This window comes from Methylobacterium radiodurans (genome assembly GCF_003173735.1).
GTDB lineage: Bacteria > Pseudomonadota > Alphaproteobacteria > Rhizobiales > Beijerinckiaceae > Methylobacterium > Methylobacterium radiodurans.
Genome location: NZ_CP029551.1, coordinates 3,523,016 through 3,579,255, shown reverse-complemented (window position 1 = coordinate 3,579,255; position 56,240 = coordinate 3,523,016). Strand labels below are relative to the sequence as shown.

The following is a 56,240-nucleotide window of genomic DNA, read 5'->3' as shown; positions in this document are numbered from 1 at the left end:
CGTGCTGGTGGTCGTCAAGCTGGGCTGGGCGCAGCGCCCGGCGCACGCGACCTGGCTGCAGGTCTACGGGGTGGCGCTGCTGTGCGGTGTCGGGTTCACCATGAGCCTCTTCATCGGCCTGCTCGCCTTCGCCGACAGCCCCGATCTGGAAGCGGAGACCAAGATCGGTGTGCTGGCCGGCTCGCTGCTCTGCATGGCGGCCGGGGCCCTGGTTCTGAGGCTCGCGCCGCGCGCGGATGCGCGCCTCTGAGCCGTCGGGCCGTGCAACCCGAAGAGGTGCTTTTCCCGCCTGCGCCGAACGCGTCGAGTTCGGGCTCTATGGTTTGCCGCCCGATCAGCCTTTGATGGGGGCCTTGGGGCACACGCGCTCGACCGCCTCCGCACTGTCCTGCGGGCGCGTGTTGAAGGCGATGGCGGTTGACGGCGCAGCCTCTCGGGCGGCGTTGAGGACGGCCTCGAAGACTGCCAAGTGGCGCGCCCAGGAGCGGATGCCCGCGCCGATCACGAGGCAGTCGTACGCGGCGGCGGCGAGCTTTTCCCTCACGGCCGGGCCGGCTTGATCGTCGGGCCGGATGAGGCAGGACTCGGCCGTCCAGCCGCGGTCGCGCATGCTCTCCAAGGCCACCCGGATCCCATGATGGATCTTCTCGGCGTCGAGTCCGGGCGGGAGCGCCGGGTCCGAAAAGTCGACAACCTCCGGCTCGTAGCCCACCAGCAGAACCCGCATCGGACGACCTCTCACTCGGATGGAGGGTGACAAATCGGGCGGGTCGCACAAGCCTCAGGGGCTCCAGCCACAGCCAGAAATACCCGAAACGTGTTTTGGGTCAAAAGTGGATCTATCAGGTCTTCGCGCCGGCAAAACGCCTGTAAGGCTTTGGTTTTGCTGGCGCGCCGGCCGGAACAAAAGCGCGAACACCTATGTCGTTGAAATTCTGCTATAAATATGGACCAGTGTGCAATCCCTGCTTGTCGTTCTTCTCGGCCGCTTAGCTTCCTTTCGTGGCTTCTCCGAAGCGGACGCTGCAGCCGCCCAGCTTGTAGGTCTCCGTTGCGCCACCTGCGGACCTTCGCGCGAGCGGGAACAAAGGTCCGCATCCTGTCGGCAAGCGGTCCCTCCTGCTGCAGTGGGATCGACTTGCCTGATCCTCAGGCCGCGCGCACCGTCGCGAGGAAGCGGCCGACCTCGGCGCTGAGCTGCTCCGACTGCCGCGACAGCGCACCGGCCGCGCCGAGCACTTGGCTCGCGGCAGCGCCCGTCTCCTCGACGGCGTGCGCCACACCGGCGATGTTGCTCGTCACCTCCCCGGTGCCGGTCGCCGCCTGCGCGACGTTGCGCACGATCTCCTGGGTCGCCGCGCCCTGCTCCTCCACCGCCGCGGCGATCGAGTTCGCGACACCGGCGATCTCGCGGATCCGCGCGGAGATGCCGCCGATCGCCTGCACGGCCCGCGCGGTCGAGCCCTGGATCTGTCCGATCTGCCGCCCGATCTCCTCGGTCGCCCTGCCGGTCTGGCTGGCCAACTCCTTCACCTCGCTGGCCACCACGGCGAAGCCGCGCCCGGCCTCGCCGGCGCGCGCCGCCTCGATCGTGGCGTTGAGCGCCAGCAGGTTCGTCTGGCTGGCAATCTGCGCGATGAGGGTCACGACGTCGCCGATGCGCGCGGTCGCGCCGCTGAGTTCCTGCACCAGGGCGGCCGATTGATCGGCCTCCGAGACGGCGACCCGCGCGAGGCTGGCCGAGCCGTCGACCTGACGGCTGATCTCCTGCACCGAGGCGCCGAGTTCCTCGGCGGCTGCGGCCACCGTGTTGACGTTGCTGGCCGCCTCCTCGGCGGCCGCCGCAACGGTGGTGGACTGCGAGGCGGTCTGGGCAGCGGTCGCGGTCATCTGCTGCGCCGTGGCCTGCAGCTCGGTGGCCGAGGACGACACCATGCCGACGATGCCGCCCACGGCTTGCTCGAGCCGGCCGGCCATGTCGCGCAAGGTGGCTCTGCGCTGCTCCTCCGCGGAGGCGCGGGCGAGCGCCGACTCCGCCTCCAGGGCTCTCATGCGGATCAGATCGTCCTTGAAGACCTGCACGGCCTTGGCCATCTCGCCGATCTCGTCGCGGCGCTGGGCACCGGCGACGTCCACGGCGAGGTCACCACCGGCCAAGCTGCCCATCACACGGGTCATCTCCGTGATCGGCCGCGTCACCCGCCACCGCACGACGACGAGTCCGACCAGGGCCAGGACGAGAGCGACGGCGAGCAGGCCGACCTCGCCGATCAGCGTGCTCAGGGCAGCCTCGTTGCGCGCCTGCGCGTGCTCCCGGGCCATCCGCATCGCGGCGTTCGAGATGGCCGTCAGCGCGTCGAGCCCGGCATTGCCGAGGCGGTCGAGCTCGTCGTTGGGCACGCTCGGCGGGCGCTTGGCGGCCGCATCCTCGTAGGCGGCCTTGCGGACACGCTCGTAGCTTCCGAAACTGACGTCCTTGGCGGTGCCGGCCAGGGCCACCAGCTCCGCCGGGGCGCCGGGCCGCGCGAGAAGCTCGTCGAGCACGGATCTGTTCACGAGCGCCCGGCCGCGCAGATCGGCCATCCTGCGGTCGAGCTCAGGCGTGAGTTCGCCCCGGCTGCGCGCCTCGGCCAGAAGGGTGCGCTCCAATCCGAGGCCGTCGCGTGCGAGCCACGCGGCCTGCTTGATGGCCATCAGCTCCGCCGTGGTGGTGTCGGCCATGCGGATCGCCTCGCCGAGGGCGACCGACATCTTCTCCAGCCTGTCGATGACCTCGGTGGCAGCCGTGGCGTACTGGCCGCTCAGGCCCGTCCGCCGCTGGTCGAGCGGGACCTTCAGAGCCGCGTCGGCCTCCTTCTGAAGCGCGGCGAAGCGTTCGGCGCTCCCGGGCAGGCCTGAGGCGATCTCGGCGCGGCCGCTCGTACAATCGACCGTCCGGCAGAGTGCGATGACCCGCGCGGTGGCGGGATCGGCCTTCGCGCGCGCCGCGACCAGCATGCCCTGGAAGGCTTCGGAGGCAGGGGGGCTCGCTTCCAAAGCGACGCGCGTCGGCCCGCGCTGGGTGCGCGTGTTCTGAAGGGCCACGAAGACCTCGTACCCGGCCTCCGCAACCTGCGTGACGCGCGCGCTCTCACGAAGCTTCCGCACCTCGCCGTGGATCGGCGCACCGACGGCGACCACGACAAGGGCGGTCATGGACCCGAAGAGGATCTGCAGGGTCGTGCCGATCTTCGGCGAGAAGCGCGCCAGGGTCATCATGTGTCTCGCTGCAAGGCCCGATACCCAGTCACCGCGGCCGACTGCAACCTGCGCGAGAATATTGAACTAGTGCTTACGGATTGGTGATTTCTGCGCCTGCCGGTACCGACAGGCTCTGATCCACCGTCCGACCTGCGGCCGTCGTGACGTGATCCCAAAGCGCAGATCGCGCCGGAACCCCGCAGGCTGGCGTCGGGTTTGGCGGCCATGCCCCAGCGAAAGATGCTTGCCCGTGAGCCCGACCCGTTGGACCAGTGCCGTCGTGTCAACAATCAGAACATTCTGCGCGCGGCTTCACCTTTGTTGCGGCACCTCACTTTCGGTCGCCCTATACCCTCAGCGATGGAGCTTGGAGTGCCATCGTCGCATTGCCGTTTCGTCCGGAGGATGATCGAGATCCTCGCCACGGATCTCGAGGATTTGCACCTCCGACCGGACGAGGCGCGGTTCAAGGCACTCCTGGATCTTGAGGTCCAGGCCCGAACCCATGGCGCTTGCGATGCGACCCTGCGGGTGATCAGCCAAGTGCGCGTGATGGCAGGAGCCTATGTGACGCGAATGGCGGAGCTTCTCGATCAAGGTTGCAGACCGGGTGCGCCAGGCACTACCGCAGGCAGGGACATCGGTCACACCCTCTGATTGGCTGGTTATGGTCCGCAGTCTCCTCAACACGTCGATAGCCGTGGGTGTGCTGGCTCTGCCGCTCCCAGCGCTGAGCCAGGGCGCAGGTGGGTCAATGCCGGGCAGTGGGAGCGGGGGTGGGGCGGCGCAGATTGGTGGCAGTTCGTCGCCTACAGGCAGCAGCGGGAGCGGTGGATCGACTGGGCTTGGCGGCCCCAGCGCTGCAGGCTCGGGCGTCAACGGCGGCTCTCCCCCGAGCGGCTCTGCTGGCGCCCAGGAAGCCGGTACCGGAGCAGGCCACCGGCCGCCGGGCGGTCAAACCCGCGGCGGTACGGCTACCGGCACCGGTGCAGGAGCCCAGGACATGAGCGTCGGCACGCGCCAGCCGAGCATCGACCAGCCTCCGAACCGCGGCCCCACCAGCAGCGGCCCTGCAAGCTCCTCGTTCGGGGTGGCTCGCTGATGCGGGCAGTCCCGACAACCACGAGAGATCACCGACCGGAGGCCACTCGCGCCAGTCTCGCTCCAGGTCGCCGTCGCCGCCTCGCATCCAGCCAACCTGTGAGGCGTGACCTTCAAGCGAGCCAAGCGTCAGATTTTGGGCTGCCCGGATCGAGGTCCATAAGTCTTGGTCCGCGGCGAACGTTCACAACTGGCAGCTCAGCGGTGCAGAGGAGCGTCATGCTCGGATGCGCGTCTCCCAGCCTGAACGGTCCTCCGCGCGCACCGGCTCAGATGTCTTCTTGGGGTCAGACGGCGGTTCGAGCCGGCGCAGCTCATCGTCAGCCTCGGACAGAAGTCGACTGCGCCGGAGCTGTGATGAGACGGGCGCCACGTCGGTAGGTCAGGTAGCGCCAGAGCCATTGCAGGGTGACGCGGGAACGCTGGGCGAAGTCCACGAGCAGCACGACGTGCACCGCAGCCCAGAGCAGCCAGGCGACAAATCCCTTGAGACGCCGGCCGCGGCCGAAATCGAAGATCGCTGCGTGGCGGCCGACGATGGCGGCATTGCCCCGGTTGCGGAAGACGAAAGGCGGCAGCACCGTCCCGCTGGTCAGGTTCTCGCGGAGCGCGCGGCCGAGATGCGTGCCCTGTTGCTGGGCAACCTGTGCCAGACCCGGGAGAGGCTGGCCCGACGCGTCCCGGCACAGCGCCGTATCGCCCAGAGCGTAGACATCGGGAACGCCGGCGACCGAGAGGTCTGCGGCGACTGGGATCCGGCCGCTGCGGTCCGTCGAGATCCCGAGCCAGGAGGCGGCGGGTGAGGCACGCACGCCCGCACCCCAGATCACCGTTGCAGCCTGGACGAGGCGTCCGCCCATCGTTACGCCGCGGCCGTCGATGGCCTCCACGGGAACGCCGGTCGTGACCGTCACCCCCAGGCGTTCGAGAGAGCGTTGCGCGTAGGAGGCGAGCGCCTCGGGAAAGGCGGTGAGCAGGCGCGGGCCCGCCTCCACCAGGATCACCCGCGCCGCGGCCGGGTCGATCCGGCGGAAATCGCGCGCCAGGGCGTGGCGCGCCAGCTCGGCGATCGACCCCGCCATCTCCACTCCGGTCGGCCCACCGCCCACCACGACGATGGTCATCTGACGCCTCCGCTCGGCCGCATCCTGCGTCCACTCGGCTCGTTCGAAGGCCTCGAGCACACGCGTCCGGATCGCCCGGGCCTCCTCGATGCTCTTCAGCGCGGGCGCGTGGGGCGCCCAGTCGTCGTGACCGAAATAGCTGCTGGTCGAGCCAGTGGCGATGATGAGGCGGTCGTAGGCGATGGCATCACCCTCCGCCAAGTGGACGCGCTTGGCCCCGATATCGACCCCAGTCACCCGGCCCATGACCACCCGGATGTTCGGATAGGGCGCCAGGATGTGGCGGATGGGCTCGGCAATGTCGGCCGGCGAGAGCGCGGCGGTCGCCACTTGGTAGAGCAGCGGCACGAAGAGATGGTAGTTGTTGCTGTCGATTATGGTGACCTGCACCGACGATCCAGCCAGCGCTTTGGCGGCGGCGAGTCCGCCGAACCCGGCTCCAACGATCACGACATGCGGCTCGGTGGCCAGGTGCTGCTCAGACATGTCGCGGGAACCTCCGCTCCTATGCGATGTATCCCGGTGGACGGAGGCGAAAAGCCCGTGTCGGTCGTTCCGGGTCCGGCGCCTCGCCCGGACTGACGAGGTGAGCGCCCGGATGCCGACTGTGTTCCTCGATTGCGACGGCGTGCTCGCCGATTTCGACGGTGGTGCCGCGCGCGTTCTAGGCGTGCCGCCGAGGGAGTTCGAGCGTCGCTACGGCCCAGGACGTTTCTGGGGACGTCTCGCCGAGGCACCCGACTTCTTCGGCACACTCGATCTCCTACCGGATGCTCTCGAACTCTACGGCGCGGTGCGCCACCTCGACCCGGTGATTCTCACCGGGCTGCCGCGAGGCGACTGGGCCGAGCCGCAGAAGCGCCGCTGGGCGGCGCGGCATTTCCCAGATACCGAGGTGATCACGACCAGCGCGGCGCTGAAGCGCGAGCATTGCCACCCGGGCGATGCCCTGGTGGATGATCGCGAGAAGTACCGGCACCTGTGGGAGGGGGCCGGCGGTGTGTTCATCCATCACAGGAGCGCGCGGGCCTCGGTCCGACAGTTGCGCGAGCGCGGCTTCCTGTGACGCTCACAGAAGGCGCGGCGCGAGAGCGTATCCGCCAAAGGTCATCAGTAGATCAGGCGATCGCGCGCCGCCTGCCAAGAAATACATTAATAATTACCTTGTCCGAGTGAGCGCTTTCAACATTCTCTTGTCACTTTGTCGCAGCCATATCCCCCCTTACGGCCGGACCTGGGACCTTGTTTGATCTGCGCGCCGCCGCTCGCGCTCAGGCCGCATCCATCACGCCGGCATCGGACAATCCCTCCGCCTGCAGGCGCCACATCTCCTCGAAGAGGCCGTTCGCTTCGCGCAATTGCCGGATCGTGCCGTCCTCCACGATGCGGCCGCCTTCGACGACCAGAATCCGGTCGAAGGTGGTGAGCGTCGAGAGGCGGTGTGCCACGGCGATGACCGTGCGATCCCGCATGATACGGACGAGTGCTGCCTGGATCGCCATCTCGGTCTCGGTGTCGAGGGCAGACGTCGCCTCGTCGAGAAGTAGGATGGGCGCTCGCTTCAGGATCGCGCGGGCGATGCCGATGCGCTGGCGCTGCCCGCCCGAGAGCCGCGCGCCGCGCTCGCCGACGATTGTGTCGTAACCGTTGGCCAAGCCGCGTACGAAACCGTCGCAAGCGGCCGCACGTGCCGCCGCCATCACGGCCGCGTCGTCGGCCTCGGGTCTGGCAAAGCGGATGTTGTCGCTCACCGAGCGGTGCAGGAGGCCGATCTCCTGCGGCACCACCGCCAGCGCTTCGCGCAGCGAGTCCTGCCGCACGGCGGCGATCGGCTGGCCGTCGATACGGATCTCGCCCGCATCGACGTCGTAGAGCCGCTGGATCAGGTGAACGAGCGTCGACTTGCCAGCCCCCGACGGGCCGACGATCCCGACCTTCTGGCCGGCCGAGATGGTGAGCGTCACGTTGGAGAGCACCGGCGGGCCCGAACCGTAGGCGAAGGAGACGCCCTCCAACTCGACCTCGCCGCGGCGGGCGATCAGTGGGGGGGCGCAGGCCGCATCCCGCACGGTGCAGGGCTTGGCGATCACCGAGAGCGTCTCCTCGATGAAGCCGAAATGCTGCGCGACATCGACGAGCGAGAGCGCCATGTCCTTCGAGGAATGCAGGATCCGCAGCGTGAGGCTCGCCACCAGGACGACGCTGCCCGCGCTCGCCGCGCCGCGGCTCCAGAGCTGCAGCGTCCAGGTGAGAATGCCGGCGGCGAGGACCCAGAGCGCGGCGTCGTGAATGAGGCGCGCCTTCTCGAGATAGAGCCAGCTGCGCCGCTGCGCCGCCGCCTCCCGGCGGAAGCCCGCCCCGAGGCGCTCGCGCTCGCGCACCCGGGCCGAGAACGCCTTCACGGTCCACATATGGGCGATGGTATCGACCAGATCGCCAGCGATGGCCGCGGCCTCGCCCGAATAGGCCCGGTGGATCGGGCGCCCGCGCGCGCCGAACCAGATCAGGCCCGCCGTCACCACGACGATCATCGCGAGGAGCGCCAGGGTGAGGACGCCGTCGAGGCTCGCGAAGATGAGCACCGCGCCGGCCACGTCCACAACGGGCGGGATGATGCGCCAGACGACGGTGTTGATGAGCGCCCCGAAATTCCCCGCGGTGGCGGTGATGCGCTGGCCGAGCGAGCCGGCGAGGTTCTCCGCGAAGTAGCGCATCGACTGGCCGCTCAGGTGGTCGAAGAGCTCGTTGCGCAGGTCCACGCCGACGCCGACCGTCGTGCGGCAGGCGAGCCACCCGGTCAGGCGCGCGAGCGCGGCCTCGATCGCAATGAGGACGAGGAACAGGGCGAGCGCCCACAGGACCGCCTCGCCGAGCGCACGCGGACCCGCCAGGGCATCGACCAAGAGCTTCAACCCGTATTGCTGGCCGATCCCGCAGCCGGCGGAGGCGACGACGAGGCAGAACAGGACGGCGAAATGCCCGCGCCACGCCCGCATGTGGTGCAGGATGAAGCGGCCCCCGTCGCGCAGATGCGCGGGGCCCGAGCCGGCCTCCGGTCCGACTGTCTCGAATCCCGCGCCTCCGAACTCTTGCGTCATGCGCGCTCTCCCCATCCTGCCGCCTCGAAGCGGACCTGCTGCTCGCGCAACTCGGCCGCGAGCGGTCCGTCGATTGCCCGGACCCCGGCCGCGTCGGGTGCGGAGAAGAGGCCGACGGCGCAGGGCCGCTCGTTCTCCCAGCCCGGATAGTCCTGGATTGGGTAGAGGCAGATCCCGAGGACCGGCACACCCGCCGCCTGCGCGGCCCGCACCTCGCCGCAGACGTAATGGAGCCAAGCGGCCTTCGCGGTACCCTCGGCCCCGGTCTCGGAGACAAGGAGCGGCCGGCCGTAGCGCGCGTAGGCCTCGGCCAGCATCTGGCGGAACGGCCGGTAGGCGTGGTGCCCGAGCGGGATCGTGCCGCCGCCATGGACCCACTGGTTGTCCGGGTAGAAGTTCAGGCCGACGAGATCGAGCGCGGCGGCCGCCCCGCCGAGCTCCGGCGCGAGGCGTCCCGCCACCATGTCGAGGGCCTCGTACTGCACCGCCCGGTAGGCGGCGGCCGCCTCCCGGCTCTCCGGGTCAGGACCGCCGACGACGTGGATCGCCGGCTCCGCGAGGAGGAAGCGCGCGGCCGACTCCACCGCGCGCACGGCCCGCGTCGCGGCGAGGGCGGCGCGCACGAGTTGGCGTTTGAGCGCGGGCCCGGCACCCGTCGCCAACGGCCCGATCCGCCCGACCTCGCCGCCGGCCCAGGCCCAGTAGGAGATCTCGTTGACGGTGCACAGGAAGGGCGGCGCGCCTGAGACCTGCCGGATGCACCGCGCGGCCTCCGCCGCGAAGGCCGCGAAGCGCTCGATGAAGCCGTCCGACCAGATATCGAGATCGTCCGGCCAGCCGTAATGGCAGAGGTCCCAGATCACCTGCAGGCCGGTCTCGCGCTGGGCCTCCAGCATCGGCAGCGCGCTCGACCAGTCGTAGCGGCCCGGCGCGGTCTCGATGCGGTGCCAGCGCAGGCCGTCGCGCGCCGCCAGCATGCCGTGCTCGGTGAGGGCCCGGTAATCGGCGAGGGCGTGCCGGTCGTGGCCCGTCGCCGCCACGAGGTCGAGGCGTCTTCCGTCGGCGCGCCGGTGCGTGGAGCACTCGAAGCCGCCGAGGAACAGGCTGCGGAACGGGGAGCCTGGCGGGCGCACGGGCGCGCTCATTCCGCCGCGCAGCGTCCGGGACCGGGGCGCAGCAGCGCCTCGGCGCAGCGGGCGACCGCGCTGTCGAGGGCGGGCATCAGGCTGCCGCGGACGCTCGCGAGCACGAAGATCCGTCCCGACCCGGCCGGCTCGGGCGCCGGCTGCGGCAGGCCCGCGGCCCGCGCGAGGCGGTGCGCGAGGCCGGCCCAGGTCGTCGCGCCCGCATGGGCGAGGTGCCAGATGCCGCTCTCCCCATCGATCAGGAGGTCGAGAGCGGCGTGGACGAGGTCCGGTAGGTAGGCGGGCGAGACGAGGTCGGCCTCGGTGCTGCGCCAGGCCCGGCGGTCCGGTCGGTCTGGGAGGAGCCGGAGCGCGGCCTCGCCGCTGAGCCCAAAGACCGGGCCGGTGCGCACCACGAGGGCGCCCGGATGCGCGGCGCGGATCTGGGCCTCCCGCTCTGCAGCGCTGTGCCCGTAGGGACCGCATGGCTGCACGGGGTCGTCCTCCGTGAGGGGTCGCCCCGCCTGCCCTTCGAAGACTAGGGCGGAGGAGACGGTGAGGAAACGCAGGTCCGCCCGCGCCGCGATCCCCGCCCGAAGCGCGCCCGTGCGGATCCCGGCCCGAAAGCTGCCGCCGGGGTAGCGCAGGACCATCTCCTCCAGCGGGAGCGGCGTCGGGTCGATTAGGGCCCACAGCCCGGGGCGGGCGAGCGCCTCGGGCAGCGCCGCCTCGTCGAGGATGACGGGCCGCAGGCCCCGCGCCGCACAGATCCGCGCGATGGCCTCGGCATAGCCCGCGCCGTCCTGCAGCACAGCGACGCCGGGCGCTCCAGCCGTCTCGCCCGTCCCCCGCTCCGACGCGTAGAAGCGGCACTCCCGGCGCCACCAGCCCGGCGCCGCGAGTACCGGGTGCCTGAACCCGCCCGTTGCTGCGAGTTCCCGGGTCGCCTGGCCCAAGGCGGTCAGCCGTGGTTGCGGCGCACGGATGTCGAAGGCGCCCGGCTCGTAATGGCCGGCCCGCGCCACGAGCAGCGTGTTCCAATCGACCGCCCCGAAGAGCGACCAGACGGTGACGGCCTCGACCGGCACCTGCTCCCGGCGCAGATCCACCGCGGCCTGCCAGACCTCCGAAAGCCAGCGGAGCTGGTCGTCCCGGCTGCAGCCGTGATGGACCTCGGTGACGGCAAGCGCCTGTCCGTAGCGCGCCCAGACCTCGTCGAGGCGCGCCTTCGGCCCGGTTCTATCCGCGAGGTGGCGCAGCCGCACCGCCTCGGCGTCGGCGTAGCGGCGGCGCCCATTCCCGCCGCGCAGATGACGCGGATAGGCGCGAGTCCGCTCGTCGAGGTAGCGCTCGCTGGTGAGATAGTGGTTCACACCAATCAGCGCCGGCCGCGCCTCGCCGGTCAGGAAGGCTTCCAGCTCTGCCCGGGGCAGGCCGAGCGCCAGAAAGCGCTCGAACCAGGGATGGGTAGGGTCCAGCCGGCCGCAGAGCAGGTCGAGGCTGAGCCAGCGCCGTTCGTTCTCGTAGGCCGCCTGCTCCGCAAGCGCGGGAGTGCTGAAGGTCCGCCCGACATCCTCTGTCTGGATCAAATGCGCGCCCGGGGTGACCGCCCGGATGGCGCGCAGCGCCAGCAAGGTGGCGCGGCACTGGTTGAACATCATCCGCAGGAACTCCGCCTCCGAGCGTCGGTGCGGGTACCAATGGCCGTAGAGGCCGGCGAAGCGGGCCGTGGTCAGGGGCTCGTTGACCGGGGTGAAGCGCTCGATCCACGGGTAGCGGGCCGCCACGCGGCCGGCGTACTGGGCGAGCAACGCCGGAAAATTCGGATCGGCGAGGCTTGTGTAGCGCGGTCCGCTGCCGTGGTGAACGAGACCCGCGATCACGTCGATCCCGAGCGCGCGCAGGCGCGCCAGCCGCGCGTCGTGCCAGGACCAGTCGCAGGTCTCCGGATCGTCGGGCGCGACGCTCTCCCAGAGGATCGGGTAGCGCAGCGTGCGGATGCCGAGCGCGGCGATCGCGTCGAGATCCTCCGGGCGGTCGCGATGGCCCGTCTCGGCGACCTGATCCCGATAGGCGTTCCGGATGCGGACGACGCTGCACTCCACGCCCCCCCAAACCTCCAGCATCGCGTCGCCTCTCGCACGGGACCCCGGCCGTACGGTTCGGGAAGAGACGACGGCGTCCGAAAGTTTCCACACTGAGGCAGAGATTGTAAATATATCAAAAGTTAAATGAGATTTGCGCGGCAGATGGCTCATTTTCATGCGAATTAAAACAACATAGGTTGTAAATTAATTTGAAATACGCCCGAACTTCCGGAGAACAAATAGCCTGGAACGGGAATTGAAGCATTGATGGCGGTGTGACAGCAGGGGTGAGGGTGTGAACGGAATGCATGCGTCCGGGAGCAGCGCTCCCGCAGCGAAACTCGGCGAGCATCCGGTCCAGACCTCCACCATCCCCGATCCCGGCGATCTGCGCAGGCCCATGCTGGTGTGCTTCTCGCACCTGCGCTGGGGCTTCGTCTGGCAACGCCCGCAGCACCTGCTCGGCCGGGCGGCGCGGGACTTCGACGTGATCTTCGTCGAGGAGCCGGTCTTCGAGGACGGCGAGCCCGGCCGACTGCGGGTCGAGACGGTCGCCCCCGGCGTCACCGTGGCGGTACCGGTCCTGGCGCCGGCCGACGCCTACCGGGCCGACCGCGTCCAGGCTGCGCTGATCCGGGAGCACCTGCGCGACCCACCGCCCGGCCCGCGGGTGGTCTGGTACTACACGCCCGCTGCTCTCAGCATCTCGGCGGACCTGCCGCGGGACCTCACGATCTTCGACAACATGGACGAGCTCTCGGCGTTTCAGGGCGCCTCGCCGGAGCTGATCGCCCAGGAGGCGGATCTCCTCGAACAGGCCGACCTCGTCTTCACCGGCGGCCGCAGCCTCTACGAGGCCAAGCGCGGCCGGCACGGCGACCTTCACTGCTTTCCCTCCTCGGTCGATGCGGCGCATTTCGGGAGCGCTCGGGTGGCCGGCGCACCCGACCCCGAGGACCAAGCCGCGATCCCGCACCCGCGCCTCGGCTTCTTCGGGGTAATCGACGAGCGCTTCGACCGTGAACTTCTGGCCGCGCTCGCCGCGCAGCGGCCGGACTGGCGCTTCGTGATGATCGGCCCGGTCGTGAAGATCGACCCCGCGAGCCTGCCGCGGGCCCCGAACATCCACTGGCTCGGCCCGAAATCCTACGCCGCGCTGCCGGATTACCTGCGCCACTGGGATCTCGGTCTGATGCCGTTCGCGCTGAACGAGGCGACCCGCTTCATCAGCCCGACCAAGACGCCCGAATTCCTGGCAGCCGGCCTGCCGGTCGTCTCGACGCCGATCACCGACGTGGTGCGCGATTACGGCGAGGTCGGCCTCGTCGCGGTGGCCGACACGCCGAACGGGATCGTCCTCCGGGCCGAGGCCCTGCTGGCCGGGCCGCGGGCGGCGTGGCTCGGGCGGGTCGACGCGTGCCTGGCCGACCGATCCTGGGACCGGACATGGTCGGAGATGCTGGCCCTGATCCGCGACCGGCTGCGCCGCCGCGCGCGCCAAGACCTCTACCGCCTGCCGCAGAGCGCATCCCCGGTCTGACGCCCCGAACTGGAGCACGCCCCATGTACGATTGGCTCATCGTCGGCGCGGGCTTCGCCGGCAGCGTCCTGGCGGAACGGCTGGCGCGCGAGCGCGGCGAGCGCGTGCTGATCATCGACCGGCGCAACCACATCGGCGGCAACGCCTACGATCGTCTGGACGAGGCGGGTCTGCTGATCCACCAGTACGGGCCGCACATCTTCCACACCAACGCAGAGGCGATTGTCTCCTACCTGTCGCGCTTCACCGCGTGGCGCCCCTACGAGCACCGGGTGCTGGCGATGGTGGACGGCCAGGCCGTGCCCATCCCGATTAACCTCGACACGATCAACCGCCTCTACGGCCTCGCCCTCGGCCCGGACGAGCTCGCCGCGTGGTTCGCCGCGCGCGCCGAGACGGTGCCGGAGATCCGGACCTCGGAGGACGTAGTGGTCGCGACCGTCGGTCGCGAACTCTACGAGAAGTTCTTCCGCGGCTACACACGCAAGCAGTGGGGCGTCGATCCATCCGAGCTCGACCGGCAGGTCACGGCCCGGGTGCCCACCCGGACCAACCGCGACGACCGCTACTTCACCGACACGTTCCAGTCGATGCCGGCCGAGGGCTACACGCGGATGTTCGAGCGGATGCTGGCCCATCCCAACATCCACGTGATGACGAACGCCGATTTCAGCGATGTGCGCGACGTCATCCCGCACCGGCGGCTGATCTATACAGGGCCGATCGACGCCTTCTTCGATTACCGCTACGGGCGGCTGCCCTATCGCAGCCTGCGCTTCGTCCACACCACGCGGGACGTCGCACAGCACCAGCCGGTGGCAGTGGTGAACTATCCACAGACCGAGGCCTACACGCGCATCACAGAGTACAAACACCTCACGGGGCAAGAGCACCCGAAGACGTCGCTCACCTTCGAGTATCCGAGCGCTGAGGGCGATCCCTACTACCCGATCCCGCGGCCCGAGAACCAGGCCTTGTTCAAGCGCTACGAGGCCCTGGCGCAGGCCGAGCGGAACGTCTGGTTCGTCGGGCGGCTGGCGACCTACCGCTACTACAACATGGACCAGATCGTCGGACAGGCGCTCGCCACCTTCCGGCGCATCGACGCGGCGCTCGAACGCCCCGCCGCCGGGACGCGGCGGCCGGCGTCACCGCTCTACGAGGCTGCGCCCTCGGCCGGCTGACGGAGCGTGCCGGCGCCGGTGGCGAAATGCTCCGGCGTGAAGTGCCCGCAGCGCAGGGCCTCCTCGACCTCCTCCAGGCTGCGCCCCTTCAGCTCGGGCAGGAACTGCCAGACGAACAGGAAGGCGAGCGCGTTCAGGCCCGCATAGACCCACATCGCGCCGCCCGCGCCCAGATGGTGGATCAGCGAGAGCGCCGTGCCGGTGAGCAGGAGGTTCGCGCCCCAGACCGTGCCGGCCTGGGCGCTCGTGCCAGCCGCGCGCACCGAGAGCGGGTAGACCTCCGAGCCCGTCAGCCAGCCGATCACCTGTAGGCCGCCGGCCTGGAACATCATGAACAGGAACAGGCAGGCGATCACGTAGGGCGCGTCCTCCGGCCCGGTCCGGCCCAGCGCGAAGAGCGCGCCGAGGACGGCGAGGGAGAGCGCCGCGCCCGGCAGCGTCAGCAGCGACAGGCGGCGCCGGCCGACCCGATCGACGATGGCAAGGCCGAGCGCCGTCATGGCGAGGTAGATCGCCGCGATCCCCACATTGGTCAGCAGCGCGCCGTCCTCGCTGAAGCCGACCCCCTTCAGCAGTGTCGGCGCGTAGTAGATCATCATCTCGATGCCCACGAGCTGGGTGAAGGCCGCGGTGCCGCAGCCCGCGACCAGGGCGGGCCGCACCCAGGCCCGGGTCAGGCCGCGCCAGCCGCCGGCCTGCCGGGCGGCCCGGCCCTGCCGGATCGTCTCCGCCACCTCCGCGAGTTCGCCATCGAGGTCGGCTCCCTCGGGCCGGACCCGGGCTAGCGCCCGCCGCGCCTCTGCCCGCCGGTCCTGCGACACGAGCCAGCGTGGGCTCTCCGGCAGGGTGAACATGGCGGCAAACAGGACGAGAGCCGGCACCGCTCCCGCGGCGATCATCGTGCGCCAGGAAAGCACGTCCTGCAGCCCGTAGCCCACGAGGCTCGCGCTCAGGATACCGAGGCCGATCGCGACGCTGAAGGCCACGACGAGACGTCCCCGCCGCGCGGCGGGGGCGAGCTCCGCCACGTAGGCGGGGATCGACTGGGACGAGGCCCCGACCGCGATGCCGAGCACCACGCGGGCGAGGGCGAGCGTCGTCGGGTCGGGCGCGAGGCTCGCGGCGGTCGCGCCGAGCGTGAAGATCGCGGCGATCGCCATGATGGTCCGCCGCCGCCCGAACCGGTCGGAGACCGCGCCGGTCCCGAGCCCGCCCAGCACCGCTCCGAACAGGATCGCGGCCGCCACGACCTCCTGCATCGCGTGCGAGAGCGCGAACTCGGCGCTGATCGAGAGCAGCGCGCCCGCGATGATGCCGGTGTCGTAGCCGTAGAGGAACCCGCCGATCGCCGCCGTGGAGGCCACAAGCCTCATGAACGGGTTCATGCCCGGCGGCGCAGCCCGGGCCGGGGTGTCCGTCCTCACCGCTCGCGCGGTCCTGCCCTCATGCATCTGCACCCGCCTTTCCGCCGCCCTCGCCGCGCCGTACCCTGCCCCCGATTGTCCCTAATCGCGCCATCGCTTCAGCCGAGGAGATCCGCGTCCCCAACCCCGCCGATGAGACATCCGTCGATGTTCCCCCTCGAAGCCGCCCCGGCCTTCGTGCGCGCCGCCGCGGCCCATCTCGACCTGTTCGGCCTCCTCGGCCTGTGTTTCGGATTCGCCGCCGGGCTGATGCCGCAGCGGCGGCTGATCCTGCTCTGCTCGGCGGGCTGCGGGCTCTGCTTCAGCGCGCATTTCCTGCGCCTCGGCTCCCCCACCGGCACCGCGATGAACCTGATCGCCGTGGCCCAGTGCCTGCTCGCCGCCCGCTTCGTCACGGCCCTCGGACGCCCGGCCTGGCTCGACGCGGCCTTCGCCGCCTTCTTCCTGCTCGCCGCCGGCCTGACGCTCGCCACCTGGAATGGGCTGCCCTCGGTCTTCGCGGGCGCCGCCACCCTCGTGGCGACGGCCGCGCGCCTCCAGGCCTCGCCGCAGGTCATGCGGCTCCTGCTGATCGGCGCGGCGCTCGGCTGGGCCGTCCACAACCTCCTGGTGGGCTCCGTCTACGGCCTGACCTGCGATTGCCTCGGCCTCCTCGGTCTGACGGCGTCCCTACTGCGTGAGCGGGCGGCCGAGCGCTTTCCCGCCTCGACACTCGGTCCCGTTCCGTCCCACTGATCCTGAGCCGCCAGCATCAGGCCGCCAGCGGCTCGGCGAAGGCCGCGGGCAGGAGCCGCTCCAGCGCGGCCATCTCGTTGAAGACCTCTTCTGCGCCCGCCGCCCGCAGGCGCGCCTCCAGATCGGGCGGGCAGTGGGACCCGCCGGTGAAGCCGAAGGTACGCATTGCCGCGGCGCGGGCCGCGGTCACGCCCGGCACGCTGTCCTCGACGACGACGCAATCTTGCACGGCGCTGCGCATCCAGCCGGCCGCATACACGAAGACGTCCGGCGCCGGCTTGCCGCGCGCGACCGCGGAGGCGCTGACGACGTTTGCGCCGAAATGCCCGAGGAGCCCGGTGGTCTCAAGCCCCTGCCGCAGCTTGCCGGGCGCGCTGCTCGAGGCGACGCAGACCGGCGCGCGTAGGCGCCGCAGGACCGCGTCCACGCCCGGAACCGCCCGCAGCTCGGTGGCGTAGGCGGCGGCGGTGCGCTCGCGGGTCCGGGCCAGGAAGGCTTCCGGCATGGGTGTGCCGTGCTCCCCCTCCAGATCGGCCAGCATCGCGCCCTCCGGACGCCCCGCGAAGCGCCGGATCACCTCCGCCACGGAGATCGGGAAGCCCAACGCCGTCAGTTCCTCGGCTACGAGGCGGCAGACGAGGATCTCGCTGTCGATCAGCACGCCGTCGCAGTCGAAGATCAGAGTCGGGGTTTGCAAGCGGTCTGTTCCTTCTTGAGGGAGCGGCTTGGCGCGGCCGCTCACTGGGCGCGGGCGTCGATGAAGGTGCCGGACTGGACGAGGTGCAGCAGGCTCAGCAGGCTGCGGCTCGCCGCCGGGGGCAGCACGCCCTTCTCGGCCTCGTAGGCGGCGAGCGGCCCGTTGATGCGGTCCGCGAAGCGGCTGCTGAAGGCCTCGATCGGGCCCGGATCGCCGGCCGGCGGCGCCTGGAAGCGGGCCAGGATGCGGGTGATCGGGTCCTCGGTCGCGAAGAAGCGCTGGAGGATGGCGGTCGCCGCGCCCACTAGATACGCATCGACATCGACGTCGCGCACGAAGGCCGCGTAGGCGGGATCGCGCCGCAGCAGAAGCGCGACGCCCTCGCGCATCTCGTCCATCACAGCGATGGCGTGGCGGCGCTCCCCGGGCGAGGCCGCCATGAAAGCGTTGAGTTTCATCGCGTGGTCGCCGCCGCTGGCCTGGAAGGCCCGCAGGGCGATCAGCCAGTGCGTGCCGTTGAGCAGCCATCCCTTGATCTGCTTCTCGACGTCGAGATGGCGCCCGAAGTCGATTCCACTGCCGGCACAGAGGTCGCGCAGGATCTCCGTATCGGGCCCGAGCGCCAGCTTCAGGGAGGCGTAGGGCTCCGTGCGCACACGGACGGTCGGGTGCGCTCCCGACGCATCCTCCTCCAGATCGACGCACATCCGGTCGACGAGTGCGGCGACCGGCGTCACTTGGCGGCGCAGGACGGCCGCGCCGGCCGGGGTGAGCCCGTCGGCCGGGCGGAGTTCAGCCAGTACCTCCTGGGCCGAGACGGTGTTCTCGCAGGCGACCAGGAAGATCGGGCCGATCGGCTCGCCGGCTTCGCGCAGACGGGCCAGCGTGCACAGCGCCTCGATCACCGGGCCGTAATTCTCGCGCTTCAGCACGGAGGCCGTGACGACGACGCCCCGGTGCTGTGCCGCCGAGGCGCCGGCGATCTGCCGCGTCAACCGCCCAAGCCCCTTATCGGCGTAGGTGTGGAAGCCCGCGTAGCGGACGCGCTGCGTCGGCGCCTCGGCACCGTCCAGGATGCGCAGGTGGTAGGTCCGCTCGGGGTTGTCCCGCAGCAACGCGTTGCGCCGCTCTGCGCCGAGTGCCGTGTTGCCCGTCGCGTTCGCGCCGGAGACGGCGCGGTTCAGGATGACGCTCTCGGTCGTGGGCGACTGGAACGCAGGTACGACCAGGCCCAGGCCGAGGCGGCCCGCGCCGAAATGAATGTGCAGCATTGTTGTTAATCCTCGACCGGACGAGTCCCCGTTGCGAAAGGCCGGCCCCAACGTCGCGAGCCCGGCCTTAGGGACGTCAGGACGCCTTGCGCAGTAGAGCCGCCCCTCGGTGGCCGAGGCCGTTCGCCTCCGCGATGCGTCGGGTGGCGGGAATATTGCGCCAGATCACGTTCAGAAGCGTTTCGGTCGAGATTTGAGTGTCGGATTTGTGTTTTGTAGGCGCCATTGTGAGTTACACTACCTTGATTGGATACAAGGCCAACCGTTCGCCAGGGCGAGGGATCCGGTTCGATACCGCACCAAGCCGGTGCTCGACCGGATGGCGAGAGCACGAGACCGGCTCGGTTCGGCTCTTACACTTATGCGAATGAGACGGAGGGGCTGTCCTTTGTAGGACGGGTGAGGGCCCTTCAGAACCGCGCCGGTCCAGCGCGCCCACCACGAAGGTGCGATGACCCAACCGTTCCGGAACTGTCTGCTCCGCGCGCTGCCGCCGGCCGATCTCGCGCTGCTCGCGCCCCATCTCGTGCCGGTGCCGCTGGCCAAGGGCGATGTGGTCGTGCGCTCCGACGAGCCCTTCACGCACGCCTGGTTCCCGGAAAGCGGGCTCGCCTCGATCATTTCGAACACGAGCGAGCCCCGGCGCCTCGAGGTCGGCCTGTTCGGATGGGAGGGCATGGTGAGCACGGCCCTGGTCCTCGGCGCCGACCGCACGCCGCACGAGACCACGGTCCAGATCGAGGGGACGTGGCTGCGGATCGAGGCCGACCGGCTGCGCACGGCGATGGAGCAGAGCCCTGCGCTGACCGGCGTGCTGATGCGCTACGTGCAGACCTTCCTGCTCGTCCTGTCGCAGACCGCGCTCTCCAACGGCGCCTACAAGATCGAGGAACGCCTCGCCCGCTGGCTCCTGCTCGCGCACGACCGGGTCGACGGCGACGAACTGCCCCTGACGCACGAGTTCCTGTCGCTGATGCTCGCGGTGCGCCGCTCCAGCCTGACCATCGCGACCCACATGCTGGAAGGGGCGGGCATGATCCGGGCGAAGCGGGGCCTCATCATCGTGCTGGACCGTGCCAAGCTTGAGGCCGCGGCTGGCGAGACCTACGGCAAGGCGGAGGCGGAGTACGAGCGCCTGATCGGCCCCTATCGGAGCGTGGCGCCGGCCTGACTCCCGCGCTCTCGATCGTTGCCGGCTGGGGAGGAGCCAGAAAACTCTGCCTCTGCGGTGGTCCGGCCGCAGGCCGAGCAACGCCTGACCAGCGAGGCCCGGAAGCCCAGCGAGCGAGATGGAGTCCTGATCCGGCGCGTCGGACATTGCCGCCGAGCCCTTGCCAGGAAAGCTTATGATCGCCGTTACGCGCCCATCACCGGGTCGCTGCATCGGATGACGGCCTGCGTGGATCGGATCGCGCGTAGGATCTCGGGCTTGGCGCCGGTCGCAAGCGCCTCCTCTTCCAGCAGGTGAAGCTGCTCCAGAAGGTAGATGCGTGCGCGATGGGCCGAGTTCGGCAGCGGCGCATGGATCAGCGCGACCAGCCTGCGCATCACCGGATCATCGGCAGGTTGCGGTGGCAACGGCATGCAGGGCACCACGATCGACACGCCCGAAGGCGGCAGGCCGGACAGGACGAAGGCCGCGCGACCGCGAGACTGGCCGCGGCCGCGTCGGGCGTGCGCCGTCTCAGCAATCGTTGCTCGACGGGCCACGGATCACCTGGCCTTCCGGCGGCTTCTTCTCGCCGGGGCTCGGCTGCTCGGCGGCACCCAGATTGTTCATGGCGCCTACCGTCTTCGGAGCCCCCGCATGCTCACCACCGGCCAGGTTCTTCGTCGTCCTGTCGGTGTTCGAACTCTTGTCGGCGGTCTCGTTCCGGCCCTGGCTGTTCGTGGTCGTGCCGATCGCGCAGGGAGCCGCGACGGCGGCACTGGTCAGGATGGCAATGGCCGCTGCGGCCGTCAGGGCGGGGCTGATCCTCATCGGTTCCTCCAGGATCGTGGCCGAGGCAGGGTCCGGATCGTGGGGTCTGCACCCTGCCCGGGAAGGACCTGCACCAGCGGACTGAGGTGCGCTGGTGCAGGCTTGAGTCGGGCTCGATGCCCTGCGAACTCCGCCAGATCGGGGGAATGAGACGGCGGAAGCCCGCAGGGCGCCGGCCAGCCATTCGCTGCAGGCCGACATGCGGAGCGTAAGGAGCGGCGCATCACCCGCATTCACATGTGCAACAAGCGAAAGGCTTCCTGGTTTTACGTGCGGTTTCGAACCGTCTTCCACGAGGGACCCTCGGTCTTCACCGAGGTTAACGCCGGGGGTTGGTTCCGACTCTATGCGGTGGGGTAGACATCCATCGCAGAGAGGGATCGATATGGATGCGCAGTTCGCAGACATCGATTCGGAAACGGCCTGGCTGGTTCAGCAACTGGTGCAGGACGGTCCGGAGCCCTCGGCTGCAGCAACGATCCTAACAATCGAGAGGCTGCGCCGTCTGGAGGATGTGGCCCGCAACGCTGGCACAAGCCGGCAGGCCTTCCAGAAGATTGTGTCGGCCCGCCGCATCCTCGGCGACCGGGTCGATCTCGGCCCGACACCGGACTTCTTCGACGATGTCCTCGCGCCCTTGCTCACGCCGACCCCGGACGGTCTGCGCCCCGAGCACGTCGTCCGGAAGAGTGTGTAGGCCCAGTTCCGGTCGAACGGCCGCAAGACTGCTCACGTTCGCACGACGTTGAGGCGTGGGCAGGACTGATCCTGAGCCTGATCGGCAAGCGATCGAGCCTGATTTTGTCGGACCCGCCTGTGCCTTCGGCCATGCATGGTTGGTGCGTTAGCTGAATTTCCTGCCGGTCTCGCTTTCCGGTGGGACATCCGCTTCCAGCAGCGAACCGGACAAATTCAAGCCGACGCATAGAGTTTGCAAAGGGTCAGCACCCGTCCCGCAACACGTGACCAGCGGATGGGGGGCGTCGAGGTAACGTATGCTTACGGCCTCGGCCTCGGGGCAGCTTTGCCTCTTGCGGGCGGGATCACCCGATGCGGGGTCAGGTTGGTCAAGCAGGCTCCTCCTGAGACATGCCACGATGCCAAGGCAAGACAAGCAGAAGCCCCTGCCTGCACGAGCGACCTATCCACCCCCTGAGCCGGGAGGGCTGGCGCCAGCCCTCATGCGCAACATCCGGACGTTGCAGGAGCGCCGGAGTGCCGCGGAACGGGCTGCCTCGATGCAGGAGCGCGTGGCCGAGGCGATCACGCGGTTTACCGGCAGCATGACCTTCGTCTGCCTGCACGTCATGCTCTTCGGCTTCTGGACCCTCGTGAACTCTGGTCTGTTGCCGATCCTGCCGAAGTGGGACGAGTCTTTCGTGATCCTGGGCACCTCGGCGTCTGTCGAGGCGATTTTCCTCTCGACGTTCGTGCTGATCAGCCAGAACCGCATGGCCGCTGCTGCCGACAAGCGTGCTGACCTCGATCTGCATATCAGCCTCCTGGCCGAGCACGAGGTGACGAAGCTTGTCGCGATGGTGTCGGCGATCACGGAGCACCTCGGCATCGAGACCGAAGCTGATCCCGAAGTCGGCGAACTCAGACAGGATGTTGCACCTGACGCTGTTCTCGACGAGATCGAACGGAACGGCGGCTCTTGACCTTCGGCTGTGCAGCCGGCGGTTGGGTTTCAACCGTCCAGAGGGTCAAAGGCGAGGATTTACTCCGCATTGTCCCTCTGTAGGTTGCCTCGGTCGCTATCGCGCCAGGAGCCGACATTATGCCTGCAGGCGCCGAACCGCCGCTCTCGACCCAAAGCAGGCCTTCGTAAGGTCCGCTTACGGGCATTCTGATGAGCGGCATGAGCGACCGATAGTGGCCGAAAGTTGCCTGTCCGCTTAGGAGACGGGCTACCGGAAAAGCCGACGTTTCCCGACGACGTCATCCGAGGTCCTCCATCGTTCCTTCGACGATGTGCCGGCCGCCGTTGACGAAGGACTCGCGCGCACGGACAACCAAGCGGTTGAGACGGTATTCACGCACAGGTTGATGACGCACGTATCCTTGGCGCACGGGTGGGTCCCCGTTGGGGGCGGAGAGCTCGGCGACCTCATCCGCGGCTACGACTGGGCGAAAACGCCGCTCGGGCCAATGGCAGCCTGGCCGGGGCCCATCCGCACCATCGTCCAGACGCTCCTGCTCTCGCCCGTACCGATGGTCGCGGCATGGGGGCGCGAGGGCATCCTCGTCTACAATCAGGGATACGCCGAGGTCTGCGGGCCGCGTCACCCGCGTGCCCTAGGCGGACAACTGCTGGAGATCTGGCCGGAGGCACGTGCCTTCAACGCCCACGTCATCGAGAGCGGCCTCGCTGGTCGGCCCCTCAGCTTTCACGCGCAGGAACTCGAACACTGGCGGCTGGGCCGTCCCGAGAAGGTCTGGATGGATCTGGAGTACACGCCCATCCTCGACGAGGGCGGCACGCCGATGGGCGTGCTCGGCAGCGTGATCGACATCACCGCGCGTGTGCTGGGCGAGCGTCGCATGGCCGCCAGCGAGAGCCGCCTGCGCTTCCTCGACCGCCTCGCCCAGGCTACCGCGGACGCCCGCGACGCCGACGCCGTGCTATCCACCACCACGCGGCTCGTCGCTGAGCACCTGGGCCTGTCCAACTGCGCCTACGCCGACATGGACCCGGACGGCGACGGCTTCACCATCCGCGGCAACTGGCACGCCCCGGACGCGCCCTCGATCCTGGGTCACTACAGCCTCGCGGCATTCGGCAGACTCGCGGTCGGGGAGCTCAACGCCGGGCGTCCACTCGTCATCAACGACAACCTCGCCGAGATCGCGCTGCACGAGGCGAAGACGTTCCAGGACATCGGTATCGCCGCCACCATCTGCATGCCGCTGGTCAAGGACGGACGCCTCGCGGCGCTGATGGCCATCCACCACGCGCAGCCGCATCACTGGACGGAAGAGGAGCTCGGGCTGATCCGCGAGGTGACGGAACGCTGCTGGGCGCATATCGAGCGCGTCGGCGCCGAAGCGCGGCTGCGCGAGAGCGAGACCCGGTTCCGTGCCATGGCCGACGATGCGCCGGTGATGACCTGGATGACGGACGCCTCGGGCGCCTGCATTTACCTCAACCGCCGCTGGTACGAGTTCACCGGTCAGACGGAGGCCGAGGGGCTCGGCCTCGGCTGGCTCGATGCCGCCCACCCGGACGACCGCGAACGCTCTGAGCAGGTCTTCCTGACGGCGAACGCGGGGCGGGAGCCATTCCGCTTGGAGTACCGCCTGCGCCGAAAGGACGGGGCCTACCGTTGGGCGCTCGATGCCGCCTCCCCGCGGACCGGCGCGCACGGCGAGCACCTGGGCTACTTCGGCTCGGTCATCGACATCGACGAGCGCCGTGAGGCCGAGGCACGGCTGCGCACTCTGACCAACGTGGTACCTGCCTTCGTCTGGTTCGCCTCGCCCGACGGCCGCCTGCACTTCCTGAACGATCGCTGGTGCGCCTATACGGGCTTGACCCTGGAACAATCGCTGCCGGACGGCTGGACCGACGCGGTCCACCCCGACGACCGCGCCCGCACGGCCGCGATCTGGTCGGACGCACGCGAGCGCGGCGTGACCTACGAGATCGAGGTGCGCTATCGCCGGCATGACGGTGCCTACCGGTGGTACGTGGCCCGGGCCGAGCCGCTACGGGATCCCGGCGGCGTGATCACCACGTGGTTCGGGACCTCGACCGACATCCATGACCGCAAGGGCGTTGAGGAGCGTCTGCGCGAGCTGAACGAGACCTTGGAGAGCCGTGTCGCGGAACGGACCTCCGAACTTCTCACGGCCGAGGAGGCGTTGCGCCAGTCGCAGAAGATGGAGGCGGTGGGCCAGCTCACGGGCGGCGTGGCGCACGACTTCAACAACCTGCTCACCATCATCCGTTCCTCGGTCGATTTCCTGCGCCGGCCCGAGTTGCCCGAGGCGCGCAAGGCCCGCTACCTCGACGCGGTCTCCGACACCGTCGACCGAGCCGCCAAGCTCACCGGCCAGCTCCTCGCCTTCGCGCGCCGGCAGACCCTGGCCCCCCAGGTCTTCAACATCGGCGAGAAGCTGCGGGCTGTGGCGGACCTCCTCGACACGGTGACCGGCGCCCGCATCCAGGTCGTCGCGGAGATCCCCGACAGTCTCTGCTTCGTGCGTGCTGACCTGAGCCAGTTCGACACGGCGCTGGTGAACATGGCGGTCAACGCCCGAGACGCCATGGACGGCGAGGGCGCGCTCACCCTTCGGTTGACCTGCGGGGGAGCGCTCCCGCCGATCCGCGACCACGCCGGGAGTACCCAGCCCTTCGCCGCCATCGCGCTCATCGACACAGGGACCGGCATCGCTCCCGAGATGCTTGAACGCATCTTCGAGCCGTTCTTCACCACGAAGGAGGTCGGCCGCGGCACGGGGCTCGGCCTGAGCCAAGTGTTCGGGTTCGCCAAGCAGTCAGGCGGCGACATCGCCGTTTCCAGCGTCGTCGGCGAGGGCACGACCTTCACGCTCTACCTGCCCCAGGTGGCGGCCGAGGCCCTGGATCGGGAAGAAGCGGTCGAGGCCACGGTGTCTCCGGTCGGCATGGGGCAGCGGGTGCTGGTGGTGGAGGACAACGTCGAGGTCGGCACCTTCGCCACCCAGATCCTGGAGGACCTCGGCTACGAGACCACCTGGGCGGCCACAGCCGAGGAGGCGCTTGACCGACTGGGAAGCGAAGGGGCGGATTTCGACGTCGTGTTCTCAGACGTGGTGATGCCGGGCATGGGGGGGCTCGCCCTCGCGAGGGAGATGCGGCGGCGTATGCCCCACATCCCCGTGCTCCTGGCCTCCGGCTACAGCCATGTGCTCGCACAGGACGACCAGCACGGGTTCAAGCTGGTGCACAAACCCTATTCGGCCGAGCAACTCGGGCGCCTCCTGCGGCAAGTCGCGTCCCGCAGGCCCGAAAGGTCGGAACGCTACACTTGAGGATCTCGGCCACGGCGCGGGGCACTTTGGAAGTCGACAGGCAGGAAACAACCCATCCAAAGCGCAGACGGGGGTTCCGCAACTGGCCGAGATCCGCACGTCTGCTCCTAGAGCGCAGCCGCCATAAAACGGACGGCACCTCACGGCTCCGACCGATTGTCTTTGCCAATCATGTCTATCGGCAGAATCCGAAATGAGCTGGCAGATTCGCTAGGCGCCGCTCAGATCACCACCTTCTCAAATCATCGCGGTCGAAGCACACATTAGTGCGTATTTGCCTGCAGTCTCTGTAGCGGCGCCTCATGACAGGTAGGCGGTCGGCAGCGAGGCCGCTTCGGCGATCCCCCCACACGCGCTTGAGACCTCCCGCGCCCGGGCCGTCTGACTTGCCGCACAGGCGACAAGGCCGGCTCTATCGATCCATTCGATCTGCTAATGGCATCCATTGAAACTATGCGTTTCCCTGGGTCGCTGCGCACGTGCAACCTGCGTCGCGTGCATGAAGTAGACGTCCGCGGAGCCGCCGTCGGGTCTCTCCGGGAGGATTAGGAGCATCATGGCCGAGCGCGGGTCTGCCCCAAGCTTCAGATCAGGCGGCGTTCTGCCGAGGTTTATAGCGCTCGCCTACCTCGCCCCGATCGCGTTGGCCGCGAGCGGCTGCGTGGCGGTTGAGGCGAGACGCACAGTCATCACACCGCAGCCGAACGCGGCTTTCACTGCCATGTATGGAGCTCAGCCAAACGAGCGCTTTGCCCTGCCGGCCACCAACATCCGCGCTGTCGATCCGCGCTACTTCCGACAGGAGGTCGCCTATCCGCGTTCCGAGCCGCCGGGCACACTCGTCGTCGATCCGGGCAACAAGTTCCTCTACCTCGTCCGCGAGAACGGCCGAGCGCTGCGCTACGGCGTCGGCGTTGGCCGGGCGGGTCTAGCCTGGAGCGGGTCCGCGCGGGTGGGACGTAAGGCAGAATGGCCGCGCTGGACCCCCACTGCTGACATGATAGCCCGTGAGCCGGAGCGCAACGCGCCCTGGCGCAACGGCATGGCCGGCGGCCTCGGCAACCCGCTCGGGCCGCGCGCCCTTTATCTCTTCGACGGCCCGCGCGACACGCTCTATCGCATCCACGGCACAACCGAACCCCGAACCATCGGAACCGACGTCTCCTCAGGCTGCATCCGGATGTTCAACCAGGACATCATCGATCTCTACGGTCGTGTTCCAGTCGAGACGCGAGTCGTCGTCTTGCCAGCGAGCGAGCATGTCGAGCCGCTCGAAGAACGGAGCATCGCATCCGCACTCCCTGCCGCTCGTAGTTGACCACGCCGCGACGTGGGTGTCCGGAGATGTTGACGGGCGCCGTAGCCTGCGGGAACGCAGCCATCCACGAACGGACAGGAGGCGGGGGAATGCGTTACCCAGATCTGGAGATTGATCTTCTGCGCGCCTTCGTGGCAGTCGCCGAGACCGGCAGCTTCACCGCTGCCGCGGATGTGGTGCATCGCTCGCAATCCGCGGTGAGCCAGAAGGTGCTGCGCCTTGAGGAGATCCTAGGACGGCGTGTCTTCGACCGAACCAGCCGCACCCTCGGCCTGACGCCCGACGGCGAGCGCCTGCTGACGGCGGCGCGCCAGATGCTGGAGTTCAACGACCGGATCATGCGCACGTGGCGCGAGCCACCCGCCAGCGGCACGCTGCGCCTTGGCGTGTCGGAGGATTTCATCCCCGGCCAGCTGCCGAAGCTACTCGCCCGGTTCGGCCGGCTCTATCCGGACCTGCACATCGACTTGATGACGGGCCTGAGCTGCAACCTCTTGGAAGCCTATGACGGGAATCGCCTCGATGCGGTGATAGTGAAGCGCGGCGGCGCGGGCGGCCGGGGGCGCGTGATCTGGCGCGAGCCACTCGTCTGGCTGGCCTCCGCTGACTACCAGCTCGACTTCACCCGGCCGGCGCGCCTCGTCATGCTGGCGCCGCCCTGCAGCTACCGCGAGATGATGATCGCCGCGCTCGATTCGGTGCGGCGGGACTGGGTCGCGGCCTGCACCGCCAGCAGCCTGATGGGCGTTCAGGCCGCGGTGGCAGGCGGCCTTGGCGTAACGCTGCTCGGCCGCTCGTTCGTGCAGGAGGGGATGCAGATCCTGCGGGCGCCGGAGCTCTGGCCGGCTCTTCCGATGACCGAGGTGACGGTCCTGGGTGAGGACCGGGCACCTGACCTCGTCCAGCCGCTGATCGCCTTCTTGAGCCAGAGCCTGGCCGGCCACGACGCGCTCACGCTTGCGGCCTGAGGCGACCTGTCCACGGCGCTCCACCGCGCTGCAGGCTGATGGTATCCGGCGGTGCTGGACCGACACGGAAGCAAAGAAGACAGCAAGGAAGGCAGACTGTGTCCGAACACGTGCATCTGATTGCTCGTCTGATTGCCCGCGAGGGGCAGGAGGCGGCGCTGGCGCAGGCCGTGGCGGCGATCGTGCCCGCCGTGCTGGAGGAGCCCGGCTGCCTCGCTTACACTGCCCACGAGAGCTGCGAGCGGCCCGGTACGATCGTGATGTACGAGATCTGGGAAAGCCAAGCCGCTCTCGATGGCCACGCTGGCGGAGCGAGTTTCTGTGCGCTCGCCGCTCGTTTCGACGAGCTCCTGCGCAAGCCGCTCGCCATCGAAACTCTGCGTAGGCTCGCCTGATCTTCGCGGGCTGCAGAGCCGGCGAAACGCTCGGGCCGCGCTCAGCGCGTCGGCGCGTTGCGAGCCATGAAGGTCGTGGGAGAGCCGTCCGCGGGGTTCAGGAAGACGATGTCGGTGGGCTCGCGGCGCGGCGTGTCGACGGAGAGGAAGACGACAGGTTCCTCGCAGAGCGTCGGCATCGCGTGCACGGTGCCGCGCTCGAAGAATAGCAGCTCGCCCGGGCCGAACGCCGCCTCCGTCGCGGGCTCCCCCATCCAGAACGTACCGCGGCCGGACAGCACGTAGAGGTACTCGTCGCAGGTGGCGTGGTAATGCGGTGGCGTCGGCCTGTAGACCCGGAAGACCCGCGCGCTCGCGGCTGCGCGGTCCGTCAGGTAGGTGTCGACGAGCAGCATCTCCGCCGAGGCGGGGAGCGCTGCCGCGATCGTCCACAGATCGAAGCGACCGGTCTTGCGCGTGTCCGACATGGCTTCTCCTGGCCTCTCCTGGAGGGGTTCCCCGGCACCAGGTCGATGCCGGAGATCGTTGAGTGCAGCGGCGCCCGCGCGGTGCCGCTCAGCCCCAGCCTTCCAGCACGATCTTGCCCTTGGCGCGCCCGCTCTCGATCAGGGCGTGGGCCCGGCGCAGGTTGGCCGCCGAGATCGCGCCGAAGCTCTCCGCGAAGGTGGTCTTCAGCGTGCCGGCGTCCACCAGACGCGCGACTTCGTCGAGGAGCCGGCCCTGCTCGGCGATGTCGGCGGTGGCGAACATCGAGCGCGTGAACATGAACTCCCAGTGCGTCGACACGCTCTTACGCTTGAATGGCAGCACGTCGAGGCTCGCCGGATCATCTATGAGCGCGAACCGACCCTGCGGGGCGATCAGGCCGGCGATCTCGGCAAGGTGCCGGTCGGTGTTGGTCGTCGAGAAGACGAAGCCCGGGGCGCCGAGCCCGAGCGCGGCGACCTCGGCCCCGAGCGGCACGCCGTGATCAATCACGTGGTGGGCGCCGAGGGCCCGGCTCCAGGCCACCGTCTCGGGCCGCGAGGCGGTGGTGATCACGGTCAGGTCGGTGAGCTGGCGAGCGAGCTGGGTCGCGATCGAACCGACGCCGCCAGCTCCGCCTACGATCAGGATCGCGCTCGCCGCGCCGGGCACGGGCCTGCGCAGGTCGAGCCGGTCGAACAGCGCTTCCCAGGCCGTGATCGCGGTCAGGGGCATTGCGGCGGCCTCGGCAGGGCTGAGCGAGCCCGGCCTATGCCCGACGATCCGCTCATCGACGCAGTGCAGTTCCGCGTTCGTGCCTGGCCGGCTGAGATCGCCCGCGTAGAATACCGCGTCGCCCGGACGGAAGCGCGCGACCGCAGCGCCGACCGCCTCGACTACGCCGGCGGCGTCGTAGCCAAGAATGTGCGGCTGTCCTGGCGCGGGCGTCACACGGGCGCGGACTTTGGTATCAACCGGGTTGACCGAGACGGCCTGGATGCGAACGAGCAGGTCGTGCGGGCCCGGGCTCGGCACCGGGACGTCGAGATCGACCAGGGCCTCGTCGTTCTCGATGGGCAGGGACTTGTAGAAGCCGACGGCCTTCATGGCTGAGGTCCTTTCTTCTGGAGACAATCATGGAAGTGAACGGCGGGAGGGGGCAGCGGCCGCCGCGACACCCAACACGATCGCGCCGGCGCCCAGGATGAGGTCGAGGCCTGGACGTTCGTGCAAAGTCAGCGTCGAGAGACCGAGCCCGGTAACCGGCACCGCCAGCGTCAGGGTCGACATCGCACTTGCTGGGAGCCGGGCGCTCGCCGCGTTGACGGCGCAGAAGCAGAAGGCGGTAGCAACCGGACCAATGAAGGCGAGGCAGGCCCAAAGCGCCCCCGTCCCGTCACCGGTGAACGGCCCCTCGATCGCGTAGGCAAGCGGCGCCAGCACGAGCGCGGCGAGCAGCATCTGCCAGGGCGCCAACTGAAGCGCCGAAGAGGACGCGCGGCCGTAACGCAGGTGCAGGATGCACACGGCCCAGGCCGCCGAGGCCGCCACCAGCATCGCGTTGGCGCCGGCCACGCGGTTGTCCTGCCAGTCGATCGCACTCGGATTGAGCAGGATGACGACGCCGAGGCCGGTGAGGCCGATTCCGGCCCAATGCCGCCGCCTGACGCGCTCTCCGAACAGCAGGACCGCTGCCGGAAGCACCCAGACCGGAGTGGTGTAGCTCAGGATCGCCGAGCGGCCCGCCGGCAGGTGCGTCATCGCCACCGCGCCGAGCGCGGTGAACAGCATCATCTGAAGTAGTCCGACGGAGGCGAGGACGGGCAGATCCGCGCTCTGCGGCCGCCGCGCCTCGCCGCGCAACGCCTGCCACGCAAACAGGCAGGCCGCGCCAGCGGCGAAACGCGAGGCGGAGAGCCAGAGGGGCGTGACGTGCCCGAGCCCGAGCTTCATCACCGGCCAGTTGGCGCCCCAGAGCAGGATCGCGCCGCCGAGGAGGAGCATCGAACCGCTTCGGCCTTGCAAGCCCGGCATCGCCGAGCGGTGGCAACAAGATCGATGAGCGGCGGCATTCGCCGAGGCTGACTGTGTTGCGGCGGACATAGCTGGCCCCGTCCGGAACGGTCTCGGGATTCGGTCGCGTCCCGGTGCCCGGGCCTGCGGCGCGCCGTCATCGACTCTGCTCGCAGAGAATGCGGCTGAATGAGCGATACGATAAGCGCATAGTTCTGATCGATGAGAACAGATTTTCATCTAGATTGGTCGAGGCGGCCGGTTTCGGGCCGGCCGATGTTCGGCCGGCCCCATCGACGGCAGCAGGGGATCGTAGCCCCTTGCCGGCTTCTTACCGTGCGCTCGGCCGGGCCGCGCTGTCCCGGAAGCGGTCCTGGCGAGCGGGTGCGGAGCGGCCGATCGCGCCGGTCACGCCGACCGCCTCGGCCGAGGGAGCGGCGGCGCTGCCGAACAGGCCGCCGGCGCCCTGATCCGGAACGTCAAAATGGCCGCCCCACGCCTCGATGGTGTGCGTGGGCTGCGCGGCGGCCGCGCCGGCGGTGACGGTGACGAGAGCGACGACAATCATGGACTTGCGAAACATCTTGATCTCTCCTGGTTTGCGGCAGCTCCTGAGTTCGCCGCCGATGAGGACAAGATACTTCCTCGGACCGGATTCGATATTCAGACGTCGGTCTATCGGAATGATGCTTCTAGAAACTTCGATCATACGAAGGTTTGACTGTCGAAATTCGGTTGGGCGATAGATGGGTATCGGGGCTGTAGCCGGCATGGGCGCCGGCCCACCCGACACCGTGCGGTGGGAGCCGCGAGGGCATGAGGAGATCCGCGCCAGCCGCGTCACGCACGGGCGGCGGGAAAGAGCCGTCGGGATGGCAGGGTCTTGCGGAGGGCGTCGCGCGGTCGCTGTCCCTCCTTCGCCGGAGGCGGCAGAGGCCTGCGCGGAGGGCGGAGCGCTGGCGCGACCGGTCCGCCCGCACGATCCATGGGCGGGCCGCGATGCACGCTCATCCGGGCACGCTCATCCGGAGCGGCCGCACGCCGGGTCCGGGCGCTCCGCCGGGCCGGGATGCCGGAGCCTCTAGGGGCGTGCCGGACGGTGGCGGGGTGCCGTCACGCTGAAGACCGAGCCTCGGCCGCGCCGCGAGCGCACCTCGATCGGATGGGTGAGCGCCTGCGCGGTCTGACGGACGATGTGCAGGCCGAGCCCTAGGCCGGCGCCATCGCGGCGACCGGCGCGGTCGAAGGCATCGAAGATGCCTGAGAGGCGCTCCGGCGCGATGCCGGGGCCGTTGTCGCGCACCTCGATCGTGACGCGGTCCGGCCGCCACCGGCATCCGACGAGCACGCGACCGCCCGGGCCGGCATACTTCACGGCGTTGCCCACGAGGTTGCGAAGGATGGTCATCAGCATCACGGCCTCGCTGTTGACCTGCAGCGCCGAGGCGCGAACCTGCACCCGGACGCCGATGGCGTCGGCGTAGGGCTGCCACTCGGCGACGACCGCGTTGAGGAGCGGCGCCAGCGGGACGGGGTCGAGCCGGGGCGGCGCGTCGCCGCTCTGAGAGGAGCGGGCCAGATCGTCGAGCTCACGGCCGAGCCGTACCAGAGCGTCGCTGGCGAGGCCGAGCCGGGCGGCGGCCCGGGGCGCGACGCCGTCCGAGACCGCGCGCTCGATCGCCATGAGGGCCACCTGCAGGGGCTGCTTCAGATCGTGTCCGGCGACCGCGAGGAGCCGGGCCATGGCGCTGCGGGCGGCTTCGGCGCGCAGCACGGCCTCGTCAACCGCAGCCCCGCTCAAGATCGCCACCGTCAGTCCCATCCCGGCCTCCTCGTCCGCCCCGCATCCGAGGCGCCATATCCATGGTCGGACCATGCCTCCTGGCCAATCCTGACGAAATCATACGGAGGTTTGATGGGCTGAGGGCCGCCGTTCGCCGTCGTGGAGCTGCGTGCCGCAAGTGTTCCAGGCACCTGCCAGGGGCGGGTACGCGGTGTCGTGCAGAATCCGATCGGACACTGCAGCGTCGATTGCGCGCCGGACACATGACTCGATGCATGGCTCAAGGTCGAACCCGCGGCTCTCGCTACGGAGGCGGCGCGCGAGACGGGCGGGACGTCCGGAGAGACTGCGTTCCCGGGCGCGACCGGTCACCGGGTCTCAGGATCCGATCGTGTCCTCGAGGCAGCGGATCAGGTCATCGGCCGCGAGCGGCTTGCGCAGCAGTTCCCGGGCGCCGCCGGCAAGGGCGCGCCGCCGGAGCGCGTCATCGGTGAGCGCGGTCATCATGATGATCGGGAGAGCTGGACGCAGCTGTCGGACCCGGTCCTGCAACTCGAGGCCGCTGATCCCCGGCATGTTCACGTCGGTCAGGAGACAGGAGACACCGCCCCCCGCATCCGAGGCCAGGAACGCCTCGCCCGAACTGAACGCGAGCGCGTCATAGCCCAGCGCTTCGAGGAAGCTGGACGTCGCGTCCAGAACCGCCTCGTCGTCGTCCACGACCGCAACCGCTTTCTTCAGGACCGACACGGATACCCTTTCTAGTGCCTCCCAGAGGCGCATCGAGCCCATTTCAGTGAGCCGGTCACCGATCCGATGATAGCTATACGTTGGTCTGATGCGCCCCGACTGGCCGATGCTCTGTTGAATTAAGCCCTGCCGCACAAGGGCTCTGACCTGTCTCTCGATGGATTGTCGGCGGAACATATTGAATATATTCATCGCCCGATCATGCAAATCTGATCGGCCGGCACGACATCAACTCCGCGTCAGGTCTGCCGAGCCAGCCCGCGGCCAACGCGCCGGCCTCCGCCATCGTTCCGCCCGGCCCGCTGCGGCGCGCCGGGGCCGCCTCCCCTGCCTTTCCGGCACCGGCAAGACCGCCCGCCCGGACCAGCTGCCGATTGGCCGCTATGAGCCCGCGGATGGCCGAACCCGGGACCCCTGCACGCCGGACGCTGCAGGATCGGACGGCACGGCGTTCCCGGAGGGCAGGTCCGCCTGGGACGCCCCGAGAAGTCGATGTGGTAGGCTTCAGCGCACCCGTCAGCGCACCGCGCGGCCGAACCCTGTATCAGGCGCCCGCCGACGTCTTCAGCAACTCGGTCTTGCGCACGAGGTCGGCCACAGACCCGGCTCCCATCTTCCGCATGACGTTGCCGCGGTGGATCTTGACGGTGATCTCGCTGATGCCGAGCGCGTGGGCGATCTGCTTGTTGAGCAGGCCCCTGACGACGTGCTGCATCACCTCGGCCTCGCGCGCCGTCAGGGTCGCGGCGAGGGCTTCGAGTTCGGCCACGCCCGCGCTCGACGCGCGCCGGACCCTGTCCCGCTCGATCGCGACGGCGATCGCGTCGAGCATGTCCTGATCGCGGAACGGCTTCGTCAGGAAGTCGAGGGCGCCGGCCTTCATGGCCTGCACGCTCATGGGAATGTCGCCGTGCCCGGTCATGAAGATGATCGGCAGGCGGTTGCCCGTCGCGGCGAGCTTCGCCTGGAGGTCGAGTCCGCTGGAGCCCGGCAGCCGCACGTCGAGGATCAGGCAGCCGGGACGGTCCGGCAGGGTCGCACCGAGGAGATCGCCCGTCGATCCGTAGGCGATCGTATCCAGGCCGACGGAGCGCAGGAGGTCCTGAAGGCCTTCCCGGACGCCCTCGTCGTCCTCGACGATGACCACTAGGGGAGCGGCCGTATCGGCCTTCGGCTTCGCTACGGCCCCCCGAATGTTGCCTGCCATCGTCATCGACGCGTCCTCGCCCGCCCCTGGCAGGCCGTCTGCAAGGGCCGTGCTTACAGGTTGCATCCTCGCTCGATCAAGCGTCTGCCCTGTGGATGGCGCAACTCCTGCGTGTCTTGCATGGCTTGGCGCAAGTGCGCGCCCGCAGGGAGCGCCAACAGGTGCGGGCACTCTCGACATACGGTTGAGCTTGCGGCTATGAGCGGCTCCATCGCCGCCGGAGGCGAATGGGGCCTTCATCCAGGGCGGGCACCTCTTCGGCCGCGCTCCCGTGCGACAGTCGCTGGAACAGCCCCTGGATGCAAGGCGCGAGCATGACCTCGGCTGGAAGGCCGGTCGCCAAGCAGACGACGGCGCGCGTCCTCCTCGCGAGCCTGATCGGCACGACGGTCGAGTTCTACGACTTCTACATCTATGCAACCGCCGCGAGCCTGATCTTCGGGCCGCTCTTTTTCCCGGCCTCGCTCCAGTCGGCGGAGCTGATCAGCGCCTACGCGAGCTTCGGCCTCGCCTTCGTGGCCCGTCCGATCGGCGGCGCCCTGTTCGGGCATTTCGGCGACCGGGTCGGGCGCAAGGCGACCCTCGTCGCCTCGCTCCTGCTCATGGGTCTCTCGACCTCGGCGATCGGCCTGCTGCCGACCTTCGCGCTCGCCGGCTGGCTCGCGCCCGCCCTGCTCTGCCTGCTGCGCTTCGGTCAGGGGCTGGCGCTCGGCGGCGAGTGGAGCGGGGCCGCCCTGCTGGCGCTGGAGAACGCGCCGCCGGGCTGGCGGGCGCGCTACGCCATGTTCGCGCCGCTCGGCGCCCCGCTCGGTTTCTTCGTGGCGAACGGGCTGTTCCTGACCCTCACCCTGGCCCTGACGACGGACCAGTTCGCCGACTGGGGCTGGCGGGTGCCCTTCCTCCTCAGCGTCCCGCTGGTCTGGCTCGGGCTCTGGGTACGCACGAACCTCGCCGAGACCGAGGAGTTCGCCGCCGCCCTGAAGGAGGCGCAGCCCCCGCGCGTTCCGTTTCTGGAGCTGATGCGCCACCACGCCGGCCAGGTCGTCGCCGGAATGTTCGGCGTCGTGGCCTGCTTCTCCCTGTTCTGGACAGCGACTGCCTTCGCGCTCGGCTACGGCACGACGATGCTCGGCTATTCCCGGGCCTCGTTCCTGACGGTCGAGCTTGGCGCAATCCTGTTCATGGCCGCCGCTATCGTCACTGCGAGCTGGCTGTCCGACCGGCTCGCCCCTGAGCGCGTCCTCATCGTGGGCTGCGCCGGCACGATCGTCGCCGGGATCCTACTTGCGCCGATGCTCGGCAGCGGGTCGCTCGTCACGATCTTCGCGTTCCTGGCCTTCGCGCTCTGGGTGATGGGCTTCGTCAACGGGCCGCTCGGCGCGTGGCTGCCGAGCCTGTTCCCGCCGCGGGTGCGCTACACGGGCACCTCGGTGGCCTTCAACGTCGGCGGCATCATCGGGGGCGCCTTCTCGCCGATGATCGCCCAGGCGCTCGCCGAGGAGAGCGGGCTCACCGCGGTCGGGTTCTACCTCGCGCTGACCGGCGGGGTCAGCCTCATCGCTTTCGATACGAGCGCCCGGCAGCGCGCGCTCGGCGCCCTCGCCCGGAGCGAGCGGCGCTACCGCGCGCTCTTCGAGCAGGCGCATGTCGCGCTCTGCGAGATCGATTTCTCGGACGCGCAGGCGCGCCTCGCCGAGCGGCACGCGGCTGACCCGGAAAGCGAGCTTTGCGCGCAGGCGGACGCCGCGCTCGTCTCCGCCTGCGCGCGGCGCATCACGCTGGTCGATGTCAACGACGCGACGGTGCAGCTGCTTGGCGGCGCCTCGCGCGAGGCGGTGCTCGGCCCGATCGACCGCTTCCTCGTGCCGGGAAACGACCTGCTCCTGCCGCTGCTGCGCCGGATCTGCCGAGAGGGCGGCCGCTTCGAGGCACAGGGACGCCTCGTCCGCGCCGACGGGCGAGAGATCACCGCGATCCTAGTCGCGGCGCTGCCGGAAGACCAAACAGGGTTCGACAGGGTCGCCTGCGCGATGATTGACGTGACCGAGCGCGAGCGCGCCAAGGAAGCCTTGCTCGCCGCCCAGGGCGAGCTCGCCCGCGCGGGTCGGATCACGACGGTCGGCGCAATCTCGGCCTCGATAGCCCACGAAGTCAACCAGCCGATCGGCGCCATGGTGATGAGTGCCGAGGCCTGCCTGCGCTGGCTGCGGCGCGAGACGCCTGACATCGAGTCTGCCATGCGCGCGGCCGAGCGGGCGGTGCGCGACGGCATGCGGGCGAGCCAGATCGTGCAGCGGACACGCGAGCAGCTGCGGCGCGACCGGCGCGAGCCCGAGGTGATCGACCTGCGCCATCTCCTGGCGGAAGTCGCAAGTCTTCTCGACCGCGAGATCCTGGCGGCTGGTGCCGCGGTCCGCACCGTGGTCCCGGCGCACGCGGCCCCCGTCCTGGCCGATCGCGTCGAGATGCAGCAGGTCGTGGTCAACCTCGTGACGAACGGCTTGCACGCCATGCGCGCCGTGCCCGAGCGACGCCGCGAATTGCGCATCGAGCTGAGCGCACCCGCGCCGGACCAGCTCTGCATCGCGGTGTGCGACAGCGGCACCGGCATCGATCCAGAGCAGCTGCCGAAGCTGTTCAGCCCCTTCTTCACGACGAAGCGCGACGGGATGGGCATCGGCCTCGCGATCTGCAAGACCATCGTCGAGGCCCATGGCGGCACGATGAGCGGCCGCAACAACGACGGGCCGGGCGCGACCTTCGAGGTCGCGCTGCCGGCCGCCGAGCCGGGCGCGGAGCCGCGCGCCTTGGAGCCCATCCGCGCGGAGGCCTGAGCCTCAGCTTGCGGGCACGGCCGAGAACAGGCTGTTCAGCCCCTCGGCGGTCGTCGGATGGGCCAGGACCGCGTCGCGCAGGGCCGTGTATGGGAGGCCGGCGAGCATCGCGACCTGGATTGCGGCCATGACCTCGCCGGCATCCGCGCCCAGCATCGTGAAGCCGAGGATGCGGTCGTCCGGTCCGATGACGGCCTTCATGAAGCCGCTCGTCTGCCCCGTCGTGCGCGTGCGCAGCACCGCAGCCATCGGCAGCTTCACTACGCGGACGGGCTCGGTTCCGGCCCGAGCCTCGCTCTCGCTCAGGCCGATCCGGCCGAGCGGCGGGTCCGTGAACATGCAGGCGGGCATCTGCCGGCCCGCGGCCGAGCGCGGGACGCCCGCGAGCGTGTCGCGGATCACCCGGAAATCATCGAGCGAGGCGTGGGTGAAGGCCGGGCTGCCGGCGCACTCGCCGATCGCCCAGATGCCGGGTGCCGTCGTGCGCAGCCGGTCATCGACCTGGACGGTGCCGCTCGCGGTGAGCGCAACCCCCGCGAGGTCGAGCCCGATCCCGTCGGTGTTCGGCGTGCGCCCCGCCGCGACCAGGATGTGGCTGGCCTCCACCGCGCTCTCGCCCTCGGGGTCCCGCAGGGTGAGCGCGACGGCCTCGCCCGAGCGCCCGCTGACGCGCAGGATCTCGGTGCCGGTGCGGATCGCGATGCCCTCGGCCCCGAGGAGCCGCGCGAGTTCGGCGGCCACGTCCGGGTCCTCGCGGCCGGCGATCCGGGGCCCGTGCTCGACGATCGTGACCGCGCTGCCGAAGCGGCGGTAGGCCTGCGCCAGTTCGAGCCCGACATAGCCGCCGCCGAGGACGACGAGGTGGGTCGGCAGCGCGTCGAGTTCGAGCGCCTCGATGTTGGTGAGCGGCCCCGCCTCGCGCAGGCCCGGCACGTCCGGGATCATCGGGCGCGTGCCGAGGTTGAGGAAGATCCGCTCGGCCGTCAGCGTCCGCGCCCCGCCCGCGTTCAGCGCCACCGCGACGGCCTTGGGAGCGCTGAAGCGGGCCGTGCCCATCACGAGTTCGGCGCCGCTCTCGGCGAAGCGGTTCAGGTGCATGTCGATGAGGCCGCTGACCATCTCCCGCTTGCGCGCGACCACCCGGCGCATGTCCACCGCGACCGGCCCGGTCTCGACGCCGTAGCGGCCTGCGCCGCGGGCGAGATGCGCGATCTCCGCGCTCCAGATCTCATTCTTGCTCGGCAGGCAGTTGGTGTTGGGGCAGGAGCCGCCGATCCAGCGCCGCTCGGCCACCGCGACCCGCTGCCCGGCCTTGGCCAGGTGCCAGGCGAGGTACTTGCCGCCCTCGCCGCTGCCGATCACCAGTGCGTCGTAGTGCTCGTCCATCGCGTCCTCCTCAGGTCTTCGGATCGACCGAAGACGTAGAGGACCCGGAATCCGCCTTATATCATGCCTGTGTATGATCAGGCGGGATCTTCGCGGCTGCAGATCGGGCCGCTGCACGCTGGAGATCAAGTCTTCGCGCGTTGACCCCTTCGATGCGCGGAGGTCTCTGCGCGGCGGCTCGCCCCCAGACCGGTGCTCATACCTTCGTATGCCGAAGGACGAGGCCGGACGCCGTCCCCAGCCTAGCCTCTACGGCATCTCTTCCGTCGAACATTGGCACGATCCGCATCAAACCTGGGTATGATTGAGAACGGCCGGCCCTTCCTCGAAGCTCCTGTCATCGCCGACGCGATCGACCGTCCCGGCCGGCGCGCCCCTCCGCGAACCCCAGCCTCAGAGGATCACGCCCATGAACACGACCGTCCGCTCCGCCCTGCGCCTCATCACCGGCCCGGCCGCGAACCGCCTCGGCATCCATGCCATGCGGATCGCCATCGCGATCATCTTCCTCTGGATCGGCGCCTTGAAGTTCGCGCCCTACGAGGCGGACAGCATCACTCCCTTCGTCGCGAACAGCCCGGTGATGTCGTTCTTCTACGCGCAGCCCGACCAGTACGCGCAGCACCTGACCCACGAGGGCGAGCTGAGGCTGGCGGAGCGTGGCTGGCAGGCCGCGAACCACACCTACGCCTTCTCGCGCGGCCTCGGCGCGGTCGAACTGATGATCGGGCTGCTCGTCCTCGTCGGGCTGGTGTCGCGCCGCCTCGGGCTCGCCGGCGCGGCGCTGGCCTTCCTGACGCCCTTCGTCACCCTCTCTTTCCTCGTCACCACGCCAGAGGCCTGGGTGCCGGCGCTCGGCGACGCGCAGCACGGCTTCCCCTATCTCTCGGGAGCCGGCCGCCTCGTCCTGAAGGATGTCGCCCTGCTGGCGGGCGCCTGGCTCGTCCTCGCCGACAGCGCCCGAGCGGCGCTGCACGGGGCGCCCCGGACCGCCCCCGCGGCACTCCCCCTTGAGGCGAAGGCCTGAGACGCGGCGGGGAGACGGTCGCTCCCCGCCGGACCCGGACCGGCTCCCCGCGCCCGTCTGCCGTCACCCTGGCAGGCGGGCGTTTCGTTGCGTAAAGCGGGCCCGAGGGGAAGCGTCGGGCGAGCGCGGGAGCGGTGTGGAGATGAAGGTCGCGGTGGTCGGGGCGGGCTCGGTCGGCTGCTACTACGGCGGCCTGCTGGCGCGGGCCGGGCACGCCGTCACCCTGATCGGGCGGGAGCGGCACGTCGCGGCGATCCGCGCGCGGGGTCTCGTCGTGGAGAGAGCCTCGGGCTCCGAGACCGTGCGGCCCGACGCCACCACGGTGATCGACGGGGCGGCGGACGCCGCTCTGGTGCTGGTCTGCGTGAAGTCCGGCGACACGGACGCCGCCGGGCGCGCCCTCGCGCCCGTCCTGGCGCCGGACGCCGCCGTCCTCAGCCTGCAGAACGGCGTCGACAACGCCGAGCGGCTGAGTCGCGTGCTCGGGCGGACGGTGGTGCCGTCGGCGGTCTATGTGGCCACCGAGATGGCTGGGCCGGGCCATGTCCGGCATCTCGGCCGCGGCGATCTCGTGATCGGGCCGGGCCCCGCGAGCGAGGCGGTCGCCGCCGCCTTCCGCGAGGCCGCGATCCCCACGACGGTCTCGCCGGACGCGCTCGGGGCCCTCTGGAGCAAGTTGGTCCTGAACTGCGCCTACAACGCGCTCTCGGCGGCGACGCGGCTGCCCTACGGCCACCTCGTCGGCGTCGCAGGCGTCCCGGCGGCGATGGCCGACATCGTGGCGGAATGCGCGGCCGTCGCGGAGGCCGCGGGCGTGCGGCTGCCGGCCGACACGCTGGCGAGCGTGCTGGCGCTGGCCGAGACCATGCCGGGCCAGCTCTCCTCGACGGCGCAGGACGTGATGCGGGGCAAGCCGAGCGAGATCGACCACCTGAACGGCTTCATCGCCCGCAAAGGGGCGGAACTCGGCGTGGCGGTGCCGGTCAACCGGCTCCTGCACGCGCTGGTGAAGGCGTTGGAAGCGGGCGCCGACGCGCCGGGCTGAGCCGGGCGCGGGCGGCTCCTCCGGCCGCCCGCACAGCCTCGCTCAAATCAGACCGGGATCGGGTTGGCCTCCAGGGATGCGTTGAAGGCGTTGATCATCGCGTGCTCGTTCGCGCCGGGATTGTCGCGCACCGGGCGCACCGCCTCGACCACCACCTCCTCGGCCTCCGTGGCGAGCCCCGCCATGGTCTCGGCGATGAAGGCGTCGAGCGGCATGGCGCGGGGATCGCCGCTCTTCTTGATCAGGTCGGTGTCGACCCACGGCGGCGCGATCTCTTGGACCGTGACGCGGGTGTTCCGCAGCATGAAGCGCTGGGACAGGGTGTAGGCGTGCAGCGCCGCCTTGCTGGCCGAGTACACGGCGGTGCTGGCGAGCGGCAGGAAGGCCAGGACCGAGGTGTTGTTGAGGATCGTCGCCCGCGGCTGCGCCTTCAGGTGCTCGATCAGGGCCGAGGTCATCCGGATCGGCCCGAGCAGGTTCGTGGTCAGGATCGCCTGGACGACCGCGTCGTCCATCGGGCCCGAGGCGTCGTCGAAGGGCATGATGCCGGCGTTGTTGAACAGCACGTTGAGGGCCGGGAATTCGGCGACGACCCGGGCCGCCGCGGCCTTGATCGCCTCGGGATCATCGATGTCGAGTTCGACCGACCGCATCCCGGGATTGGCCGCGGTTACCGCGTCGAGGAGCGCGCGGCGGCGGCCCGCGATGATCACCTGGTTGCCGAGCCGGTGAAAGGCCTCGGCAAAGCCCCGGCCGATGCCGGAGGTGCCGCCGGTGATGAGGATGGTGTTGCCGGTCAGTTTCATCGTCTGTCTCCACGGAGGTGGTCGATCGCGCCGCGGCCCACTGATGGACCGGCGACAGGCACAGACTGAGCGGGCCGATGCGGCGGCGCTATCGGTGACCTGTGTTATCCGGCTCACACCTTCCGAGAGTGGGGTCATACGAAGGTTTCATGCGCCGCGCGCAGCCACTGCACTTGCGGCGTCCGGCGCTTGTCTTGAGACCACGCACTGTTTCGGGTGCTGACCCCTAACCTTCGTATGATTCCAGGCGGCGGATCGCGGCTGTACCCCTCTCCTCACAGGCCATGACCCGGCCATCGCGGCCCGGACGCGCCGCCCCCAGCCTCACGAGGTCGGACGATGATCACGCTCACGATCAACGCGCAGCCCCACAGGGTCGAGGCGGAGCCCGACACCCCGCTGCTCTTCGTCCTGCGCGACAGCCTCGGGCTGACGGGCACCAAGTACGGCTGCGGCATCGGCCAGTGCGGCGCCTGCACGGTCCTCCTCGACGGGCAGGCGACCCGCTCCTGCCAGATCCCGCTCGAGAGCGTCGGCACACAGGCGATCACCACCATCGAGGCGATCGAGCAGGATCCGGTCGGCGCCCGGGTCGTGGCCGCCTGGGTCGGGATCGAGGTGCCGCAATGCGGCTACTGCCAGTCGGGCCAGGTGATGGCGGCAATGAGCCTCCTGAAGCAGACGCCCAGGCCCACGGAGGACGACATCGCGGGCGCGATGACCAATCTCTGCCGCTGCGGCACCTACAACGCCATCGCGGCCGCCGTGCGGCAGGCCGCGGCCTGAGGGAGGGGACGATGAACGATCTCACACCGCTCCGCCGCGCCGGCCGGCACGACCGCGAGCCTGTCCGCAATCTCTCCCGCCGCGGCTTCCTGGAGGCCGCCTCCGGCGCCCTCCTCCTCGGCGTCGGCATGCGGCTCTCGCCCGCCGCCGCCCAGGCCCGCGCGGAGGGGCCGGCCGCGGTCGCGCCGAAGCCCGGCACGCGCGTCGCCGCCTTCCTGGAGATCCGCCCCGACAACTCGGTGCGCCTGCTCAGCCCCTTCGTGGAGGGCGGACAGGGCATCAACACAGGCCTCGCCCAGACGATCGGCGAGGAGCTCGACCTCGACCCCGCCCGCTTCGCGGTGGAATGCGCCCCGCCCGGCCCGGACTACGCCGTGGTCAACGGCCTGCGCATGACGGGCGGCTCCTTCTCGACCCGCTCCAGCTTCGAGGCGATGCGGCGGCTCGGCGCCACCGCGCGCGAGATGCTGCTGCGCGCCGCCGCCGCCAAGCTCGCCGTGCCGCAGGCCTCCCTCACCACCGAGGACGGGCGCGTGATCCACGCGGGTAGCGGCCGCGCGCTGGGCTACGGCGAGCTCGCCGCGGCCGCGCTGGCGCTCCAGCCGCGGGACGACGTGCCGCTGAAGGACCCCAAGACCTTCCGCTGGATCGGGAAGCCGGTGGCCCGCCTCGACATGCGCGACAAGTCCACCGGTCGGGCGGTCTACAGCATCGATATCCGGGTCGACGGGATGCTGCACGCCGCCGTGCAGCACGCGCCCCATCTCGGCACCGAGCCGGAGGCGATCGCCAACGAGGCGGAGGTCCGGGCCATGCCGGGCGTCCAGGGCGTGCACCGGCTGCCCGGCGCGGTGGCGGTGGTGGCCGACACGTGGTGGCGGGCCCGCAAGGGCGCGGAGGCCCTGGCCGTCACCTGGACCAAGCCCGCGCCGGAGGGCGTCGAGACGGTCTCGGCCGGCTTCTCCTCGGCCGCGATGCTGGCGGCGCTGAGGGACTCGGCCGCGCCCGGTATCCCGGCCGAGCAGGAGGGCGATGTCGCCGCCGCCTTCGCGGGCGCCGCGAAGATCGTCGAGGCGGCCTACGACGCCCCCTACCTCGCCCACGCGCAGCTCGAACCGCCCTCGGCGGTGGCGCGCTTTGCCGAGGACGGCAGCCTCGACCTCTGGCTGCCGAACCAGATGCCGGAGCTGTTCCAGCAGGTCGCCGCCAAGGTCGCGGGACTGCAGCCCGACGGCGTGCGCATCCACTCGCCGATGCTCGGCGGCTTCTTCGGACGGCACTTCTACTACGGGCCGGCCAATCCCTTCCCGCAGGCGATCCTGCTCGCCAAGGCCACGGGCCGCCCCGTCCGGGTACTGTGGTCGCGCGAGGAGGAGTTCGGGATGGATGCCGTCCGCCCCTTGAGCTTCGCGCGCTTCAAGGCCGCGCTCGCGGCCGACGGTCTGCCGGTGGCGCTCCAGACCACGGCGGTGGGCGAAGGTCCGATCGGACGGTGGTTCGGGGCGCTGTTCAAGTCGCCGGTCGATTCCTCGGTGGTCGAGGGTCTCGACAAGAAGCCCTACGCGATCCCCAACCGGCGTCTCGACTACGTGAAGGTGCCGCACCCGGTCACCATCGCATTCTGGCGCTCGGTCGGGCACTCGATGAACGACTTCTTCTACGAGAGCTTCCTCGACGAGATCGCGCAGGCCGGCGGACAGGATCCGTTCGCGCTGCGCCTGGCCCTCCTGAAGGACAGCCCGCGCCATCGCACCCTCCTGCAGACGGTGGCCGACCTCGCGGGCGGCTGGCGGCGCGGGCCATTCACGGCCGAGGACGGCACGCGCCGGGCGCGCGGCGTCTCGATGGCCTCGCCCTTCGGCTCGGAGACAGCGACGATCGCGGAGGTCTCGCTGAAGGACGGCGAGGCGCGGGTGCACGACCTCTGGATCGCGATCGATCCGGGCAGCGTGGTGAACCCGGCCATCGTCAAGCGGCAGGTGGAGAGCGCGGCGGCGCTCGGCCTCTCCTCGACGCTCCTCGAGCAGGTCGTGTACGAGGGCGGGCAGCGCCAGGCGCGCAACTTCGACGCCTACCCGATCCTCGACCGGGAGCGGATGCCGCGGGTGCATGTCGCGATCGTGGAGAGCGGGGCCCCGATGGGCGGCATCGGCGAGCCGGGCCTGCCGGGCGTGCCGCCCGCGGTTGTCAACGCGGTGGCGGCGCTCTCCGGGAGCCGCCTGCGCAGCCTGCCGCTCGCCAAGACCCGCCTGTCCGGCGCCTGACGGGCGGGAGCGGCAAGACTTTCCTGACCATTGGTGGAGACGGCTATGGGTTTCGTATCGACCACGGACGGCACGCAGATCTTCTACAAGGATTGGGGCCCGAGAGACGCGCAGCCGATCGTCTTCCATCACGGCTGGCCGCTCAGCGCGGACGACTGGGACAACCAGATGCTGTTCTTCCTCGGCCAGGGCTACCGCGTGGTCGCGCATGACCGGCGCGGCCACGGCCGCTCGACCCAGACCGACAGCGGCAACGAGATGGACACCTACGCGGCCGACGTCGTCGCGCTCGCCGCCGCCCTCGACCTGCGCGCCGCCGTCCATGTCGGCCACTCGACCGGCGGCGGCGAGGTCACCCGCTACGTGGCCCGCGCCGAGCCCGGCCGCGTCGCGAAGGCGGTGCTGATCGGGGCGGTGCCGCCCGTGATGGTGAGGTCCGAGACGAATTCCGGCGGCCTGCCCATTGAGGTCTTCGACGGCTTCCGCGCCGCGCTGGCGGCCAACCGCGCGCAGTTCTACCGGGACGTGCCGGCCGGCCCCTTCTACGGCTACAACCGCCCGGGCGCGCACATCTCCGAAGGCGTGATCGGCAATTGGTGGCGCCAGGGCATGATCGGCGGCGCCAAGGCGCAGTACGACTGCATCAAGGCCTTCTCGGAGACCGACTTCACCGAGGACCTGAAGGCCATCACCGTCCCGGTCCTCGTGATGCACGGCACCGACGACCAGATCGTGCCGATCGCCGATTCCGCGCTGCTCGCCCATCCGCTCCTCAGGCACGGCACGCTCAAGACCTACGAGGGCCTGCCGCACGGCATGTGCACCACCCATCCGGACCTGATCAACGCCGACCTGCTGGCCTTCATCCGGGCCTGAGGCGCCCCGAAATTTGCCTGGGATCCTCCGAAGCTGGTACCGCCGGATTGGTAGCGCGCCGGCACGTTGATGAGCATCCCAGGCATGAGCAGCGGTCCCGCAGCGGCGGACAGCGGCATCGTCGTCTCCTACGACGCCGACTGGAACGACGCCTGGTACCTCGTGTGCATGAAGGTCTCGACCATCGGCTTCGTCGTGGTCGACGCCCGCGAGCGGGTCGCCGCGCTCGACGCGCTCCGGGCCAGGGGCGTGACGGACCTGTCGGGCTATCTCGATGCCAATCCCGGCGCGGCGAACCGGCTGCGCCGCGGCATGATCATCCTCGACGTGAACGAGGCGGCCGTGCGGATGTTCGGCGCCGCCGGCCGCGCCGACATGATCGGGCAGCGGACCCAGCGCTTCTTCGATCCGAGCTGCACCGCGCAGGTGAACTCCGCCCGCGCCTTCGCGGAGGGGGCGGCCGCGTTCCAGCAGCAGGCCCGCAGCGTCCGGATGGACGGCTCCCGCTTCGACACGCTGTTCTGCGTCGTGCCGCGGGCGGACGGCGTCGCCTCAGGCCTCTGGCTCGCCTCCTTCGTGGACATCACAGAGCACGTGCAGCGCCAGACCGCGCTCGACGCGCTGCGCGACGAGCTGGCCCACGTCTCCCGGATCTCGACGCTCGGCGAGCTCTCGGCCTCGATCGCCCACGAGCTCGGGCAGCCCCTGTCCTCGATTGGGATGACCGCCGGCGCCATGCTGCGCCGCCTCGACGGGCCGGAGATCGACCGCGACACGCTCCGGCACCAGTGCCGCCGCATCGTCGATCAGGTCGCGCGGGCCGGTGACATCATCGATCGCACGCGGCGCATGGCGGGCAAGCGCGGCGGCCTGCGCAGCCCCGTGGCGATCGCCGACGTGCTGGCTGAATCCATCCAGTTCGTGCAGCACGAGCTGAGCCGGCACGCGATTGACATCCAGGTCGGCGTCTCCGGCCCGGATCTCGTCGTCCAGGCCGACCGGATCCAGCTTCAACAGGTCTTCGTGAACCTCCTGATGAACGCGATCCAGGTTCATCACGGGGCCGGCACGCCCCGGCCTGAGATCCGGATCGACGCGATACGCAAGGACGGCACCGTCCGGGTCGACGTGGCGGATAACGGGCCTGGGATCGAGCCGAGTCATGTAGACCAGCTCTTCGACGGGTTCTTCACCACCCGGGCGGACGGGCTCGGCCTCGGCCTCAGCATCTGCCGCACCATCATCGCCGCGCATGACGGCGCGATCGCGGTGACGAGCCCCAGCGGTTCGCGCGGTGCAACGTTCTCCGTCTGCCTTCCAATTCATCTGATCTGAGCGAAAAACATTGCCTGCATTAAAATAATCACACGCATGAACGCTGTTTTGAGAACAAAATAAAACCAAATATTCAAATCACACGGATGACTAGAGTCGAATATGAACCAAATCTGGAGCCGAAAGACTGCTTTCTTGACGACGGCCAAGACCCGCTAGTGGCGCGATTGGGATCCACAAGCTGAGCTGGCGTGGCGTCCGCTTTGGAGAAGCTGCCAGAAGCGGTTGAGGGGCCGAGACGGGCGCGGAGCCGAACGTCTGGTTTCCGGCTGAGACCTAGAGTCCGCTGCTGGCGCGATGCAGCCCGACGGCCAGGGACTCCAGCGCACGAAGATCTACGCGGGATCATCTCGACCACCGGAGCGTTCCGCTTCGGCACGAGCGCGATGGATAGCGGGACGGATCCGACAATGGGAGTGCGTGAGTGCAAGGGGCTGGCGGTGGTGACGGGCGCCTCCAGCGGCATCGGTCTGGAACTGGCAAAGCTCTTTGCAGCCGATAGCTACGACCTTCTGATCGCCGCCCGCAGCGAGCACGTCGACGAGGTGGCCATCCGGATGCGCGAGGCCGGAACGTCTGTCGAAGCCTGTCGAGCTGACCTGTCGACACCGGCGGGCGTCGAGACACTGCATGCGGCGATCAAAGCCGCCGAGCGGCCCCTTGAGGCCATCGCCATCAACGCCGGTGTCGGCCTCGGCGGATCCTTCGTCGAGAACCGCTGGGAGGACGAGTTGAACCTCATGCGGGTCAACGTCGTCGAGACCGTCCACCTCGCCAAGCTCGTTGTGCCCGGTATGGTCGCCCGGGGCCGCGGGCGCGTCCTATTCACGTCCTCGATCTCCGGCACCACACCGGTGCCGTTCGAGGCCGTCTACGGCGCCTCCAAGGCGTTCGTTCTCTCATTCGCCGAAGCCATCCGCAACGAGCTGCGCGACACTGGCGTCACCGTAACGGCTCTCCTGCCGGGTCAGACGGAGACCAACTTCTTCCATCACGCCGGCATGGACGACACCAGCATCGGAGCAGGTCCAAAGAGCGACCCGGCCGATGTGGCCAAAGCCGGCTACGAGGCGATGATGGCGGGTCGGGAGAAGGTTGTAGCTGGTAGCATCGCGACGCAGTTCGAAGCTGCGGTGCTGAACCGCATCCTGCCCGACTCGATGAAGGCGGAGCGGCACAGGAAGATGTCCGAGCCGGGCGGCGCAGAGTAGCGGTGGCCTTCGGAAACCGTCGCTCTGATCCTGCTTATCGATAGCGGGTTAGTTCCTGACTGAGAGCTCGGGCGACACCTACGTCGTGGACTGGGCGCCGCGTTCGGCCTCCGTCGTGCCAGGCACGACGCCCTTCCTGGTGACGTGCTCGACGAAGGCGTCCACCCACCCGTCGAAGCAAACCATCGCATCCGGCTCTTTCGCCATGTCGTCCGGCTGGTCGTCGGCGTAGGGACGTCCGACTCCGACGGAGGCATGGCGCCAGAGTTGGTCCGGCACCTCGATGCCGCCGTAGCGGCACTGCCAGACGAGCCCCTGATAGGCTAGGCGCTCGTTGCCCTGGTAGGGCTCCTGGGCGGGATCAAACCATTCCTTGTGCCTGAGGACATGCGGCCGGCGGTCGTCGTCGAGCTCGTTGCCGCCCTCGTTGCCGTAGCAGAAGAAGGCTGCGCTCCGGCCCTCAAGGTGGTTCCTGGTCAACTCCTTCCAGAGCGGAGACTTCTCCAGCGCCTGAGCCTTCAACGTGCTCTTCTTGTCGATCAGGTCGGGCCGGGGATTGCCGCCGCTCATGCACACGAGGCGGTCGAACATCGCCTTCAGATTGGTGGAGGGGCCGTACCACCAGACCGGGCCGATGATCGCCCAGGCGTCGGCCCGGGCGAGACGCTGGTACAGCTTCTCGTTCCAGATCAGGTCCGGCTGGTGATCGCTGTCCGGCCCGTAGCAGTTGCAGGGCCAGACGCAGAGCGCCATCGAGGAGCCGACGCAGCCGTTGCAGCCCTGGATCTTGGGCTTGCCGTGCTCGTTGCCGATGTCGACCGCGTCGACCTGCCAGCGGGCCGGCAGCCGCCCGAGCATCCGGTGCATCAGGAAGCGCGCCTTGCCGTCCATGCCCGGGCAGCCATCCAGTCGCCGCGCAGACCCGGCGATCACCAGGACCTGCAGGGGCCGCTCCTCCAGCGGCAGCGTCTCGGCCTCGACCTTCAGGTCATCCAATGCAGGGCAGTCCACTCTCGGGCGGCGGGACCGTCCCGCGGTAGAGTTCAAGCCGGATCTGTCACGGTTGGTTCCTGGAAATATTCCAACTTCGGTGACCGAGCAGGGCGATTGGACCTGCTGTGTGGCGGAGCCGCCGCATCCCGGGGCAGGCGTTACGTCTACCTTCAGCGCCTCTTCCGGAATCGGGCATGTCGATCCTCTCTTCCGCTGGAAAGCTGCGCCTTCTTGCAGCTTTCCTTCTCTTCGCCCCCCTCGTCGTCGTTCGTTTCGCCCTCGCCGCGCCGGGTCCAGGGCAGGAGGCCCGTGAAGGCGGGCCCGACGCGGGCAAGGGGGACGAACCCGACAAGGTCGACACCGAGAACCTGTTCGGGTTCACCGAGGGCACTGACGTTGGCAAGAAGGGCGAGCAGGAGATCCTCGTCGACACCATCGGCCGCTTCAGCAAGCGCCGCGACGGCCCCGGCCGCTCGGGCTACGGCGCCGCCCAGCCCATCGTCAGCTACCAGTACGACCTAACCGACAACTTCAGCATCGAGCCGGGCCTCTGGTTCGACGCGCGCGACAGCCGCAACGTCGCGGGCGTTCCGGGCAAGTCTTTCGGCACCTTCAACGGCGGCTCGCTGGAGCTGAAGTACCAGTTCTTCAAGCGCACCGCCGAGCGACCATTCAGCCTCGCCCTGCAGGCCGAGCCGCAATACGCCCGCGTCACCCCAATCGAGGGCCAGGGCGCGGACGTGTACAGCGTCGAGACCCGCCTCATCGCCGACGCCCGGCTCGTGCCGGACCGGCTCTGGGGTGGCATCAACCTGATCTACGACCCGCAGGTCGCGCGCCTGAAGGGTTCGGGCGAGGTCGACCGATCCTCGACGCTGTCCGTCTCGGGCACGCTGATGGCGAAGGTCGCGAGCGACCTCTACCTCGGGCCGGAGGCCCGGTACATGCGCGCCTACGAGGGCGCGTTCCTGAACCGCTTCGAGGGCCACGCAGTGTTCGTCGGACCCGTGCTGCACTATCAGGTCATGGAGAAGGGCTTCCTGACCCTGGCCTACTCGACGCAGGTGTTCGGGCACGACCGCGACCCGGACTTCGCGGACCGGGCGTTCAACCTCAACCAGTTCTCACGCCACAACTTGAGGGTACGCTTCGGCGTCGAGTTCTGAGGCGGCCGCTCGGCCCGCTGCGCAGTTCGATGACCGGTCAGGCCGCGACCTGCTCCAGGGCCTCGGCCAGCTTGCTGGCGAACGCGTCGCCCTTGTAGATCTCGGACACCGCCTGCTTGAGCTTCTGCTCGTCGTCGGTGCGCCCGAGCGCCTTGGCGTAGGCCGCCGCCGAGCCGAAGCCCGCCAGGCCGTAATGCGACATGCGCTGGTACTGGGCGATGATCGCGACGTCGCGCAGCTTGCCGTCGCTCGGCGCCTCCTTGATGCCGTGCTTCTTGGCCTCGGTGACCAAGCCCTCCATGCCTTTGCAGTGCTCGGGCTCGGCCTCGCCGCCATTCTGCTGGATCAGGCCCTTGAGGATGTCGGTGTGCTTCTGAATGCCGCCGACCGAGTGTTCGAGCATCTGCTTGAGCTTAGCGTCGCTGGCGTGGCCGCTTAGCTCCTTGACGGTCCGGATCATCTGGTCGTTCGCTGACCAAAGATCCTTCATCTCGTCGAGATAGACGTCCTTGAGGCTGCTGGGTGCTGACATCGGCGGCTCCTATCGTTCGCCACCTGCCAACCGGACCCCGCCCGCGATGTTCCTGGCCGCGGCACGGCGCTCGGTCGGCGCGCCGGGTCTCGTCCGCCCGCCCCGGCTACGCCCTCCGGCGCGGCGGTCCGCGACCGCGGGCGTGGACCATGCGGTGACCAGCAAGCCGGCAGCGGCCTCGACTCCGCGCGGGGCGCTTACTTGCTCTTGCCGCCCTTCTTGCCAAGCTCGGCCTGGGCCGAGGACGACGTGCGGGGGTTGGACTTGCCCTCGTGGCTCGCCTTGGCGTTCGCCTTCTTGGCCGTAGCGCTGCCGTGGCCCTTCTTCTCGGTCATGGTCGTCTCCTCGGATGGTGACCGGGAAGTCCCCGGCCACCCTGCAGTTCCACGGGCAGGCTGCCCAAGGCGTTCACGCGTGCTTGAGGTCGTCCGGGACCTTGCCGCCATTCTCGGCGAGCTTCTGGACGACCTGTTTGTGCAGCCAGACGTTCATGGTGGCGGAATCGTCCTTGTCGCCCGTGTAGTGAAGCTCGTCGGCAAGCTGCTTGCGGGCCTGGAGGCTGCTGTCGAGGTCAAGCAGCTTCATCAGGTCGACGATGGAGCGCTTGTAGTCGAGCCCCTGGCCCTTCTTGGTGGCGAGCTCGGCCAGCACTTGGCCCACGTCGACGTTCGCCTGGCCGGCGCCGGACGGGCCGGCCGCGACCGGGGACGGGGCACCGCTCATGGAAGGGGCCGCCGCGCCGCTCGCCGAACCCGTCGGTCCGTCAGAGCCCTGGGCCGCGGCCGAAACGCTCGGCGTCTCCGGGGCGTGCGGGGCCGCCGCCTGGGCGCTCGCGCCGCCGCCGAAGATCTTCGACATGATCGACCCGAAGATGCTCATTCTCTTCTCCGCGTTCCTGGGCCCCGTCGGGGGCGAGAGCTCGACAACGGGAGGGCGCGCGCCGTGTTCCGGTGTGGGGCGCCGGCCGCCTAGGGCCCTGTGTCGGGCCGGTTGCGGCGATGGGGCGCGGGTGCGGCGACTGGAGGCGTCCCCACGGGCGGCAACCGGCCGGCCCGTCGACGGTTGATCCGCAGCCTTGCGATCGGAGCCAGGAGGGAACGGCTTTGGAGGTGCGGGACGACGCGATGGTGCCGAGGCCGGACCTAGAGTTGTTCAAAGCCGCGGTCGAGGCGGCGGGCGAAGCCATCGTGATCACCTCGGCCGATCTGGACGAGCTGGGCCCCTTCAACGAGTCCGTCAACCCGGCCTTCACGCGCATGACCGGCTACGAGGCCCGCGAGGTCCAGGGACGCTCGCCGCTCCTTCTCCAGGGTACAAGGATGTCGCCTGAACGCGGGGCTCGGCCGCTTTGCCCTTCACCCTTGGTAGGCTGACAGCGAGGATGTCGTGGCCGCCGGACCGATCAATACAACCCAACGGCAGCTATCGGGCTCCAAGCGGCCTTTCTGAAGGTTTTGGTTGCAAGTCCGCTCATGGCGCACAGCTGAACGATCGGCGCACGAACTCCTGACCCATAGCTGTCCCTCCCATCCGCGGCCTTCGTAGTCCGCTTCGACGTGGGAAGCGGACGTCCCGAAAGTCCTCCCGGCACTGCGAGTAGGTCAGCCAGGGCTACCTGCCGGCCTTCGGGCAGGCGGTCGTGCAGGTCGCTGGCCCGGTTAAGGCTGTTTGAACGGAGGCGAGGTTCACCAACGGTGACAGGACGCGGTGCCGACCGGCGCCGGGGCTCTCATCTAGCTGAGCTTCGGCTGGCCGTTGGAGGCCGAAAGGCCGCCGTCCACCGGCAGGTTGACCCCGGTAACGAAGCGCGCGTCCTCGCTCGCCAGGAAGGCGATGACCCCGCTTATGTCGTTCGGCTGGGCGCCCCGTCCCATCGGGATGCGCTCGTTGAACTTGGCCACGAGGTCCGGCTGGTCCTGCATGCCGGCGGTGAACGGCGTGTAGACCAGCGTCGGGTTGACCGCGTTCACCCGGACCCCGTGGGCCGCCTCGTCCATCGCCACCGCGCGGGTGAAGTTCGTCACCGCACCCTTGGCGGCGCAGTAGAAGCTGTGGTTCCAGTCGCCGCCGAGCCCGGACACGGACGAGACGTTGACGATGCAGCCGCGGCTCTCGCGCAGGTGCGGCAGGGCGAAGCGCGTCATGTAGAAGACGCCGTACAGGTCGGTCTCGATGATTGTCGAGAAATCCCCGATGTCGCCGTCGTCGACACGTCCCAGGTGATCCTTCCCGGCATTGTTCACGAGGACGTCGAGGCGGCCGAAGCGCTCGATTGCCGCCGTGACGACCCCCCGGCAGCGGTCGGCGTTCGAGAGGTCGGCGACCTGCGTAAGCGTTCTGTCGGCCCCGATTTCGGCGGCGACCCGCTCCAAGCCCTCGCCGTTCATGTCGGCGAGGACGAGGCTCGCCCCCTCCTCGCCGAAGCGGCGCGCGGCGGCCTCGCCGATGCCGGACGCGGCACCCGTGACCAGGACGACCTTGTTCGAGAAACGTGACATCGCGATTCCTGGGGCTGTGCGCCGGGCAACCCGCCCGACGCCTTGACGAAGGGTGGTCTCAGGCGCTGCGGGCCTGGTCCGGATGACGCCCTTCAGCGAACTCCTCGACGATCTTGGCGCAGAAGGCCGGCAGGTCCTTCGGGTTGCGGCTGGTGACGAGGCCCTTGTCGACCACCACCTCCGCATCGACCCATTCCCCGCCGGCGTTGCGGATGTCGGTCTTCACCGTCGGGAACGACGTCAGCTTGCGCCCCTTCACGACGTCGGCCTCCACCAGCGTCCAGGGGCCGTGGCAGATGACGCCGACCGGCTTGGCCTGCTCGAAGAAGTCCCGCACGAACCTGACCACGGCTTCGCTGCCGCGGAGCTTGTCGGCACCGACGCTGCCGCCGGGGATGACGAGCCCGTCGAAGTCGGAGGCGGACACGCCGTCGATGGCCTTGTCGACCGGGTACTTCCCGGCGGGGTCGAGGTCGTTGTTGACGGTCTCGGCCTCGCCCGCCTCAAGTCCGACCACCGTGACGGTCGCGCCGGCGGCGAGCAGCGCCTCGCGGGGTTTGGTGAATTCCGGCTCCTCCGTTCCCCGGGGGGCGATCAGGACGGCGATGGTCTTTCCCTGAAGGGTCATGGGTCATTCCTCTCTGAGTGATGTGGGTGGGGGGCGCCTCAGGCCGGGATGCTCTCGGGCGAGGCGGTGTTCTCGGCGGTCACGTCGTTCTCGCGGTGACGGAAGTCGCTCAGCGCCCGGTAGACCTGCAGGCGCGCCCGCATGATCGAGCCAAGCGGCCGGTGCGCCGCGAGGCTGTGAGCCGGCCGGAAGGTCATCACCTCGTCGAAGTAGCGCACCCGCCCGGGCGAGTAGGCGTCCTGCCGGGGCAGGCGGATCGTCGCCACCGTGCGGTACGGGCTGATCGATACCGGCCAATCGACTGAGGAATCCTCGATGGGCTGGCGTTCGGTATCGGCCCAGAGCTGCGCCTTGAGCTCGAACACCACGTCGTCGTCTCGGAAGAACGCGACCGTGGCGTGCCGGAAGCCGTTCTCGTCCCCGTGCGGATCGAGGCGCCATTCGGCAAGGTCCCGTTGCGCCTGCGTCGCGGGCACCGCGCCGAGCTTGGCCACGTAGTCACCGAACCGCATCGGCGCCTGGCTGAAGTAGCTGTCCGCCAGCGGGTGGCTGTAGGGATGGCCGAAGAAGTCGGCCATGGCACTCTCCGTGCCAAAGGCGTGCAACACCTTGTTGAGGTTGCGCGCGGTCGAGGAAACAGCGCTCTTCACTCCTTCCGGCAGGCCCGTCGACTTGCCGATGACCGTCCCGTCCCGCAGGAAGCCCGACGCCGTGCCGGACGGGAAGGTCGTGCCGGTGGCGAGCACGAAGTCCTGGGTCTCGACATCGTGCCCGGGAAGCTTCTCGCCGGGCACGCCGAACACCTTGATCGACATGCCCCGGTGGGTGGACACCCGGTCACCGAGGGTCTCGCCGGGGCCCTGCGCGAAACGTACGGCCACCTTGTGCGTACCCGGCGTCGCGAACAGGCCCTGGGCCAGCTCCGGCGGCAGGCCGGCGGCAACCGTCAACTCGCCCGTGACGCAGGCCGAGCTCTTGGCGTGGCTGGCGCGCACGGCATGGTGCTCGCGCTTCTCCACCGTCTGCGACTGCTGGGTCATACCCTGGATGATGCCGTCGATGGTCTCCTGCTCGTCTGGGGCGGGCTGCTCGATGTCGGGCGCGTAACGCAGGTAGGTCATGCTCGTCCTTCACTTTCCGCCTCGTCCCCTGGCCAGGGGTAGAGAGGCTGCCGAGCTCCATCGAATGCGCGCCTCTCAGAAGCGGCACCGTTAAAGGCATGAGGCCACACGGTCGGGAATGCGGGTCCAGGCGGACCGTCGCCCTGACAAACGCCAGCCGGCTCGGACGTTCCCAACGGGTCGTTCACGGGCAATTGAGCGGCGCGCAATCCGGAACGCCGATCCGTCGGGCATGTTCTGTCCCGAGACGAACGACGAAGGACGACGAACCTTGCAAGCACCTGTCCGCTACAGCGCCGACGTCGAGGTTGTGAAGCCCGACGAGGATCGGACCATCGAGCAGCTCAACGCAACCTTCGACACCATTCTGGAGACCGTCGCGAACGATTCCGGGCATGCCGTGCGCTCGGTCCACGCCAAGTCACACGGCATCCTGGAAGGCGTACTGCGCATCGACGCGGGGCTTCCTCCCGAACTCGCGCAAGGGCTGTTCGCGACGGCGGGCGAACACAAGGTCTACCTGCGGATGTCGACCAATGCCGGCGACATCCTACCCGATGCCGTCTCCCTGCCGCGCGGCCTCGCCATGAAGGTCCTGGACGTGTCCGGCGAGCGCTTGGCCGGCGCGGAGGGAACGACGCAGGATTTCGTCTTGGTCAACGGCCCAGTTTTTCAGGCGCCGAACACCGAGAAGTTCCTAGGCAGCCTCAAGCTGCTGGCCAAGACCACCGACCGCATCGAGGGTGTGAAGGTCGCCGCCTCTACCGTGCTGCGCGGGGTCAACAAGGCGCTCACCGCGGTCGGCATCGAGAGCCCGACGCTGGGTTCGCTCGGCGGCGCGCCGAACGTCGATCCACTCGGCGAGACCTACTACAGCGTCACCCCGTTCCGCTACGGCGACCACATCGCCAAGTTCTCGGTGGCGCCCGTGGCTCCCGCGCTCAAGGCGCTGACCGGCACCGAGATCGACGCCTCCGGCCGCCCCGACGCGATCCGCGAGACCGTCCAGTCGGAAATGGCCGGCATCGAGGGCGTCTGGGAGTTCCGAGTGCAACTGTGCCGCGACCTTGAACGCCAGCCGGTCGAGGACCCGACGGTGCAGTGGGACGAGGAGGAGGCACCGTTCCAGCGGGTCGCCACCATCACCGTGCGACCGCAGGACAGTTGGGACGCCGAGCGCGTAGAGGCGGTGAACGAGCGCATGCGGTTCG

Annotated in this window: 51 protein-coding genes (2 of these 51 running past the window's edge); 24 read left to right on the top strand and 27 right to left on the bottom strand. The window is 69.4% G+C overall.

Annotated elements, in window-relative coordinates:
- On the top strand, positions 1-250 hold the 3' portion of the coding sequence (gene nhaA / locus DK427_RS16700; protein WP_109952246.1) for a Na+/H+ antiporter NhaA. It extends 944 nt beyond the left edge of the window; only the last 250 of its 1,194 coding nucleotides appear in the window; its start codon lies beyond the left edge, outside the window; the stop codon is at positions 248-250.
- Positions 251-334: 84 nt separating this feature from the next.
- Here the strand turns inward: nhaA and DK427_RS16695 are convergent, their stop codons facing one another.
- Positions 335-727, bottom strand: a complete 393-nt coding sequence (locus tag DK427_RS16695) for a hypothetical protein (RefSeq protein ID WP_109952245.1) — start codon at positions 725-727, stop codon at positions 335-337.
- A 422-nt stretch (positions 728-1,149) separates the two neighbouring features.
- On the bottom strand, positions 1,150-3,258 hold the full coding sequence (locus DK427_RS16690; RefSeq protein ID WP_245930599.1) for a methyl-accepting chemotaxis protein: 2,109 nt from the start codon (positions 3,256-3,258) through the stop codon (positions 1,150-1,152).
- A gap of 387 nt (positions 3,259-3,645) precedes the next feature.
- On the opposite strand from DK427_RS16690, the gene DK427_RS16685 reads away from it, so the two are divergent.
- Positions 3,646-3,897 (top strand): hypothetical protein, encoded by a 252-nt coding sequence (locus DK427_RS16685; RefSeq protein WP_109952244.1) that lies wholly within the window; start codon positions 3,646-3,648, stop codon positions 3,895-3,897.
- 764 nt (positions 3,898-4,661) lie between these two features.
- Here DK427_RS16685 and DK427_RS16680 read toward each other — a convergent pair.
- Positions 4,662-5,951: an NAD(P)/FAD-dependent oxidoreductase gene (locus DK427_RS16680; RefSeq protein WP_109952243.1), complete on the bottom strand. Its 1,290-nt coding sequence runs from the start codon at positions 5,949-5,951 to the stop codon at positions 4,662-4,664.
- Positions 5,952-6,063: 112 nt separating this feature from the next.
- Between DK427_RS16680 and DK427_RS16675 the strand changes: the two genes are divergently transcribed.
- On the top strand, positions 6,064-6,531 hold the full coding sequence (locus DK427_RS16675; protein WP_109952242.1) for an HAD family hydrolase: 468 nt from the start codon (positions 6,064-6,066) through the stop codon (positions 6,529-6,531).
- 205 nt (positions 6,532-6,736) lie between these two features.
- Here the strand turns inward: DK427_RS16675 and DK427_RS16670 are convergent, their stop codons facing one another.
- The 3 genes from DK427_RS16670 to DK427_RS16660 are packed head-to-tail and all read right to left on the bottom strand — an operon-like array spanning position 6,737 to position 11,813.
- Positions 6,737-8,563: an ABC transporter ATP-binding protein gene (locus tag DK427_RS16670; protein ID WP_109952241.1), complete on the bottom strand. Its 1,827-nt coding sequence runs from the start codon at positions 8,561-8,563 to the stop codon at positions 6,737-6,739.
- Positions 8,560-9,708 (bottom strand): beta-glucosidase, encoded by a 1,149-nt coding sequence (locus DK427_RS16665; protein ID WP_109952240.1) that lies wholly within the window; start codon positions 9,706-9,708, stop codon positions 8,560-8,562. The genes DK427_RS16670 and DK427_RS16665 overlap by 4 nt, the downstream gene beginning before the upstream one ends.
- Positions 9,705-11,813, bottom strand: coding sequence for a sugar nucleotide-binding protein (locus DK427_RS16660; protein WP_109952239.1), 2,109 nt, complete (start codon positions 11,811-11,813; stop codon positions 9,705-9,707). Before DK427_RS16660 ends, DK427_RS16665 begins: the two co-directional genes overlap by 4 nt.
- A gap of 361 nt (positions 11,814-12,174) precedes the next feature.
- Between DK427_RS16660 and DK427_RS16655 the strand changes: the two genes are divergently transcribed.
- The gene (locus tag DK427_RS16655; RefSeq protein WP_245930598.1) at positions 12,175-13,314 is read left to right on the top strand and encodes a glycosyltransferase; all 1,140 of its coding nucleotides are present in this window, start codon (positions 12,175-12,177) and stop codon (positions 13,312-13,314) included.
- Between the two features lie 23 nt (positions 13,315-13,337).
- Positions 13,338-14,498 (top strand): UDP-galactopyranose mutase, encoded by a 1,161-nt coding sequence (gene glf, locus DK427_RS16650; protein ID WP_109952237.1) that lies wholly within the window; start codon positions 13,338-13,340, stop codon positions 14,496-14,498.
- On the opposite strand, the gene DK427_RS16645 is transcribed toward glf, so the two are convergent.
- Positions 14,471-15,922 (bottom strand): sugar porter family MFS transporter, encoded by a 1,452-nt coding sequence (locus tag DK427_RS16645; protein ID WP_245930597.1) that lies wholly within the window; start codon positions 15,920-15,922, stop codon positions 14,471-14,473. The two genes, glf and DK427_RS16645, sit on opposite strands and share 28 nt — an antisense overlap.
- A gap of 147 nt (positions 15,923-16,069) precedes the next feature.
- Between DK427_RS16645 and DK427_RS16640 the strand changes: the two genes are divergently transcribed.
- Positions 16,070-16,657, top strand: coding sequence for a YgjV family protein (locus DK427_RS16640; protein ID WP_109952236.1), 588 nt, complete (start codon positions 16,070-16,072; stop codon positions 16,655-16,657).
- Between the two features lie 16 nt (positions 16,658-16,673).
- Here DK427_RS16640 and DK427_RS16635 read toward each other — a convergent pair whose 3' ends face one another.
- Positions 16,674-17,354: an HAD family hydrolase gene (locus DK427_RS16635; protein ID WP_109952235.1), complete on the bottom strand. Its 681-nt coding sequence runs from the start codon at positions 17,352-17,354 to the stop codon at positions 16,674-16,676.
- Positions 17,355-17,395: 41 nt separating this feature from the next.
- Positions 17,396-18,625, bottom strand: coding sequence for a hypothetical protein (locus DK427_RS16630; protein ID WP_109952234.1), 1,230 nt, complete (start codon positions 18,623-18,625; stop codon positions 17,396-17,398).
- A 451-nt stretch (positions 18,626-19,076) separates the two neighbouring features.
- Between DK427_RS16630 and DK427_RS16625 the strand changes: the two genes are divergently transcribed.
- On the top strand, positions 19,077-19,796 hold the full coding sequence (locus tag DK427_RS16625; RefSeq protein ID WP_109952233.1) for a Crp/Fnr family transcriptional regulator: 720 nt from the start codon (positions 19,077-19,079) through the stop codon (positions 19,794-19,796).
- 185 nt (positions 19,797-19,981) lie between these two features.
- On the opposite strand, the gene DK427_RS16620 is transcribed toward DK427_RS16625, so the two are convergent.
- Both DK427_RS16620 and DK427_RS16615 read right to left on the bottom strand, forming a co-directional pair.
- The gene (locus DK427_RS16620) at positions 19,982-20,209 is read right to left on the bottom strand and encodes a hypothetical protein (RefSeq protein WP_162559811.1); all 228 of its coding nucleotides are present in this window, start codon (positions 20,207-20,209) and stop codon (positions 19,982-19,984) included.
- Positions 20,210-20,309: 100 nt separating this feature from the next.
- On the bottom strand, positions 20,310-20,606 hold the full coding sequence (locus DK427_RS16615) for a hypothetical protein (protein ID WP_109952231.1): 297 nt from the start codon (positions 20,604-20,606) through the stop codon (positions 20,310-20,312).
- 385 nt (positions 20,607-20,991) lie between these two features.
- Between DK427_RS16615 and DK427_RS16610 the strand changes: the two genes are divergently transcribed.
- The 6 genes from DK427_RS16610 (at position 20,992) to DK427_RS16585 (ending at position 28,303) form a co-directional block, all read left to right on the top strand.
- Positions 20,992-21,303, top strand: coding sequence for a hypothetical protein (locus tag DK427_RS16610; RefSeq protein ID WP_109952230.1), 312 nt, complete (start codon positions 20,992-20,994; stop codon positions 21,301-21,303).
- A gap of 400 nt (positions 21,304-21,703) precedes the next feature.
- Entirely contained in the window at positions 21,704-22,267 is a 564-nt protein-coding gene (locus DK427_RS16605; protein WP_109952229.1) for a DUF1003 domain-containing protein, read from the top strand.
- Between the two features lie 490 nt (positions 22,268-22,757).
- Positions 22,758-25,622 carry a PAS domain S-box protein gene (locus tag DK427_RS16600; RefSeq protein ID WP_245930596.1) on the top strand — a complete coding sequence of 955 codons (2,865 nt, stop codon included), beginning with the start codon at positions 22,758-22,760 and terminating at the stop codon, positions 25,620-25,622.
- Between the two features lie 556 nt (positions 25,623-26,178).
- On the top strand, positions 26,179-26,940 hold the full coding sequence (locus DK427_RS16595) for a L,D-transpeptidase (protein ID WP_109952228.1): 762 nt from the start codon (positions 26,179-26,181) through the stop codon (positions 26,938-26,940).
- A gap of 89 nt (positions 26,941-27,029) precedes the next feature.
- Positions 27,030-27,908, top strand: a complete 879-nt coding sequence (locus DK427_RS16590; protein WP_109952227.1) for a LysR substrate-binding domain-containing protein — start codon at positions 27,030-27,032, stop codon at positions 27,906-27,908.
- Positions 27,909-28,006: 98 nt separating this feature from the next.
- Positions 28,007-28,303 (top strand): putative quinol monooxygenase, encoded by a 297-nt coding sequence (locus tag DK427_RS16585; protein WP_109952226.1) that lies wholly within the window; start codon positions 28,007-28,009, stop codon positions 28,301-28,303.
- 41 nt (positions 28,304-28,344) lie between these two features.
- Here DK427_RS16585 and DK427_RS16580 read toward each other — a convergent pair whose 3' ends face one another.
- From DK427_RS16580 to DK427_RS16550, 7 genes are all read right to left on the bottom strand, one after another.
- Positions 28,345-28,770 carry a cupin domain-containing protein gene (locus DK427_RS16580; protein ID WP_109952225.1) on the bottom strand — a complete coding sequence of 142 codons (426 nt, stop codon included), beginning with the start codon at positions 28,768-28,770 and terminating at the stop codon, positions 28,345-28,347.
- 88 nt (positions 28,771-28,858) lie between these two features.
- A complete protein-coding gene (locus DK427_RS16575; protein ID WP_109952224.1) occupies positions 28,859-29,875 on the bottom strand; it encodes a zinc-binding alcohol dehydrogenase family protein in 1,017 nt (338 codons plus the stop codon).
- Between the two features lie 27 nt (positions 29,876-29,902).
- Complete coding sequence (locus DK427_RS16570) at positions 29,903-30,772, bottom strand: DMT family transporter (protein WP_109952223.1); 870 nt, start codon at positions 30,770-30,772, stop codon at positions 29,903-29,905.
- 340 nt (positions 30,773-31,112) lie between these two features.
- Positions 31,113-31,490, bottom strand: coding sequence for a hypothetical protein (locus DK427_RS16565; RefSeq protein WP_162559810.1), 378 nt, complete (start codon positions 31,488-31,490; stop codon positions 31,113-31,115).
- A gap of 372 nt (positions 31,491-31,862) precedes the next feature.
- The gene (locus tag DK427_RS16560; RefSeq protein WP_109952221.1) at positions 31,863-32,603 is read right to left on the bottom strand and encodes a sensor histidine kinase; all 741 of its coding nucleotides are present in this window, start codon (positions 32,601-32,603) and stop codon (positions 31,863-31,865) included.
- 339 nt (positions 32,604-32,942) lie between these two features.
- On the bottom strand, positions 32,943-33,314 hold the full coding sequence (locus DK427_RS16555; RefSeq protein ID WP_109954220.1) for a response regulator transcription factor: 372 nt from the start codon (positions 33,312-33,314) through the stop codon (positions 32,943-32,945).
- A gap of 544 nt (positions 33,315-33,858) precedes the next feature.
- Positions 33,859-34,521 (bottom strand): response regulator transcription factor, encoded by a 663-nt coding sequence (locus tag DK427_RS16550; protein ID WP_109954219.1) that lies wholly within the window; start codon positions 34,519-34,521, stop codon positions 33,859-33,861.
- Positions 34,522-34,835: 314 nt separating this feature from the next.
- On the opposite strand from DK427_RS16550, the gene DK427_RS16545 reads away from it, so the two are divergent.
- Positions 34,836-37,355 carry an MFS transporter gene (locus tag DK427_RS16545; protein WP_109954218.1) on the top strand — a complete coding sequence of 840 codons (2,520 nt, stop codon included), beginning with the start codon at positions 34,836-34,838 and terminating at the stop codon, positions 37,353-37,355.
- A gap of 3 nt (positions 37,356-37,358) precedes the next feature.
- On the opposite strand, the gene DK427_RS16540 is transcribed toward DK427_RS16545, so the two are convergent.
- Complete coding sequence (locus DK427_RS16540) at positions 37,359-38,741, bottom strand: mercuric reductase (protein WP_109952220.1); 1,383 nt, start codon at positions 38,739-38,741, stop codon at positions 37,359-37,361.
- Positions 38,742-39,150: 409 nt separating this feature from the next.
- Between DK427_RS16540 and rclC the strand changes: the two genes are divergently transcribed.
- Positions 39,151-39,768 carry a reactive chlorine resistance membrane protein RclC gene (rclC, locus tag DK427_RS16535; RefSeq protein WP_109952219.1) on the top strand — a complete coding sequence of 206 codons (618 nt, stop codon included), beginning with the start codon at positions 39,151-39,153 and terminating at the stop codon, positions 39,766-39,768.
- A gap of 142 nt (positions 39,769-39,910) precedes the next feature.
- On the top strand, positions 39,911-40,813 hold the full coding sequence (locus DK427_RS16530; protein ID WP_109952218.1) for a ketopantoate reductase family protein: 903 nt from the start codon (positions 39,911-39,913) through the stop codon (positions 40,811-40,813).
- A 47-nt stretch (positions 40,814-40,860) separates the two neighbouring features.
- Here DK427_RS16530 and DK427_RS16525 read toward each other — a convergent pair whose 3' ends face one another.
- Positions 40,861-41,619: an SDR family oxidoreductase gene (locus tag DK427_RS16525; protein WP_109952217.1), complete on the bottom strand. Its 759-nt coding sequence runs from the start codon at positions 41,617-41,619 to the stop codon at positions 40,861-40,863.
- A 339-nt stretch (positions 41,620-41,958) separates the two neighbouring features.
- On the opposite strand from DK427_RS16525, the gene DK427_RS16520 reads away from it, so the two are divergent.
- The 5 genes from DK427_RS16520 to DK427_RS16500 all read left to right on the top strand — a co-directional run bounded on the left by DK427_RS16520 (position 41,959) and on the right by DK427_RS16500 (position 48,091).
- Complete coding sequence (locus DK427_RS16520) at positions 41,959-42,405, top strand: (2Fe-2S)-binding protein (RefSeq protein WP_109952216.1); 447 nt, start codon at positions 41,959-41,961, stop codon at positions 42,403-42,405.
- Positions 42,406-42,416: 11 nt separating this feature from the next.
- A complete protein-coding gene (locus DK427_RS16515) occupies positions 42,417-44,669 on the top strand; it encodes a xanthine dehydrogenase family protein molybdopterin-binding subunit (protein WP_109952215.1) in 2,253 nt (750 codons plus the stop codon).
- A gap of 45 nt (positions 44,670-44,714) precedes the next feature.
- The gene (locus DK427_RS16510) at positions 44,715-45,545 is read left to right on the top strand and encodes an alpha/beta fold hydrolase (RefSeq protein WP_109952214.1); all 831 of its coding nucleotides are present in this window, start codon (positions 44,715-44,717) and stop codon (positions 45,543-45,545) included.
- An 84-nt stretch (positions 45,546-45,629) separates the two neighbouring features.
- Complete coding sequence (locus DK427_RS16505; protein ID WP_109952213.1) at positions 45,630-46,880, top strand: sensor histidine kinase; 1,251 nt, start codon at positions 45,630-45,632, stop codon at positions 46,878-46,880.
- Positions 46,881-47,290: 410 nt separating this feature from the next.
- Positions 47,291-48,091 carry an SDR family NAD(P)-dependent oxidoreductase gene (locus DK427_RS16500; protein ID WP_109952212.1) on the top strand — a complete coding sequence of 267 codons (801 nt, stop codon included), beginning with the start codon at positions 47,291-47,293 and terminating at the stop codon, positions 48,089-48,091.
- A 78-nt stretch (positions 48,092-48,169) separates the two neighbouring features.
- On the opposite strand, the gene DK427_RS16495 is transcribed toward DK427_RS16500, so the two are convergent.
- Positions 48,170-49,087, bottom strand: a complete 918-nt coding sequence (locus tag DK427_RS16495) for an NAD(P)H-dependent oxidoreductase (protein WP_109952211.1) — start codon at positions 49,085-49,087, stop codon at positions 48,170-48,172.
- Between the two features lie 191 nt (positions 49,088-49,278).
- Here DK427_RS16495 and DK427_RS16490 point away from each other — a divergent pair, with 191 nt between their 5' ends.
- Positions 49,279-50,250, top strand: a complete 972-nt coding sequence (locus tag DK427_RS16490) for a hypothetical protein (protein WP_109952210.1) — start codon at positions 49,279-49,281, stop codon at positions 50,248-50,250.
- Between the two features lie 37 nt (positions 50,251-50,287).
- Here the strand turns inward: DK427_RS16490 and DK427_RS16485 are convergent, their stop codons facing one another.
- From DK427_RS16485 to DK427_RS16480, 3 genes are all read right to left on the bottom strand, one after another.
- Positions 50,288-50,782, bottom strand: coding sequence for a YciE/YciF ferroxidase family protein (locus tag DK427_RS16485; protein WP_109952209.1), 495 nt, complete (start codon positions 50,780-50,782; stop codon positions 50,288-50,290).
- A gap of 197 nt (positions 50,783-50,979) precedes the next feature.
- Positions 50,980-51,117, bottom strand: a complete 138-nt coding sequence (locus tag DK427_RS26735) for a hypothetical protein (protein WP_197430732.1) — start codon at positions 51,115-51,117, stop codon at positions 50,980-50,982.
- Positions 51,118-51,190: 73 nt separating this feature from the next.
- The gene (locus DK427_RS16480; RefSeq protein ID WP_109952208.1) at positions 51,191-51,661 is read right to left on the bottom strand and encodes a DUF3597 domain-containing protein; all 471 of its coding nucleotides are present in this window, start codon (positions 51,659-51,661) and stop codon (positions 51,191-51,193) included.
- A gap of 230 nt (positions 51,662-51,891) precedes the next feature.
- Between DK427_RS16480 and DK427_RS16475 the strand changes: the two genes are divergently transcribed.
- Positions 51,892-52,155, top strand: a complete 264-nt coding sequence (locus DK427_RS16475) for a PAS domain S-box protein (RefSeq protein ID WP_245930595.1) — start codon at positions 51,892-51,894, stop codon at positions 52,153-52,155.
- Between the two features lie 360 nt (positions 52,156-52,515).
- On the opposite strand, the gene budC is transcribed toward DK427_RS16475, so the two are convergent.
- From budC to DK427_RS16460, 3 genes are read right to left on the bottom strand one after another with little or no spacing between them, the layout of a single operon-like run.
- Entirely contained in the window at positions 52,516-53,280 is a 765-nt protein-coding gene (gene budC / locus DK427_RS16470) for a meso-2,3-butanediol dehydrogenase (RefSeq protein ID WP_109952207.1), read from the bottom strand.
- Between the two features lie 58 nt (positions 53,281-53,338).
- Positions 53,339-53,908 (bottom strand): type 1 glutamine amidotransferase domain-containing protein, encoded by a 570-nt coding sequence (locus tag DK427_RS16465; RefSeq protein WP_109952206.1) that lies wholly within the window; start codon positions 53,906-53,908, stop codon positions 53,339-53,341.
- A 38-nt stretch (positions 53,909-53,946) separates the two neighbouring features.
- Entirely contained in the window at positions 53,947-55,029 is a 1,083-nt protein-coding gene (locus DK427_RS16460; RefSeq protein WP_109952205.1) for a catalase family protein, read from the bottom strand.
- Positions 55,030-55,261: 232 nt separating this feature from the next.
- Here DK427_RS16460 and DK427_RS16455 point away from each other — a divergent pair, with 232 nt between their 5' ends.
- Positions 55,262-56,240, top strand: the 5' portion of a protein-coding gene (locus tag DK427_RS16455; RefSeq protein ID WP_109952204.1) for a catalase family protein. The gene runs 137 nt beyond the window's last position; the window shows 979 of its 1,116 coding nt (coding positions 1-979); its start codon is at positions 55,262-55,264; its stop codon lies off the right edge, out of view.

Coding starts and splice junctions, on each gene's coding strand:
- DK427_RS16680 (WP_109952243.1), bottom strand. CDS start 5,951: ATGTCTGAGCAGCACCTGGCCACCGAGCCGCATGTCGTGATCGTTGGA.
- DK427_RS16590 (WP_109952227.1), top strand. CDS start 27,030: ATGCGTTACCCAGATCTGGAGATTGATCTTCTGCGCGCCTTCGTGGCA.
- DK427_RS16670 (WP_109952241.1), bottom strand. CDS start 8,563: ATGACGCAAGAGTTCGGAGGCGCGGGATTCGAGACAGTCGGACCGGAG.
- DK427_RS16490 (WP_109952210.1), top strand. CDS start 49,279: ATGTCGATCCTCTCTTCCGCTGGAAAGCTGCGCCTTCTTGCAGCTTTC.
- DK427_RS16530 (WP_109952218.1), top strand. CDS start 39,911: ATGAAGGTCGCGGTGGTCGGGGCGGGCTCGGTCGGCTGCTACTACGGC.
- DK427_RS16505 (WP_109952213.1), top strand. CDS start 45,630: ATGAGCAGCGGTCCCGCAGCGGCGGACAGCGGCATCGTCGTCTCCTAC.
- DK427_RS16480 (WP_109952208.1), bottom strand. CDS start 51,661: ATGAGCATCTTCGGGTCGATCATGTCGAAGATCTTCGGCGGCGGCGCG.
- DK427_RS16500 (WP_109952212.1), top strand. CDS start 47,291: ATGGGAGTGCGTGAGTGCAAGGGGCTGGCGGTGGTGACGGGCGCCTCC.
- DK427_RS16510 (WP_109952214.1), top strand. CDS start 44,715: ATGGGTTTCGTATCGACCACGGACGGCACGCAGATCTTCTACAAGGAT.
- DK427_RS16690 (WP_245930599.1), bottom strand. CDS start 3,258: ATGATGACCCTGGCGCGCTTCTCGCCGAAGATCGGCACGACCCTGCAG.
- rclC (WP_109952219.1), top strand. CDS start 39,151: ATGAACACGACCGTCCGCTCCGCCCTGCGCCTCATCACCGGCCCGGCC.
- DK427_RS16610 (WP_109952230.1), top strand. CDS start 20,992: ATGGATGCGCAGTTCGCAGACATCGATTCGGAAACGGCCTGGCTGGTT.
- DK427_RS16695 (WP_109952245.1), bottom strand. CDS start 727: ATGCGGGTTCTGCTGGTGGGCTACGAGCCGGAGGTTGTCGACTTTTCG.
- DK427_RS16565 (WP_162559810.1), bottom strand. CDS start 31,490: ATGATCGAAGTTTCTAGAAGCATCATTCCGATAGACCGACGTCTGAAT.
- DK427_RS16485 (WP_109952209.1), bottom strand. CDS start 50,782: ATGTCAGCACCCAGCAGCCTCAAGGACGTCTATCTCGACGAGATGAAG.
- glf (WP_109952237.1), top strand. CDS start 13,338: ATGTACGATTGGCTCATCGTCGGCGCGGGCTTCGCCGGCAGCGTCCTG.
- DK427_RS16560 (WP_109952221.1), bottom strand. CDS start 32,603: ATGGGACTGACGGTGGCGATCTTGAGCGGGGCTGCGGTTGACGAGGCC.
- DK427_RS16550 (WP_109954219.1), bottom strand. CDS start 34,521: ATGGCAGGCAACATTCGGGGGGCCGTAGCGAAGCCGAAGGCCGATACG.
- DK427_RS26735 (WP_197430732.1), bottom strand. CDS start 51,117: ATGACCGAGAAGAAGGGCCACGGCAGCGCTACGGCCAAGAAGGCGAAC.
- DK427_RS16460 (WP_109952205.1), bottom strand. CDS start 55,029: ATGACCTACCTGCGTTACGCGCCCGACATCGAGCAGCCCGCCCCAGAC.
- DK427_RS16660 (WP_109952239.1), bottom strand. CDS start 11,813: ATGCTGGAGGTTTGGGGGGGCGTGGAGTGCAGCGTCGTCCGCATCCGG.
- DK427_RS16580 (WP_109952225.1), bottom strand. CDS start 28,770: ATGTCGGACACGCGCAAGACCGGTCGCTTCGATCTGTGGACGATCGCG.
- DK427_RS16525 (WP_109952217.1), bottom strand. CDS start 41,619: ATGAAACTGACCGGCAACACCATCCTCATCACCGGCGGCACCTCCGGC.
- DK427_RS16655 (WP_245930598.1), top strand. CDS start 12,175: ATGCTGGTGTGCTTCTCGCACCTGCGCTGGGGCTTCGTCTGGCAACGC.
- DK427_RS16665 (WP_109952240.1), bottom strand. CDS start 9,708: ATGAGCGCGCCCGTGCGCCCGCCAGGCTCCCCGTTCCGCAGCCTGTTC.
- DK427_RS16605 (WP_109952229.1), top strand. CDS start 21,704: ATGCCAAGGCAAGACAAGCAGAAGCCCCTGCCTGCACGAGCGACCTAT.
- DK427_RS16600 (WP_245930596.1), top strand. CDS start 22,758: ATGGCAGCCTGGCCGGGGCCCATCCGCACCATCGTCCAGACGCTCCTG.
- DK427_RS16640 (WP_109952236.1), top strand. CDS start 16,070: ATGTTCCCCCTCGAAGCCGCCCCGGCCTTCGTGCGCGCCGCCGCGGCC.
- DK427_RS16685 (WP_109952244.1), top strand. CDS start 3,646: ATGATCGAGATCCTCGCCACGGATCTCGAGGATTTGCACCTCCGACCG.
- DK427_RS16570 (WP_109952223.1), bottom strand. CDS start 30,772: ATGCTCCTCCTCGGCGGCGCGATCCTGCTCTGGGGCGCCAACTGGCCG.
- DK427_RS16595 (WP_109952228.1), top strand. CDS start 26,179: ATGGCCGAGCGCGGGTCTGCCCCAAGCTTCAGATCAGGCGGCGTTCTG.
- DK427_RS16520 (WP_109952216.1), top strand. CDS start 41,959: ATGATCACGCTCACGATCAACGCGCAGCCCCACAGGGTCGAGGCGGAG.
- DK427_RS16545 (WP_109954218.1), top strand. CDS start 34,836: ATGACCTCGGCTGGAAGGCCGGTCGCCAAGCAGACGACGGCGCGCGTC.
- DK427_RS16675 (WP_109952242.1), top strand. CDS start 6,064: ATGCCGACTGTGTTCCTCGATTGCGACGGCGTGCTCGCCGATTTCGAC.
- DK427_RS16465 (WP_109952206.1), bottom strand. CDS start 53,908: ATGACCCTTCAGGGAAAGACCATCGCCGTCCTGATCGCCCCCCGGGGA.
- DK427_RS16515 (WP_109952215.1), top strand. CDS start 42,417: ATGAACGATCTCACACCGCTCCGCCGCGCCGGCCGGCACGACCGCGAG.
- DK427_RS16620 (WP_162559811.1), bottom strand. CDS start 20,209: ATGCCGTTGCCACCGCAACCTGCCGATGATCCGGTGATGCGCAGGCTG.
- DK427_RS16540 (WP_109952220.1), bottom strand. CDS start 38,741: ATGGACGAGCACTACGACGCACTGGTGATCGGCAGCGGCGAGGGCGGC.
- DK427_RS16575 (WP_109952224.1), bottom strand. CDS start 29,875: ATGAAGGCCGTCGGCTTCTACAAGTCCCTGCCCATCGAGAACGACGAG.
- DK427_RS16630 (WP_109952234.1), bottom strand. CDS start 18,625: ATGCTGCACATTCATTTCGGCGCGGGCCGCCTCGGCCTGGGCCTGGTC.
- budC (WP_109952207.1), bottom strand. CDS start 53,280: ATGTCACGTTTCTCGAACAAGGTCGTCCTGGTCACGGGTGCCGCGTCC.
- DK427_RS16615 (WP_109952231.1), bottom strand. CDS start 20,606: ATGAGGATCAGCCCCGCCCTGACGGCCGCAGCGGCCATTGCCATCCTG.
- DK427_RS16625 (WP_109952233.1), top strand. CDS start 19,077: ATGACCCAACCGTTCCGGAACTGTCTGCTCCGCGCGCTGCCGCCGGCC.